Source organism: Cellulomonas sp. P2_B4 (assembly GCF_056404795.1).
In genome coordinates this window covers 448,952-495,132 of sequence record NZ_JBFUDI010000002.1, presented here as the reverse complement: position 1 = coordinate 495,132, position 46,181 = coordinate 448,952, and the positions used below count along the sequence as shown (strand labels likewise).

General features: G+C 72.1%; 42 protein-coding genes and 1 rRNA gene (1 of these 43 cut by a window edge). 26 read left to right on the top strand and 17 right to left on the bottom strand.

Translation table 11 applies throughout. From position 1 onward, the window contains the following. Nucleotides 1–109: 109 nt before the first annotated feature. From rrf to AC1DZC_RS04850, 13 genes are all read left to right on the top strand, one after another. A 5S ribosomal RNA gene (rrf, locus tag AC1DZC_RS04910) occupies nucleotides 110–226 on the top strand. 1,940 nt (nucleotides 227–2,166) lie between these two features. Beyond that, nucleotides 2,167–3,093, top strand: coding sequence for a hypothetical protein (locus AC1DZC_RS04905; RefSeq protein WP_477042445.1), 927 nt, complete (start codon nucleotides 2,167–2,169; stop codon nucleotides 3,091–3,093). Then, nucleotides 3,090–4,124, top strand: a complete 1,035-nt coding sequence (locus tag AC1DZC_RS04900) for an HAD-IIA family hydrolase (protein WP_477042444.1) — start codon at nucleotides 3,090–3,092, stop codon at nucleotides 4,122–4,124. Before AC1DZC_RS04905 ends, AC1DZC_RS04900 begins: the two co-directional genes overlap by 4 nt. A gap of 121 nt (nucleotides 4,125–4,245) precedes the next feature. Beyond that, complete coding sequence (locus AC1DZC_RS04895) at nucleotides 4,246–4,431, top strand: hypothetical protein (protein WP_477042443.1); 186 nt, start codon at nucleotides 4,246–4,248, stop codon at nucleotides 4,429–4,431. Between the two features lie 7 nt (nucleotides 4,432–4,438). After that, entirely contained in the window at nucleotides 4,439–5,242 is an 804-nt protein-coding gene (locus AC1DZC_RS04890) for a TlyA family RNA methyltransferase (RefSeq protein WP_477042442.1), read from the top strand. Next, on the top strand, nucleotides 5,239–6,132 hold the full coding sequence (locus AC1DZC_RS04885; RefSeq protein ID WP_477039265.1) for an NAD kinase: 894 nt from the start codon (nucleotides 5,239–5,241) through the stop codon (nucleotides 6,130–6,132). Before AC1DZC_RS04890 ends, AC1DZC_RS04885 begins: the two co-directional genes overlap by 4 nt. Then, nucleotides 6,129–7,853 (top strand): DNA repair protein RecN, encoded by a 1,725-nt coding sequence (recN, locus tag AC1DZC_RS04880; protein WP_477042441.1) that lies wholly within the window; start codon nucleotides 6,129–6,131, stop codon nucleotides 7,851–7,853. The genes AC1DZC_RS04885 and recN overlap by 4 nt, the downstream gene beginning before the upstream one ends. Nucleotides 7,854–7,859: 6 nt before the next feature. Beyond that, the gene (steA, locus tag AC1DZC_RS04875) at nucleotides 7,860–9,044 is read left to right on the top strand and encodes a putative cytokinetic ring protein SteA (RefSeq protein WP_477039263.1); all 1,185 of its coding nucleotides are present in this window, start codon (nucleotides 7,860–7,862) and stop codon (nucleotides 9,042–9,044) included. A gap of 76 nt (nucleotides 9,045–9,120) precedes the next feature. After that, a complete protein-coding gene (locus tag AC1DZC_RS04870) occupies nucleotides 9,121–10,152 on the top strand; it encodes a copper transporter (RefSeq protein WP_477039262.1) in 1,032 nt (343 codons plus the stop codon). Further along, entirely contained in the window at nucleotides 10,149–11,027 is an 879-nt protein-coding gene (locus AC1DZC_RS04865; RefSeq protein ID WP_477042440.1) for a hypothetical protein, read from the top strand. The genes AC1DZC_RS04870 and AC1DZC_RS04865 overlap by 4 nt, the downstream gene beginning before the upstream one ends. Next, complete coding sequence (murJ, locus tag AC1DZC_RS04860; RefSeq protein WP_477042439.1) at nucleotides 11,024–12,697, top strand: murein biosynthesis integral membrane protein MurJ; 1,674 nt, start codon at nucleotides 11,024–11,026, stop codon at nucleotides 12,695–12,697. Before AC1DZC_RS04865 ends, murJ begins: the two co-directional genes overlap by 4 nt. 54 nt (nucleotides 12,698–12,751) lie before the next feature. Next, complete coding sequence (locus AC1DZC_RS04855; protein ID WP_477039259.1) at nucleotides 12,752–14,422, top strand: CTP synthase; 1,671 nt, start codon at nucleotides 12,752–12,754, stop codon at nucleotides 14,420–14,422. Beyond that, nucleotides 14,422–15,060, top strand: a complete 639-nt coding sequence (locus AC1DZC_RS04850) for an NUDIX domain-containing protein (RefSeq protein ID WP_477042438.1) — start codon at nucleotides 14,422–14,424, stop codon at nucleotides 15,058–15,060. The genes AC1DZC_RS04855 and AC1DZC_RS04850 overlap by 1 nt, the downstream gene beginning before the upstream one ends. Nucleotides 15,061–15,144: 84 nt before the next feature. Here AC1DZC_RS04850 and AC1DZC_RS04845 read toward each other — a convergent pair whose 3' ends face one another. The 5 genes from AC1DZC_RS04845 to AC1DZC_RS04825 form a co-directional block, all read right to left on the bottom strand. After that, a complete protein-coding gene (locus AC1DZC_RS04845; protein WP_477039257.1) occupies nucleotides 15,145–15,951 on the bottom strand; it encodes an ABC transporter permease in 807 nt (268 codons plus the stop codon). Beyond that, nucleotides 15,948–16,961: an ATP-binding cassette domain-containing protein gene (locus AC1DZC_RS04840; protein ID WP_477039256.1), complete on the bottom strand. Its 1,014-nt coding sequence runs from the start codon at nucleotides 16,959–16,961 to the stop codon at nucleotides 15,948–15,950. The genes AC1DZC_RS04845 and AC1DZC_RS04840 overlap by 4 nt, the downstream gene beginning before the upstream one ends. A gap of 59 nt (nucleotides 16,962–17,020) precedes the next feature. Beyond that, nucleotides 17,021–17,980 carry a COX15/CtaA family protein gene (locus AC1DZC_RS04835; RefSeq protein WP_477042437.1) on the bottom strand — a complete coding sequence of 320 codons (960 nt, stop codon included), beginning with the start codon at nucleotides 17,978–17,980 and terminating at the stop codon, nucleotides 17,021–17,023. A 61-nt stretch (nucleotides 17,981–18,041) separates the two neighbouring features. Then, complete coding sequence (locus AC1DZC_RS04830; RefSeq protein ID WP_477039254.1) at nucleotides 18,042–18,794, bottom strand: ABC transporter permease; 753 nt, start codon at nucleotides 18,792–18,794, stop codon at nucleotides 18,042–18,044. Continuing rightward, complete coding sequence (locus AC1DZC_RS04825) at nucleotides 18,791–19,699, bottom strand: ABC transporter ATP-binding protein (protein ID WP_477042436.1); 909 nt, start codon at nucleotides 19,697–19,699, stop codon at nucleotides 18,791–18,793. The genes AC1DZC_RS04830 and AC1DZC_RS04825 overlap by 4 nt, the downstream gene beginning before the upstream one ends. 164 nt (nucleotides 19,700–19,863) lie before the next feature. Between AC1DZC_RS04825 and AC1DZC_RS04820 the strand changes: the two genes are divergently transcribed. From AC1DZC_RS04820 to AC1DZC_RS04780, 9 genes are read left to right on the top strand one after another with little or no spacing between them, the layout of a single operon-like run. Then, nucleotides 19,864–20,589, top strand: a complete 726-nt coding sequence (locus AC1DZC_RS04820) for a helix-turn-helix transcriptional regulator (RefSeq protein ID WP_477039252.1) — start codon at nucleotides 19,864–19,866, stop codon at nucleotides 20,587–20,589. Then, nucleotides 20,586–22,037 carry a Fe-S cluster assembly protein SufB gene (gene sufB, locus AC1DZC_RS04815; RefSeq protein WP_477042435.1) on the top strand — a complete coding sequence of 484 codons (1,452 nt, stop codon included), beginning with the start codon at nucleotides 20,586–20,588 and terminating at the stop codon, nucleotides 22,035–22,037. The genes AC1DZC_RS04820 and sufB overlap by 4 nt, the downstream gene beginning before the upstream one ends. Further along, complete coding sequence (gene sufD, locus AC1DZC_RS04810; protein ID WP_477042434.1) at nucleotides 22,037–23,326, top strand: Fe-S cluster assembly protein SufD; 1,290 nt, start codon at nucleotides 22,037–22,039, stop codon at nucleotides 23,324–23,326. Before sufB ends, sufD begins: the two co-directional genes overlap by 1 nt. Beyond that, a complete protein-coding gene (locus AC1DZC_RS04805; protein ID WP_477039249.1) occupies nucleotides 23,323–23,655 on the top strand; it encodes a non-heme iron oxygenase ferredoxin subunit in 333 nt (110 codons plus the stop codon). The genes sufD and AC1DZC_RS04805 overlap by 4 nt, the downstream gene beginning before the upstream one ends. Before the next feature lie 35 nt (nucleotides 23,656–23,690). Then, entirely contained in the window at nucleotides 23,691–24,455 is a 765-nt protein-coding gene (gene sufC, locus AC1DZC_RS04800) for a Fe-S cluster assembly ATPase SufC (RefSeq protein WP_477039248.1), read from the top strand. A gap of 13 nt (nucleotides 24,456–24,468) precedes the next feature. Further along, entirely contained in the window at nucleotides 24,469–25,779 is a 1,311-nt protein-coding gene (locus AC1DZC_RS04795; protein ID WP_477042433.1) for a cysteine desulfurase, read from the top strand. Then, complete coding sequence (gene sufU / locus AC1DZC_RS04790) at nucleotides 25,776–26,249, top strand: Fe-S cluster assembly sulfur transfer protein SufU (protein ID WP_477039246.1); 474 nt, start codon at nucleotides 25,776–25,778, stop codon at nucleotides 26,247–26,249. The genes AC1DZC_RS04795 and sufU overlap by 4 nt, the downstream gene beginning before the upstream one ends. Beyond that, a complete protein-coding gene (locus AC1DZC_RS04785) occupies nucleotides 26,246–26,572 on the top strand; it encodes a metal-sulfur cluster assembly factor (protein ID WP_477039245.1) in 327 nt (108 codons plus the stop codon). Before sufU ends, AC1DZC_RS04785 begins: the two co-directional genes overlap by 4 nt. A gap of 31 nt (nucleotides 26,573–26,603) precedes the next feature. Next, on the top strand, nucleotides 26,604–26,948 hold the full coding sequence (locus AC1DZC_RS04780; RefSeq protein ID WP_477042432.1) for a cupin domain-containing protein: 345 nt from the start codon (nucleotides 26,604–26,606) through the stop codon (nucleotides 26,946–26,948). A gap of 1 nt (nucleotide 26,949) precedes the next feature. Here the strand turns inward: AC1DZC_RS04780 and AC1DZC_RS04775 are convergent, their stop codons facing one another. The 6 genes from AC1DZC_RS04775 to AC1DZC_RS04750 form a co-directional block, all read right to left on the bottom strand. Then, nucleotides 26,950–27,516, bottom strand: a complete 567-nt coding sequence (locus AC1DZC_RS04775; RefSeq protein WP_477042431.1) for a GNAT family N-acetyltransferase — start codon at nucleotides 27,514–27,516, stop codon at nucleotides 26,950–26,952. 7 nt (nucleotides 27,517–27,523) lie between these two features. Then, nucleotides 27,524–28,414: a KPN_02809 family neutral zinc metallopeptidase gene (gene ypfJ, locus AC1DZC_RS04770; protein WP_477039242.1), complete on the bottom strand. Its 891-nt coding sequence runs from the start codon at nucleotides 28,412–28,414 to the stop codon at nucleotides 27,524–27,526. 36 nt (nucleotides 28,415–28,450) lie between these two features. Continuing rightward, nucleotides 28,451–28,903 carry a TM2 domain-containing protein gene (locus AC1DZC_RS04765; RefSeq protein ID WP_477042430.1) on the bottom strand — a complete coding sequence of 151 codons (453 nt, stop codon included), beginning with the start codon at nucleotides 28,901–28,903 and terminating at the stop codon, nucleotides 28,451–28,453. 69 nt (nucleotides 28,904–28,972) lie between these two features. Then, nucleotides 28,973–29,605 (bottom strand): CbiQ family ECF transporter T component, encoded by a 633-nt coding sequence (locus AC1DZC_RS04760; protein WP_477039240.1) that lies wholly within the window; start codon nucleotides 29,603–29,605, stop codon nucleotides 28,973–28,975. After that, entirely contained in the window at nucleotides 29,602–30,324 is a 723-nt protein-coding gene (locus AC1DZC_RS04755) for an energy-coupling factor ABC transporter ATP-binding protein (protein ID WP_477042429.1), read from the bottom strand. The genes AC1DZC_RS04760 and AC1DZC_RS04755 overlap by 4 nt, the downstream gene beginning before the upstream one ends. Before the next feature lie 2 nt (nucleotides 30,325–30,326). Beyond that, nucleotides 30,327–30,980, bottom strand: coding sequence for a biotin transporter BioY (locus AC1DZC_RS04750; protein ID WP_477042428.1), 654 nt, complete (start codon nucleotides 30,978–30,980; stop codon nucleotides 30,327–30,329). Nucleotides 30,981–31,140: 160 nt separating this feature from the next. On the opposite strand from AC1DZC_RS04750, the gene abc-f reads away from it, so the two are divergent. Further along, a complete protein-coding gene (gene abc-f / locus AC1DZC_RS04745; RefSeq protein WP_477039237.1) occupies nucleotides 31,141–32,739 on the top strand; it encodes a ribosomal protection-like ABC-F family protein in 1,599 nt (532 codons plus the stop codon). 59 nt (nucleotides 32,740–32,798) lie between these two features. On the opposite strand, the gene AC1DZC_RS04740 is transcribed toward abc-f, so the two are convergent. The 4 genes from AC1DZC_RS04740 to AC1DZC_RS04725 form a co-directional block, all read right to left on the bottom strand. Beyond that, the gene (locus AC1DZC_RS04740) at nucleotides 32,799–40,403 is read right to left on the bottom strand and encodes a choice-of-anchor D domain-containing protein (RefSeq protein WP_477042427.1); all 7,605 of its coding nucleotides are present in this window, start codon (nucleotides 40,401–40,403) and stop codon (nucleotides 32,799–32,801) included. A 327-nt stretch (nucleotides 40,404–40,730) separates the two neighbouring features. After that, nucleotides 40,731–41,720 carry an SURF1 family cytochrome oxidase biogenesis protein gene (locus AC1DZC_RS04735; RefSeq protein WP_477042426.1) on the bottom strand — a complete coding sequence of 330 codons (990 nt, stop codon included), beginning with the start codon at nucleotides 41,718–41,720 and terminating at the stop codon, nucleotides 40,731–40,733. Further along, nucleotides 41,717–41,959, bottom strand: a complete 243-nt coding sequence (locus AC1DZC_RS04730) for a hypothetical protein (protein WP_477039234.1) — start codon at nucleotides 41,957–41,959, stop codon at nucleotides 41,717–41,719. The genes AC1DZC_RS04735 and AC1DZC_RS04730 overlap by 4 nt, the downstream gene beginning before the upstream one ends. After that, nucleotides 41,956–42,327: a DUF3099 domain-containing protein gene (locus tag AC1DZC_RS04725; RefSeq protein WP_477039233.1), complete on the bottom strand. Its 372-nt coding sequence runs from the start codon at nucleotides 42,325–42,327 to the stop codon at nucleotides 41,956–41,958. Before AC1DZC_RS04725 ends, AC1DZC_RS04730 begins: the two co-directional genes overlap by 4 nt. A 164-nt stretch (nucleotides 42,328–42,491) precedes the next feature. On the opposite strand from AC1DZC_RS04725, the gene fabG reads away from it, so the two are divergent. Genes fabG through AC1DZC_RS04710 form a run of 3 tightly spaced genes read left to right on the top strand, consistent with a single transcriptional unit; the run spans nucleotide 42,492 to nucleotide 44,602 of the window. Continuing rightward, nucleotides 42,492–43,226: a 3-oxoacyl-ACP reductase FabG gene (gene fabG, locus AC1DZC_RS04720; protein ID WP_477039232.1), complete on the top strand. Its 735-nt coding sequence runs from the start codon at nucleotides 42,492–42,494 to the stop codon at nucleotides 43,224–43,226. Between the two features lie 40 nt (nucleotides 43,227–43,266). Further along, entirely contained in the window at nucleotides 43,267–44,034 is a 768-nt protein-coding gene (fabI, locus tag AC1DZC_RS04715; protein ID WP_477039231.1) for an enoyl-ACP reductase FabI, read from the top strand. Nucleotides 44,035–44,080: 46 nt separating this feature from the next. Next, nucleotides 44,081–44,602, top strand: coding sequence for a SixA phosphatase family protein (locus tag AC1DZC_RS04710; RefSeq protein ID WP_477042425.1), 522 nt, complete (start codon nucleotides 44,081–44,083; stop codon nucleotides 44,600–44,602). 26 nt (nucleotides 44,603–44,628) lie between these two features. Here AC1DZC_RS04710 and serB read toward each other — a convergent pair whose 3' ends face one another. Then, nucleotides 44,629–45,285, bottom strand: coding sequence for a phosphoserine phosphatase SerB (gene serB / locus AC1DZC_RS04705; protein WP_477042424.1), 657 nt, complete (start codon nucleotides 45,283–45,285; stop codon nucleotides 44,629–44,631). A gap of 39 nt (nucleotides 45,286–45,324) precedes the next feature. Then, a protein-coding gene (gene glgC / locus AC1DZC_RS04700) for a glucose-1-phosphate adenylyltransferase (RefSeq protein ID WP_477039228.1) crosses the window boundary here: on the bottom strand, nucleotides 45,325–46,181 show its 3' portion. 388 nt of this gene lie beyond the right edge of the window; only the last 857 of its 1,245 coding nucleotides appear in the window; its start codon lies off the right edge, out of view — the gene reads right to left on this strand; its stop codon occupies nucleotides 45,325–45,327.

The window sequence follows — 46,181 nt, the reverse complement described above, 5'->3', positions numbered from 1 at the left end:
GTACTAATAAGCCGACAACTTCATCACATTCATTCAAGTCAATGTGCTACGCGTCCACTGTGCGGTTCCCGAGAGACGAACGGGAACCCGTTTGACAACTCGACAACGTTACGGCGGTCATAGCGAAGGGGAAACGCCCGGTCCCATTCCGAACCCGGAAGCTAAGCCCTTCAGCGCCGATGGTACTGCACTCGCCAGGGTGTGGGAGAGTAGGACGCCGCCGGACATCATTCAGGAAGAGCCATCCCTCGCGGGGTGGCTCTTTCCTGTTTCCGTACACATTGCGCGCAGCGTCGGGCGCATTCATGACTTATGCAGGCTGCACTTCGTCCGCCTTCGCCTCGGCCGCCGTTCGGCGCGAGAGACCGGGGATGAGACGATGGTGCGGTCGAACCCGACGAGGAGAGCACACAGATGAACAGCGATGACCGTGCCAAGGGCACATCCGACGACCGAGGTCGGTCGGGCGGTGCCAGCGGCGGCCGATCCGGAAGCGGATCGAGCTCGCAGCGCGGCTCGAGCGGCTCGCAGGGCCGCGGAGGCGCAGCCGGCGGTGATCGCGGTCGTTCCGGTGGAGCGTCCTACGGCGGCTCCCGGGACGGCGGTTCGCGCAGTGGTTCCACCGGCGGGCGTCCCCCCGCGGGCCGCGACGACCGCGGTGGCCGACCGTCCTACGGTTCGGGTGGCGGCGAGCGGTCCTCGGGCGGCGGTTCCTACGGACGTCCGAGCGGCGGTTCGGCCGGTGGCGGTAGGCCGTCCTACGGCGACCGTCCCGGCTCCTCGGACCGTTCGGGTTCGGGCGGCTCGGGCTATGGCAACCGGTCGTCGTCGGGGCGGGGCGATCGTCCCGCGTACGGCGGGGCCCGCGGTGACGACCGTTCGGGTCGCCCGCCTTCCGGTGGCCGTGACGGACGTCCGCCCTACAACGGTGCGTCGCGCGGCGAGCACCCCACCTACTCCGGGCGCACCGACCGTCCGCCGTTCAGCGACCGTCCCCGCGGGGAGCGTTCGGGCGACCGGCCCTACGGCGACCGGCCCCGCTCGGGAGCGCCCTCGTCGGGGGATCGTCCGTCTTCCTACGGCCGAGGTCGGGACGAGCGCCCGGCCTCCAGCGACCGTTCGCAGGGTGGTCGCCCGTCGTACGGTGACCGTCCGCAGACCGATCGGCCCTCCTACGGCGAGCGTCCCTCGTCCGGTGACCGCTCGCGCAGCGATCGTCCCGCCTACGGTGACCGTCCCTCCGGCGGCGACAGGTCGCGCAGCGATCGCCCGTCGTACGGCGACCGTGCTCAGGGGGGTCGCGCCTCGTACGGCGACCGTTCGCAGGGCGATCGCTCGTCGAGCTCCGGCCGCCCCTCGTACGGCGACCGTCCGGCGTCCGGTGGGCGCCCGTCCTACGGCGACCGGAACGACCGCCCTGCGACGGGCGGTCGTCCCTCTTACGGTGACCGTCCGCGCGACGACCGCCGGGGCGAGCGCTCGTCGTTCGGTCCGGCCGGCGCCAGCGATCGCGGGACCTACGGCGACCGTTCCGGCTCGGACCGCCAGGGCTCGGCGCCTCGTCGTCCCGCCGGTGACCGTCCGCGCACGGACCGCCCGCCCTACAGCGACCGGAACGACCGTCCCCGTACCAACCGTCCCGCCTACGGCGACCGGAACGACCGTTCGTCGAGCGATCGTCCGCGTGCCGACCGTCCGGCCTACGGCGACCGGAACGACCGGCCGTCGAGCGATCGTCCGCGTACCGACCGTCCGGCCTACGGCGACCGGAACGAACGGTCCGGCAGCGACCGTCCCGCCTACGGTGACCGCGTCGACCGTCCCCGTACGGACCGGCCCGCCTACGGCGACCGGAACGACCGGTCCGGCAGCGAGCGTCCGCGTACCGACCGCCCGTCCACGGGACGGCCGCCGAGCGACCGCCCGCGTACGGACCGTCCGACCACCGGGCGTAGCGACCGCCCGGCGACGAACGACCGGCGGCCCCCGTCCAGCGACCGCGGTCGCCCGGCGTACGGCGCAGCTGCCGTCGCCGGCGCGCGTGGCGCACAGGGCGCGGGTGACCGGCGCGACGACGACAAGCGGCTGACCAGGCCGCCCCAGGAGGAGCGCGTCCAGGCGCCCGAGATCCCCGAGGACGTCGTCTTTGCTGACCTCGACCGTTCCGTGCGCGGACGCCTGCGGACGCTCAGCAAGGACAACGCCGACGGCGTCGGCCGCCACCTGGTGATGGTGGGCAGGCTGCTGGACACCGACCCCGAGCTGGCCTACGAGCACGCGCAGGCAGCGGTGCGCCGTGCGGGTCGCGTGGACGTCGTGCGCGAGGCGGCCGGTCTGGCTGCGTACCGCACGGCCCGCTACGCGGAGGCCCTGCGGGAGCTGCGCACGGTCCGACGCCTCAACGGCTCGTCGGAGCACCTCGCGATCATGGCTGACTGCGAACGCGGTCTCGGTCGCCCGGAGCGTGCTCTGGCGCTCGCGCAGGAGCCCGAGGCGGAGACGCTCGACGCCGAGGCGCAGATCGAGCTGGCGATGGTCGTGAGCGGGGCCCGCCTCGACCTCGGGCAGCCCGAGGCGGCCGTGGCCGCGCTGGCGACAGACGTCGTGCGGGCCGGCACCGGGATCGTCGCGATCCGCGTCGCCCAGGCGCGGTCGGCGGCCCTCGAGGCGGCCGGGCTGGTGGACGAGGCGGCGGCCGAGCTGGCGCCCTACACGCAGGACCAGCTCGACGAGGCCGCGGGCGACGTGGAGCCGGACGAGGAGTTCGTCTCGTTCGACCTCAGCGAGTTCGACGCCGAGGGGGAGTACGAGGACTACCCGGTCGAGGCCTCCGGCGACGCGGGCACGTCCGAGCTGGCGGAAGCCGAGCTGGACGACGACGCGGCCGACGAGGACGACGACGAAGCGCTGGCCGAGGCGGAGGCGCTCCTGGCTGACGACGAGTCCGAGGACGACGAGTCCGAGGACAACGACGACGACGGCGACGACGAGTCCGACGACGACGGCTCGAAGGTCGTCGTCGAGAAGAACGACGCCGGCGACAGCGCCGCCGACGCGAGCGACAGCACGGACGAGGGCGAGGGCGATCGGTGACGGAGCCGGCAGCTCTGATCGGGTCGGCCACGCCGCTCGCGGACCGGTTCGACCTGGCGCTCGTCGACCTCGACGGGGTCGCGTACAAGGGTCACGACCCGATCGACGGCGCCGCGGAGGGACTCACCTCGGCGCGCGAGCGCGGCATGCGTCTGGTGTTCGTCACCAACAACGCGTCCCGTGAGCCGGAGTCGGTCGCGGACCAGCTGACCGGGCTCGGCATCGCCACGCAGGCGGCCGAGGTCATGACGGCGGCGCAGGCAGCGGCCCAGCTGCTCGCGTCCCGGCTGCCGGCCGGCGAGAAGGTGCTCGTCGTCGGCGGCGCCGGCCTCGTCACCGCGGTCCGCTCGGCCGGGTACGAGGTCGTGTTCTCCGCCGACGACGAGCCGGTCGCCGTCGCCCAGGGCTTCGCGCCCGAGGTCGGCTGGGCGCAGCTCGCCGAGGCCGCGTACGCGATCGAACGGGGCGCCTGGCACGTGGCGTCGAACCTGGACCTGAGCCTGCCGACCGCGCGCGGCTTCGCGCCCGGCAACGGGTCGCTCGTCGGGGCCGTGCGGGCGGCCACCGGTGTCACCCCGGACAGCGCGGGCAAGCCGTCGCCGACGATGTACCACATGGCGGTCGAGCGCGTCGGCGCGCGGGAGACGCTCGTCGTGGGCGATCGTCTCGACACCGACCTCGCGGGTGCGCGAGCGGGCGGGTTCGTCGGGCTCCACGTGCTCACGGGCGTGAGCTCGGCGCGCGACGACGTGCTGGCCGGCCCCGGGGAGCGTCCGCACCTGATCGGCGCCGACCTGCTCTCGCTGCTCGTCGCGCACCCCGAGCCCGTCCGTGCCGCCGACGGTTGGTGGACGTGCCGCGAGGCGTCCGCGCGCATCGTCGACGGCGCTCTGGAGCTCGGCCGCTACGAGCCGTCGAGCATGGAGGACCGGGTCGACGTGGCGCGTGCCGCCTGTGCGGCGGCGTGGGCGGCGGCCGACGAGGGTGTGGAGATCGACGCGACCACAGTCCCGGAGCTGGCGACGGCCTGACGGTCGCCGTGTGTGCCGGACGAGCGACGTGGGACATCCCAGGTAGCGTGGGCGCGTCCGGGCACGGCTCGATCGACGGGCTGCTCGTCGGGCGACGGACCAACCACGTGGAGGCAGTGCAGTGAGCGAGAGGGTCGACGCGGCCGAGGGTGCAGACGACGGTGCTGCCACGACGGCGGACGCCGCCGTCGACGAGGCGCTGTCGCGGCTGGCCGGGCTCGAGGACCAGCCGCTGCGTGCCCACGTCGCAGTGTTCGATGCGGTCCACGGCGCGCTGCAGGACCGGCTCGCCGACGCCGAGGGCTGACCGGCACGTGACCACTCGCCTCGACACCGAGCTCGTGCGCCGCGGCCTGGCCCGCTCGCGCAAGCACGCGGGCGACCTGATCGCGTCGGGACGCGTCGCCGTGGACGGCCTGCCGGCGGCGCGCAGCGCGGTCCAGGTGACCGACGACCGCACGGTCACGGTGCAGCCGGACGACGACGACCCCGGGTACGCCTCCCGCGCGGGGCACAAGCTGGCCGGCGCGCTGGACGCGTTCGAGGCGATCACGGTCCAGGGACGGCGCTGCCTGGACGCCGGGGCGAGCACGGGTGGCTTCACCGACGTGCTGCTGCGCCGCGGCGCCGAGCACGTGGTCGCGGTCGACGTGGGTCACGACCAGATGGTCGACGCGCTGCGGTCCGACCCGCGCGTGGACGTCCGCGAGGGCGTCAACGTCCGGTCGCTGGCGGCCGGCGACGTCGACCCGGCTCCGACGCTCGTCGTCGCCGACCTCTCGTTCATCTCGTTGACGCTCGTGCTGCCGGCCCTCGCCGACGTCGCGACTCCGGATGCCGACCTCGTCCTCATGGTCAAGCCGCAGTTCGAGGTCGGCCGCGAGCGTCTGGGGTCCGGCGGAGTGGTCCGGCTGCCGTCGCTGTGGGTCGACGCCGTCCTCGCCGTGGCCGACGCGGCCGCACGGCTGGGACTGGGGGTCCGCGACGTCGTGCGCAGCCCGCTGCCCGGCCCGAGCGGCAACGTCGAGTTCTTCGTGTGGCTGCACCGACAGGACGGGACACCGTCCGTCGACACCGAGCGCATCCGCGCGGCGGTCCTTGCCGAGGGGGAGCGATGAGCCGTCGGGCACTGGTGGTGACGCACGGCGGCCGCGAGGAGGCCGTCTCGGCCACGAGGGACGCGGTCGCGGCGCTCGAGCGGGCCGGCGTCGAGCCCGTGCTCGCGGCGGAGGACGCGGTCGCCGCGGACCTGCCGACGTTCGAGCTGGCGATCGTGCTGGGCGGCGACGGGACGATCCTGCGCGCGGCCGAGCTCACGCGCGGCACGTCCGTGCCGCTGCTCGGCGTGAACCTGGGGCACGTCGGGTTCCTGGCCGAGAGCGAGCGCGACGACATCGGCGAGGCCGTGCGGCGGCTGACCGCGGGCGAGTTCGACGTCGAGGAGCGCGGCACGCTCGACGTGCGGGTGCTGGGCAGCGACGGTTCGCTCGGCACGGGTTGGGCGCTGAACGAGGCGGCGCTGGAGAAGGTCGACCGCTCGCGCATGCTCGAGGTGCTCGTCGAGGTCGACGGTCACCCGCTGTCGTCGTTCGGGTGCGACGGGATCGTCGCCGCGACGGCCACCGGGTCGACCGCGCACGCGTTCTCGGCGGGTGGGCCGGTCGTCTGGCCGGACGTCGACGGGATGATCCTGGTGCCCATCGCCGCGCACGCGCTGTTCGCCCGGCCGCTCGTGGTGGGTCCGCGGAGCATGCTCGCGGTCGAGGTCCTGGAGCGCTCGCCCGCCGCCGGGCTGGTCACGCTGGACGGTCGTCGACGGCTCGAGGTCCCGCTCGGTTCGCGCGTGGAGGTCCGGCGCAGCGACATACCGGTGCGGCTGGCCCGGCTGACCCCGGCGCCGTTCACGACCCGACTGGTGAACAAGTTCGCGCTGCCGGTCGACGGATGGCGGGGGCGTCCGAGCGGGGCGGCCCGCCTGCCGCGCAACGGCGAAGGAGGGGCCGGATGATCGAGGAGATCCGGATCGACAACCTCGGCGTCATCGGCCGGGCCCACCTGGAGCTCGGGGCCGGGCTGACGGTCATCACGGGCGAGACCGGCGCGGGCAAGACGATGGTGCTCACGGCGCTCGGCCTGCTGCTCGGCGGCAAGGCCGACCCCGCGACCGTGCGGACCGGTGCGATGTCGGCCGCGGTCGAGGGACGCGTGACCCTCGAGCCGGGCTCGGCCGCGCTCGCCCGGGCGGCCGAGGCGGGCGCCGACCTCGACGACGACGGCAGTCTGGTGCTCGTGCGGACGGTCGGTGCGGGGACCGCCGGCCGGTCCCGCGCGTTCCTGGGCGGACGGTCCGTGCCGCAGACAGTGCTGTCGGAGCTGGCCGACGCGCTCGTGACCGTGCACGGCCAGGCGGACCAGGCGCGTCTGCGCTCGCCCTCCCACCAGCGCGACGCGCTCGACGCCTTCGTCGGCACCGAGCACCGGGACGCCCTCGGGCTCTACCGCGCGGCGTGGACCGAGCGTGCGCGGGTGGACGCCGAGCTGACCGAGCTCGTCGACCGTGCGCGCGACCGGTTGCGCGAGGCCGAGCTGCTGCGCCTGGGGCTCGCCGAGGTCGAGCGGGTGGACCCGCAGGCCGGAGAGGACGTCGCCCTGGCCGAGGAGGTCGAGCGGCTCGCCCACGCGGAGGACCTGCGCGCGGCCGCGAACGGAGCGCACTCGGCGCTCGTCGGCGGCGAGGTCGAGGACGCCACGGCCGCCGTCGCGACGATCGACCAGGCGCGCCGGCTGCTCGAGCACGAGGGCGCTCACGATCCCGCGCTCGCCGCGCTCGCGACAAGGATCGCCGAGGCCGGCTACCTGCTGGCCGACGCCGCGACCGACCTCGCCGGCTACCTGGAGGACCTGCAGGCGGACCCGCTGCGGCTGGACGCCGCCCAGCGCCGCCGCGCGGACCTGGCGTCCCTGACCAGGAGCTACGGCTCGACGGTCGACGAGGTGCTCGCCTGGGCCGACTCGGCCGGGAGGCGGCTCCTCGACCTCGACGGCGGCGACCAGCGGATCGCGGCGCTCGAGGCCGAGCGCGCGGCCCTGGACAGCGAGCTGACGACGCAGGCGGGACGCATCTCGGCGGGCCGTCGGGACGGGGCGACCAAGCTGGCGGCCGTCGTCTCGGAGGAGCTGTCCGGGCTGGCGATGGGGGGCGCGGAGCTGCAGATCCTCGTCGAGGAGCTGGAGGAGCCGGGTCCGCACGGCGCCGACCGGGTGGAGATGCTGCTCGTCCCGCACGCCGGTGCGCCCGCGCGGCCGCTCGGCAAGGGCGCGTCCGGCGGCGAGCTGTCCCGTGTGATGCTGGCGATCGAGGTCGCGCTCGCCACGGCACCGGACTCGGGCGCCACGCGGCCGGGCACGTTCGTGTTCGACGAGGTCGACGCGGGCGTCGGCGGGCGCGCAGCGATCGAGGTCGGGCGACGGCTGGCGGAGCTGGCGCAGGGCACGCAGGTGCTCGTCGTGACGCACCTCGCGCAGGTGGCGGCCTTCGCGGACCGGCACCTCGTGGTGACCAAGTCGATCGCCGACGGGGTCGATGTGGTCACCGAGTCGGACGTGCGTTTCGTCACGAACGACGACCGTGTACGCGAGCTCGCCCGCATGCTGTCGGGCCAGGAGGACTCGAACGCCGCGCGGACGCACGCCGCGGAGCTTCTGGAGCTCTCGTCCGTGGGACGATGAGCGACGATGAGAGCATCCCTGCGCAAACGCACCGCTGTGCCCGAATCCGGCGTCGTCGCCGGTCCGGCCCGGGTCGACCCACGCACCAAGGGCCTCACCAAGCGGCTCAAGCCCGGTGACATCGCGGTCATCGACCACCTCGACCTCGACCGCGTGTCGGCCGAGGCGCTGGTCGCGTGCCAGCCCGCCGCGGTCCTGAACGCCGCACGCTCCACCTCGGGCCGCTACCCGAACCTCGGGCCGGAGATCCTCATCGGCGCCGGCATCCCGCTGGTCGACGACCTCGGCGCGGACGTCATGTCGCTCACCGAGGGACACCGCCTCCGCGTGGTCGACGGCTCCGTGTTCGACGGCGAGACCCTCGTCGCCGAGGGCGTCACGCAGACCGCCGAGACCGTCGCCGCGGCGATGGAGGAGGCCCGCGCCGGGCTCTCCGTGCAGCTCGAGTCGTTCGCGGCGAACACGATGGACTACCTGCGTCGCGAGCGGGACCTGCTGCTCGACGGCGTCGGCGTCCCCGAGATCAGCACGCACATCGACGGCCGCCAGGTGCTGATCGTCGTCCGCGGGTACCACTACAAGGAAGACCTCGTCACGCTGCGCCCCTACATCCGCGAGTACCGACCGGTGCTCATCGGTGTCGACGGGGGAGCGGACGCGATCCTGGACGCCGGCTGGCGGCCGGACATGATCGTCGGCGACATGGACTCGGTGTCCGACCGCGCGCTCACGTGCGGCGCCGAGGTGATCGTGCACGCCTACCGCGACGGCCGGGCGCCCGGCCTGGCGCGGGTCGAGCAGCTCGACGTCCCGCACGTCGTCTTCCCCGCGACCGGCACCAGCGAGGACGTCGCGATGCTGCTGGCCGACGACAAGGGCGCCGAGCTCATCGTCGCCGTCGGCACGCACGCCACGCTCGTCGAGTTCCTCGACAAGGGCCGGTCGGGCATGGCGAGCACGTTCCTGACGCGACTGCGCGTGGGCAGCAAGCTCGTCGACGCCAAGGGTGTCTCGCGGCTCTACCGGAACCGCATCTCCAACGTCCAGCTCACGCTGCTCGTCCTCGCGGGCCTCCTCGCGCTCGGGGTCGCGCTGGCGTCCACCGCCGCCGGGCAGACGATGATCGGCCTGATCGGCGCCCGCATCGACGACATGACGTCGTGGGTCCGCGGCCTGTTCGACGGGCTGTGACCATGCACGCGACCGACCACCTGCACCTGCTTCCGGCCCCCACCGCCGGGCCCGTACCCGACGGAGACTGCGCACGATGATCGACTTCCGCTACCACGTCGTCTCCCTGATCTCGGTGTTCCTGGCCCTGGCCGTGGGCATCGCGCTCGGCGCCGGCCCGCTGAAGGAGACCATCGGCGACACCCTGACCGGCCAGGTCGAGCAGCTGCGCGCCGAGAAGGACGCGCTCCGCACCGAGCTGGACGGCACGACGAACGCCCTGAAGGACTCCGAGAGCTACATCGACGCCTCGGGTCCGCAGCTGCTCGACGGCGCGCTGACCGGCCGTCGTGTCGCCGTCGTCGCCCTGGGTGAGGTGCCGGAGAACACGCGCACCGCCCTCGACCAGCGGCTCGACCAGTCCGGCGCGACGGTCACGGCGCACGTCACGCTCACGGACATGTGGACCGATCCCGACCTGCGCACGTTCCGGCAGGCGCTCGTCGGCTACCTCACTCCCTACCTCGACCCGGCGCCCCCGGCCGATGCCGGCGTCGAGGCCGACCTCGCCGCCGCGCTCGTCCAGGCGCTCGTGACGGCGGACCCGGCCAACCCGGACGCGCTCTCGAACGACGCCGGCACGCTGCTCGACGCGCTCTCCTCGTCCGAGAACGGCGACAACCCGCTGGTCACGGTTGCCGACGAGGTCACGATGCCCGCCGACGCGATCGTCGTCCTGGCGGTCCCGGTCGAGCCGGTCGCCGACGGCGCCACCCCCTCGCCGGCGCCCTCCGACTCCGTGCTGGCGGCGCAGCTCGCGGTGCTCAGCGCCGCCCAGAAGATGTCCACGGGGGCCGTGCTGGCGGACGGTGCCCGCGGCAAGGGCTCGCTCACGGACGCGATCCTGGCCGACGGTGACCTCGCCGCCGCGCTGACGACCGTCTCCGGCACCGACGTCGTGACCGGGCAGATCAACGTTCCGCTCGCGCTCGCCAACCGGATCGCGGGCGTCAACGGCCACTACGGGTTCGGCGACGGTGAGACCCCGCTGCCGCCCGCCGTGGAGCTGCCCCCGGTCAGCCGGACGGCGTCGGTGCCGGAGGACACGACCGTCGGGTCCGCGCCGTGACGCACCACCTCCTGCGTCGTGCTGCCGCGGGCACGGTGGCCGGCATCGTCACCTCCGTGGTCCGTGGCGTCTTCGACGGGCAGGCGCCCGGCGGTCAGGCGCAGTGGACCCGCACGAACCATCGCGGGGAGCCGGTCAGCCTGCTCGAAGGTCCCTCGGTCGCGGCGGGTCTCCTCGCCGGCGGGCTCGTCGGCGCGACGTCCGCCCGCAGCGCCGCCGCGCTGACGGTCGCGACGGCGGCCGGTGCTGCCTTCGGGCTCGCCGACGACCTCGGGGAGGACACCGAGGACCGCCGCAAGGGTCTGCGCGGACACCTGGGCGCACTCGCGCACGGGAAGGTGACCACCGGCGGCCTCAAGGTGCTCGGCATCGGTGCGGGCGCGCTCGTCGCCGCCGCGCTCGCCACCCCGCTCCACGGACGGGACGGCGGCCGGCGGTCCGCGATCGGCTGGCTGGCCGACGTCGGGACCTCCGGTGCGCTGATCGCGTCGAGCGCGAACCTGGTCAACCTGCTCGACCTGCGTCCCGGTCGGGCGCTCAAGGCGGCCGGCGTGGCGGCGGCCCCGCTGGCGTTCGGACCCGGTGCGGGCGCAGGCGCCGCGGCCGCGGTCCTCGGGGCGACGGGTGCCGCGATCGACCAGGACCTCGCCGAGGCCGACATGCTGGGCGACGGCGGCGCGAACGCGGTCGGCGCGACCCTGGGCACGGCCCTGGTCCTGTCGGCACCCCGACCGGTGCGGCTCGCGGTGCTCGCGGCCGTCGTCGGGCTGACGCTCGCGAGCGAGAAGGTCAGCTTCACCAAGGTCATCGAGCGCACGCCCGTGCTGCGCGACATCGACGCCTGGGGACGCCGCCCCGTGGACACCCGGGCGTGAGCCCCGCCGCCCGGCGCGCGGCCGCCGGCCTGGCCGGTGCGGCCGCGATGATCGCGGTGATCACCGTCGTCAGTCGTGTGCTCGGCTTCGGCCGCTGGCTCGCGCAGGCGTACGCGGTGGGCGCCGGGTCGATCGGCGATGCCTACAACACCGCCAACACGCTGCCGAACGTGCTGTTCGAGGTGGCGGCCGGCGGGGCGCTCGCCGGTGCCCTGGTGCCCGTCCTGGCCGCACCGGTGGCGCGCGGGGCGCGCAAGGAGATCGACAAGACCGTCTCGGGGACGCTCGGGTGGACGCTGCTCGTCCTCGTCCCGCTCGCCCTGCTGCTGGCGCTGCTGAGCAGCCCGATCGCGCAGCTGCTGACGTCGGCCCATCCGGAGCAGACCGACATGGTCGTGCTCTTCCTGCGGGTGTTCGCGATCCAGGTGCCGATGTACGGCGTCGCGGTGCTGCTCTACGCCGTGCTCCAGGCGCACAAGCGGTTCTTCTGGCCCGCGTTCGCGCCGATCATGTCGACGCTCGTCGTGACGGCGACGTACCTCGTCTACCGGACCATGTCGAACGGTACGAAGTCCGACCCCGGTGCCCTCGACCCGGGCGCGCTCGAGGCGCTGGCGTGGGGGACGACGCTCGGCGTCGCCGCGATGTGCTTCCCGATGTTCTTCCCCGTCCGCGGCCTCGGCGTCCGGCTGCGGCCGACCCTGCGCTTCCCGCCGGGGGTCGCGCCGCGCGTGCGCTCGCTCGCGCTGGCGGGGGTCGGCGCCGTCGCGGCGCAGCAGATCGCGCTCGTCGTCGTGCTCGTCGTGTCGACGACCTGGGGCGCCGAGGGGACGTTCACGGCGTTCCTCTACTCCCAGCAGGTCTACCTCCTGCCCTACGCGGTGCTCGTGGTGCCGCTCGCGACGTCCACGTTCCCGCGGCTCGCCGCCCGGGCGAGCTCCGGCGACCGGGGCGGCTTCGCGAGGCTCGCGTCGGGCACGGTCCGGGCGGTGCTCGCCGCCGGGGCGATCGGCGCGGCCGCCGTGATCGCTGCGGCGCCTGCCGTGGCCACGATCTTCTCCACGATCGGCGACGACGACCTGACGCTGGTGCCGAAGATGACCTCGGCCCTCACCTGGATGGCGCCGGGCCTGCTGGGCTTCGCGGCCCTCTTCCACGCCTCACGCTCCCTGTACGCGCTCGAACGCGGCCGGTCGGCCGTCATCGCCAACTCGGTCGGCTGGGGCGTCATGGCGGTCGCGGTCGTCGTGCTCGTCGGGCAGGACATCCCCTCCGACGGTCCTGCCGGCACGCTCGCGGGCATCGGGGCAGCGAGCAGCCTCGGGATGTTCGTCGGCGGCACCGTCGCCCTCGTCGCGCTGGGCCGGGCCGCGGGCTGGGCGGCGCTGCGGGGGGTCCCGCGGTCGACGGGCGTCCTTGTGGGCTCCGGCGTCGTCGGCGCGCTCGTGGGCCGGTGGGTGGCGAACGCCGTCCAGGCGATCGGCGGGGACGGCAGCCTGACGGCGCTCGGCGCGGCCGCCGGCGGGGCGATCGTCGCCACCGTGGTGGTCGGCGTCGGCCTGCTGGGGCTCGACCGGGGCGTCGTGCGGTACGTGCTGCAGGTCGAGCGGGAGCCCATCCCGGCGGTCGCGAACCGTCCCGAGGTGCCTGACCTGCCCGACGTGTCCTGACTCACCCAGCGTGGCGGGTCAAGATCCGGTGAGGGTCGGGTAGGCTGGAATCCCGTGACAGAGCGCGCGCATCGACTCTCCGGGCGGTCGGAATCCACGACCCGGCACATCTTCGTCACCGGGGGTGTTGCCTCCTCCCTCGGTAAGGGTCTGACGGCCAGCAGCCTCGGTCGACTCCTCCGCTCCCGTGGCCTGAGGGTCACGATGCAAAAGCTGGATCCGTACCTGAACGTCGATCCCGGCACCATGAACCCGTTCCAGCACGGCGAGGTCTTCGTCACCGAGGACGGCGCCGAGACCGACCTGGACGTCGGCCACTACGAGCGCTTCCTCGACGTGAACCTGGTCGGTTCCGCGAACGTGACCACCGGTGGGGTGTACTCGCAGGTCATCGCCAAGGAGCGCCGCGGCGAGTACCTCGGCGACACGGTGCAGGTGATCCCGCACATCACCGACGAGATCAAGTCGCGCATGCGGTCGCAGGCGGACGACGACGTCGACGTGATCATCACCGAGATCGGTGGCACGGTCGGCGACATCGAGTCGCTCCCGTTCCTCGAGGCCGCCCGTCAGGTGCGCCACGACCTCGGCCGCGCCAACGTCTTCTTCCTGCACGTCTCGCTGGTGCCCTACATCGGCCCGTCGGGCGAGCTCAAGACGAAGCCGACGCAGCACTCGGTGGCCGCTCTGCGCAGCATCGGCATCCAGCCCGACGCGATCGTCCTGCGCGCCGACCGCGACGTGCCCGAGGCCACCAAGCGCAAGATCGCGCTCATGTGCGACGTCGACGTCGAGGGCGTCGTCACCGCCAAGGACGCCCCGAGCATCTACGACATCCCGCGCGTGCTGCACTCCGAGGGCCTGGACGCGTACGTCGTGCAGCGCCTCGCCCTGCCGTTCCGCGACGTCGAGTGGAAGGGCTGGGACGAGCTGCTGCGGCGCGTCCACGAGCCCGCGCACCGGGTCGAGGTCGCGCTTGTCGGCAAGTACATCGACCTGCCCGACGCCTACCTGTCCGTGACGGAGGCGCTGCGTGCGGGCGGGTTCCACCACGACACCAAGGTGGTCATCCGCTGGGTCCGGTCGGACGACTGCCAGACGCCCGAGGGTGCCCGGCTGGCGCTCGAGGGTGTGGACGCGGTCCTCGTCCCCGGCGGGTTCGGCGTGCGGGGGATCGAGGGCAAGCTCGGCGCCCTGCGCTGGTCGCGCGAGAACCTCGTCCCGACGCTCGGCATCTGCCTCGGCCTGCAGTGCATGGTCATCGAGTACTCGCGCACGGTCCTCGGGCTCGACGGCGCCTCGTCCTCGGAGTTCGACGACGACCCCGCCCACCCGGTCATCGCGACCATGGCCGAGCAGCACGCGTTCGTCAGCGGCGGCGGCGACCTGGGCGGCACCATGCGTCTGGGTGCCTACGACGCCCTCCTGACGCCCGGCTCGGTGGTCGCCGACACCTACGGCGCGCACAAGGTGTCCGAGCGGCACCGCCACCGCTACGAGGTGAACAACTCCTACCGCGACAAGCTCGAGGAGGCCGGCCTGGTGATCTCGGGCGTCTCGCCCGACACCTCGCTGGTGGAGTTCGTCGAGCTGCCGCGCGAGGTGCACCCGTACTACGTGGCCACGCAGGCGCACCCGGAGTTCAAGTCGCGTCCGACGCGAGCGCACCCGCTGTTCGCCGGTCTGATCGGTGCCGCCCTGGCGCTGCGCGGCGACGAGTCCTGATGCCCCTGGAGGACCGGCCGCTGCACGACGTTGTCGCGCCGCGGCCGGTGATCGAGCACCGGCGGATCCACACCGGCAAGGTTTTCGACCTCGACGGTGACGTGGTGGACCTGGGGGAGACCCAGGTCCTGCGCGAGTACATCGCGCACCCGGGTGCGGTCGCGGTCATCGCGCTCGACGACGACGACCGCGTGCTGCTGCTCTCGCAGTACCGGCACCCCGTGCGGTCGGTGCTCTGGGAGCCGCCCGCGGGTCTTCGGGACGTGCCCGACGAGCTCCTGGTGGTCGCCGCCGCGCGCGAGCTCGCGGAGGAGGCGGACCTGCGGGCTGCGTCCTGGTGGCGGCTGGTGGACTTCTACACGACGCCGGGCGGCTCGAACGAGCGGATCCTCGTGTTCCTGGCCCGGGACCTGTCGCCCGTCCCGGAGTCGGAGCGCTACGTGCGCACCGACGAGGAGGCGAGCATGGTGCCGGCGTGGATCCCGCTCGACGAGGCCGTGGACGGCGCCTTCGGTGGCCGCCTGCACAGCCCGACGACGGTCGTCGGCGTCCTGGCCGCGGCCGCCGCCCGAGCGCGTGGCTGGTCCACGCTCGAGCGCGTCTCCTGGCCCGCCGACGGGACGCACGTCCTCGACTGAGTCGCGGCGGAACCTCCGGTCCGCATCGCACGACGCCGCCCGCCCTCGGTCGAGAGGCGGGCGGCGTCGTCGTTGCGGGCGGCGTCAGCGGCTCGTGGACCGCCGGTACTGCAGGTTCGCCAGCGGCACGAAGACGACCAGGAAGATCCCGATCCAGATCAGCGTGTAGGTGACCGGGTTCTGCAGGGACCACTGGGTGGGCTCGGGCACCTCGGGCGGGATGTTGCCGAAGAGCTCGCGGGCCGCCTGCGTCACCGTCGAGACGGGGTTCCAGGCCGCGATCGTCTGAAGGACGGGCGGCAGGGTGTCCAGGGGGACGAACGTGTTCGCGATGAAGGTGAGCGGGAAGATCACGACGAACGCGGCGTTGTTGAGCACCTCGGGGCTCGGCACCAGCATGCCGATCCACGCCATGATCCAGGAGATCGAGTAGGCGAAGGCGAGCAGCAGGGCGAACCCGCCGAGGGCCTCGGCCGGGTTGGTGTGGATGCGCCAGCCCACGAGCAGACCGGTCAGCGACATCACGATCAGCACCAGCACGTTGTTGAGGACGTCGGAGACCGTGCGCCCGGTGAGCACCGCGGACGGCGCCATCGGGAGCGACCGGAAGCGGTCGATGATCCCCTTCTTGACGTCGTCGGCCAGGCCCGCGCCCGTGATCGTCGCACCGAAGATGACGGTCTGCGCGAAGATCCCGGCCATCAGGAACTCGCGGTAGGCCTTGCCGTCGCCGCTCTGGTCGATCGCGCCGCCGAAGACGAACGAGAACAGCAGGACGAACATGATCGGCTGGATCGTGGTGAAGACGAGCAGGTCGGGGACGCGCTTGATCTTGATGAGGTTCCGCTTGGCGACGACGGCCGCGTCCGCGAACACGTAGGGGAGGCTCATGCGCGGGCACCTTCCTTCTTCTTGGCGGACGCCTGGGCTTCCGGGTCTTCCTCGTCGACCGTGGCGTGGCCGGTGAGCGAGAGGAACACGTCGTCGAGGGTCGGGCGGCGCAGGCCGACGTCGTCGAGACCGATGTCCGCGCCGTCGAGCAGCCGCAGCGCCTCGGTGAGCACGCTCGCGCCACCCGTGATGGGCATGACGAGCTGCCGGCTGCGCTCGTCCAGCACGGGCGTGCCGACTCCGTGCGGCTCGAGCAGCCTGCCCGCATCGCCCAGCCGGGAGACGTCCTTCACGGTGAGCTCGAGCCGTTCGCCGCCCACCTGCGTCTTGAGCTGGTCGGAGGTGCCCTGGGCGATGATCCTGCCGTGGTCGATGACGACGATCTCGTCGGCCAGCAGGTCGGCCTCCTCGAGGTACTGCGTGGTGAGCAGGAGCGTGGTGCCCCCGGCGACGAGGCCTTGGATGACCTCCCACATGTCCGTGCGGCCGCGCGGGTCGAGCCCGGTGGTCGGTTCGTCGAGGAACAGGACGGGCGGGTCGGCGACGAGCGCTCCGGCGAGGTCGAGCCGCCGGCGCATGCCCCCGGAGTAGGTCTTGCTCGGCCGGTCGCCGGCGTCCTCGAGGCGGAACGCGGCCAGGAGCTCGCGCGCCCGCTCCCGGGACTTCTTGGGGCTCAGGTGGTAGAGCCGGCCGATCATGTCGAGGTTCTCGTAGCCGGTCAGGTACTCGTCGACGGCGGCGTACTGGCCCGACAGGCCGATGCGCTTGCGCACCGCGCGGGGGTTCGCGATCACGTCGACGCCCGCGACCTCGGCCGAGCCGGAGTCGGGCTTCAGAAGGGTGCTGAGCACCCGGACGATCGTGGTCTTGCCTGCGCCGTTGGGACCGAGCAGGCCCAGGACGGTGCCCTGGGGGACGGTGAGATCGACTCCGTCCAGCGCTCGGACGGTGCCGTACGTCTTGACGAGACCACGTGCGGTGATTGCCGGTGCGGTGCTGGCTTGGTCCATGACAACGAGGCTAGGGGTGACCTCCGACACACACCCGACAATTCCGGCGGGCAACCCAGCTACGGAGCGGTCGCCGTCTGCTCCACCGCGCCGACGGGCACCTCGAGCGTTCCCCGGGTCCGCGTCGACCAGACGAAGGACGCGACGCCGGCGGTGAGGAGCGCCGCGCCGAGCATGTGCAGGTTGACCAGGCCGATCGGCAGGCCGGTGAACAGCTGCACGTACCCGATCAGGCCCTGCGCCAGCGTCAGCGCGAGCAGCAGCAGCGCGGTCCGCCAGAGGCGGCCGGAGGCGCCCGCCCGCCGGAGGCGGACGACGATCACGACCAGCACCGCCAGGAAGGCCCACACGGCGGCTGCGTGGAGCTTGGCCATCAGCCAGGGGTCGACGGCGAACCGGTACCCGACGTTCTCGTCTCCCGAGTGCGGCCCGGCGCCGGTCACCACGACCCCGAGCGTCAGGACCGCGGCGAGCAGGGCGACCAGCACGCGCACGAGCACGCGGTCCGTCGCCCCGACCAGCGACACCGAGGGCCCGTCGCCCTCCCGGAACCGGAGCATTAGCCACGTCGACAGCGCGACGAGCGTCATCGAGATCAGCAGGTGGATCCCCACGAAGGCCGGGTTCAGGTCGAAGATGACGATGATCCCGCCCAGCACGGCCTGGGCCATGACCAGGAAGAACGGTGCCGTGGCGAGCCAGCGGTAGGAGGTGGGACGGCGGCGGTCCGACGCGACGAGCAGCACGACCAGGACCGCGATGACGAGCAGGACGCCCGTGAGCGTGCGGTTGCCGAACTCGATGAGCGGATTGATCGACATGGCCGCGTGGACCTGCGGCGTGAAGTGCCCGGGCTCGCACTGCGGCCACGTCGAGCAGCCCAGTCCGGACCCGGTGAGACGCACCGCCCCGCCGGTCACGATGATGCCGATCTGGGCGACGAGGTTGGCGACGACGACCGGCCAGCCGACCCGCACGCGCAGGCGGTCGAGGACGTCGAGGACGGGGGACAGGCTCACGCGACCAGCCTAAGGTCCGGCGGGTCGGCGCCCCGCCGGCGGGCCGGCGAGACGCGTCACATCAGTGCCAGCGGAACAGGCGCGACGCGCCCCAGCCCAGCGCCGCGGTCCAGCCGACGAGCACGACGACCGACCACGCGGGCAGGGAGCCGTGCCAGAGCGTCTCGCGCATCGCGTCGCCGAGGGCTCCGGACGGCAGCAGCAGGGCGACGTGGGCCATCGGACCGGGCAGCCGGTCGGCCGGCACGATGACGCCGCCCGCGACGGCGAGCAGGAGGAGCAGCAGGTTGGCCACGGCGAGCACGGCCTCGGCACGCAGGGTGCCCGCGACGAGGAGGGCGAGCGACGTGAACGCCGCGGTGCCCAGGACCAGGGCGACGACCGCGAGCAGCAGGCCAGCCGCGTTCGGGTGCCAGCCGAGCAGCAGGGCGGTCGTCGCGATCACGACGACCTGCACGACCTCGACCGCCAGGACCCCGAGGATCTTGCCCGTGAGCAGGCCGCCACGGCCCAGCGGCGTCGTCGACAGGAGGCGGAGCACGCCGTTGCGGCGGTCGAACGCCGAGGCGATCGCCTGCGACGTGAACGACGAGGTCATGATCGCCAGGGCGAGCACGCCGGGCGTGAAGAAGTCGATGCGGCTCATGCCGTCGGTGTCGACCGAGATGCCGGTCGCCTTGGTCAGCCCGACCAGGACCAGCACGGGCACGATGATCGTGACGAGCAGCTGCTCGCCGTTGCGCAGGATTGCGCGGGCCTCGAACGCGGTCTGGGCGAGCACTCGGCGGGATGCCGGTGCGGCGGTGGCGCTCATCGCAGGCTCCGTCCCGTGAGGTCGAGGAACACGTCCTCGAGCGTCCGCCGGCCGACGGTCAACCGGGTCACCAACGCACCCTCGTTCGCGAGCCAGGCGGTGAGCGTCGCGACGGTGGACGGCTCGACGTTGCCGACCACCGTGTACGACCCCGGCGTCGGCTCGGTGACGGCCAGGCCCAACACGTCACCGAGCGACAGGCCGGGCGTCGACTCGAACCGGAGCGTCCGGTCGTCCGCGGAGGAGACGAGCGACGCCACGGTCCCGGCGGCGATGACCGACCCGTGGTCGATGACCACGACGTGGTCGGCCAGGTCCTCGGCCTCGTCTATGAGGTGCGTGGTCAGCACGACGGCGACGCCCTCGTCGCGAAGCTCGCGGACGAGGTTCCAGACGGCGAGCCGGGACTGCGGGTCCATCCCCGCGCTGGGCTCGTCGAGAAAGACGAGATCGGGCTTGCCGACGACCGCCGCGGCGAGCGCGAGCCGCTGGCGCTGGCCACCCGACAGCCGGCGAACGGTGGTCCCCGCGAACGCGTCGAGGCCGAGGCGCTGGCTCAGCTCGCCGACGTCGCGAGGCTGCGCGTACATCGTCGCGACGTGGGTGAGCATGTCCCGCGCCTTGATCGCGCTGGGCAGGCCGCCGTCCTGGAGCATCACCCCGACCCGCGGCCGCAGCGCACGGGCGTCGGCGAGCGGGTCGAGGCCCAGCACCCGGACCGTGCCCTCGTCGGGCTGGCGCAGCCCCTCGCAGCACTCGATCGTGGTCGTCTTGCCGGCGCCGTTCGGGCCGAGGACCGCGGTCACCTGGCCCGGCAGCGCGACGAGGTCGATCCCGTCGACCACGGCACGTGAGCCGTAGCGCTTGACGAGCCCGGAGATCTCGAGCGCGGGGGAGTCGGGCACGAGGGGAAAGTCTAGGTGGGGGTGCTCGCGTGGACCTCGTGCGGTCCGTCACACTCACCCGAGCGAAGGGTCTCCTTGCTTGCAGGGATGGATATTGACAACAAGGATGTTGCCAATATCAGGCGCACTCCCACGAGTGCGCCGAACCGTCCTGAGGAGGTGTCATGAGCGCGATGCTGCCCGTCGAGCACACGGACACCTCGGACGCCGGGACGCGCCAGCGGGTCCTCCAGCTGATCGCGTCCACGGGCCCCGTCTCGGCGGCCGAGCTCGCCGCTCAGCTCGACCTCGCACCGGCCGGCATCCGCCGGCACCTGGGCGTGCTCGAGGACAGCGACCAGGTCGCGGTGCACGAGTCCGGCTCGGGTTCGGCACCGAAGGGTCGCGGTCGTCCCGCCCGCCGCTACGTCGTCACGGCGCACGGTCAGGCGGCGCTCTCGCACCGCTACTCCGACCTGGCGACGCAGGCGCTGCGCTTCCTCGCCGAGACCGCCGGGCCGCAGGCCGTGCAGGGCTTCGCCGAGCTGCGCGTCCGCGAGCTCGAGGAGCGTCACGGCGCCGCCGTCCAGGCGGCCGGCGACGACGTCGCCGCACGAGTCCGAGCCCTCGCCGACGGCCTTGCCGCCGACGGGTACGCCGCCTCGGCCCGACCGGCACCAGGTGGCACCGCGATGCAGCTCTGCCAGGGCCACTGCCCCGTGCAGGACGTCGCCCACGAGTTCCCCCAGCTGTGCGAGGCCGAGGCCCGGGCGTTCTCCCGGATGCTCGGCGTGCACGTGCAGCGCCTCGCGACGCTGGCCGGCGGCGGTCACGTCTGCACCACCCACATACCCGTCTCGATCTCAGCCCCCCACCAGACCGTGCTCTCCGTGGAAGGACACCCAGCATGAGTGCACAGACCGACAGCTCGTCTGCCGCCGCTGCGCCGCAGATGACCCAGGACGAGGCCATCGCCTCCATCGGGAACTACAACTACGGCTGGCACGACGCCGACACCGCCGGCTCGGTGGCCACGCGTGGCCTCTCCGAGGCGAAGGTGCGGGAGATCTCCGCGCTCAAGAACGAGCCCGAGTGGATGCTCAAGACGCGCCTGAAGTCGCTGCGCCTGTTCGACAAGAAGCCCATGCCCTGGTGGGGCTCGGACCTGTCGGGCATCGACTTCGACAACATCAAGTACTTCGTGCGCTCCACCGAGAAGCAGGCCACCAGCTGGGAGGACCTGCCCGACGACATCAAGAGCACCTATGACCGCCTGGGCATCCCGGAGGCCGAGAAGCAGCGCCTCGTCGCCGGCGTCGCCGCGCAGTACGAGTCCGAGGTGGTCTACCACCAGATCCAGGAGTCGCTCGAGGAGCAGGGCGTCATCTTCCTCGACACCGACACCGCCCTCAAGCAGTACCCGGAGATGTTCGAGCAGTACTTCGGCTCCGTCATCCCGCCCGGCGACAACAAGTTCGCGTCGCTGAACACGGCCGTCTGGTCCGGTGGCTCGTTCGTCTACGTCCCGCCGGGCGTGCACGTGGAGATCCCGCTGCAGGCCTACTTCCGCATCAACACGGAGAACATGGGCCAGTTCGAGCGGACGCTGATCATCGCCGACGAGGGTTCGTACGTGCACTACGTCGAGGGTTGTACCGCGCCGGTCTACTCGAGCGACTCGCTGCACTCCGCGGTCGTCGAGATCATCGTGAAGAAGAACGCCCGCGTGCGGTACACGACCATCCAGAACTGGTCGAACAACGTGTACAACCTGGTCACCAAGCGGGCGACCGCGGCCGAGGGCGCCACCATGGAGTGGGTCGACGGCAACATCGGCTCCAAGGTGACCATGAAGTACCCGGCCATCTACCTCATGGGCGAGCACGCCCGCGGCGAGACCCTGTCGATCGCGTTCGCCGGTGCCGGCCAGCACCAGGACGCGGGCGCCAAGATGGTGCACGCCGCGCCGTACACGTCGAGCTCGATCGTCTCCAAGTCGGTCGCGCGCGGCGGTGGCCGCACGTCGTACCGCGGCCTGGTGCAGGTGCTCGAGGGCGCCCACCACTCCGCGTCGAACGTGCTCTGCGACGCGCTGCTGGTCGACCAGATCTCCCGGTCCGACACCTATCCGTACGTCGACGTCCGCGAGGACGACGTGTCGATGGGCCACGAGGCGACCGTGTCGCGCGTGAGCGAGGACCAGCTGTTCTACCTGATGTCCCGAGGCATGCCCGAGACCGAGGCCATGGCCATGATCGTGCGCGGGTTCGTCGAGCCCATCGCGCGCGAGCTGCCGATGGAGTACGCCCTCGAGCTGAACCGCCTCATCGAGCTGCAGATGGAAGGGGCCGTCGGCTGATGACGACCGCAACAGACTCCCTGTCGACCGATCATTCGAAGGCGGTCGCCGACGGGAGCCACACCCACGGCGTCGGCGGGACCCCCGAGTCCTCCCGCGCGTCGCGGCCGACGTCGTTCGACGTCGCCGACTTCCCCGTGCCCAACGGACGCGAGGAGGAGTGGCGCTTCTCGCCGATCGACCGGCTCGCGCCGCTGTTCGCCGGAGCGACCGACGGCGTCCTGACGGGCCACGGCGTGCTGACGACGGTCGTCGAGGCGCCCGAGGTGACGGTCGAGATCGTGGACCGCGGCGACGCCCGCCTGGGCACCGCCGGCGAGCCCGGGGACCGGACGGCCGCCGTCGCGTGGGCCTCCTACCCGCGGGCGACCGTCGTGACGATCCCCAAGGAGGCCGTCGCCTCCGAGGTGACGTCCATCCGGGTCGAGGGCGTCGAGGGTGGCTCCCAGGCGCTCGAGCCGAGCGCCACGCACCTGCTCGTGCACGCCGAGGCGCTGTCGCAGGCCGTCGTCGTCATCGACCACGTCGGGCACGCCGCGCTCACCGAGACGGTCGAGATCGTCGCCGACGAGGGTGCACACCTGACCGTCGTCTCCGTGCACGACTGGGCCGACGGTTCCGTGCACGCCACGAGCCACCGGCTGCGCATCGGCCGCGACGCCACGGTCAAGCACATCGCGGTCACGCTCGGCGGCGACGTCGTGCGCATCACGCCGGACGCCGAGTTCGTCGGCGAGGGCGCGAACGTCAAGATGCTCGGCCTGTACTTCGCCGACGCCGGCCAGCACCAGGAGCAGCGTCTCTTCGTCGACCACGCGGTTCCCAACTGCGTCTCGCGCGTGACCTACAAGGGCGCGCTGCAGGGCGAGGGCGCGCACACGGTCTGGGTCGGCGACGTGCTCATCCGTGCGGCCGCCGAGGGCACCGACACGTACGAGCTCAACCGCAACCTGGTCCTGTCCGACGGCGCCCGCGCCGACTCGGTGCCGAACCTCGAGATCGAGACCGGTCTCATCGAGGGCGCCGGCCACGCCAGCGCGACCGGCCGGTTCGACGACGAGCAGCTGTTCTACCTGCGCGCCCGCGGCATCCCCGAGACCGACGCGCGTCGCCTCGTCGTCCGCGGCTTCTTCGCGGAGCTCATCCACGAGATCGGCGTGGCCTCCATCGAGGAGCGCCTTCTCGGGGCGATCGAGCGCGAGCTCGAGAAGTCGATGAGCGTCCTGGACGGCATGTCCGACGCCCACGTCGAGGGTTCCGAGGTGGGCCTGACGACGGAGGGTGCATGAGCGCCCAGCTGGCCTGCTACGACGAGGACGTGCCCGTCGAGGGGACGTTCCGCGTCGAGCTCGAGGGTGAGCGCGGTCCCGTCGAGGTCGCGCTGGTGCGTGACGAGGACGGCGAGCTGCACGCCATCTCCGACATCTGCTCCCACGGTGCCGTCTCGCTGTCGGACGGGGAGGTGGAGGGCTGCACGATCGAGTGCTGGCTCCACGGCTCCCGCTTCGACCTGCGCACCGGCAAGCCCACCGGCCCGCCCGCCGTGCGCGCCGTCCCTGTCTACCCCGTGACCGTCGACGGCCAGCGCGTGCTGGTCGACGTGGATTCACCTCTTTAACTGCCTGCCCCAGCCCCGAATCGAAGGAACACCGCATGTCCACCCTGGAGATCCGCGACCTGCACGTCAGCGTCGAGACGAAGGAGGGCCCGAAGGCCATCCTGCGCGGCGTCGACCTGACCGTCGCCAGCGGCGAGACGCACGCCATCATGGGCCCGAACGGCTCCGGCAAGTCGACGCTGGCCTACTCGCTCGCCGGCCACCCGAAGTACCACGTCACCAGCGGAACCGTGACGCTCGACGGCGAGGACGTCCTCGCGCTGTCGGTCGACGCCCGCGCCCGCGCCGGCCTCTTCCTCGCCATGCAGTACCCGGTCGAGGTGCCCGGCGTCAGCGTGTCCAACTTCCTGCGTACCGCCAAGACCGCGATCGACGGCCAGGCGCCGCCGCTGCGCACCTGGGTCAAGGACGTGCGCAAGGCGATGGACGACCTGCGCATGGACCCGGCGTTCGCCGAGCGCTCCGTCAACGAGGGGTTCTCCGGTGGCGAGAAGAAGCGCCACGAGATCCTGCAGATGGAGCTCCTCAAGCCCAAGTTCGCGATCCTCGACGAGACCGACTCCGGCCTCGACGTCGACGCGCTGCGCGTCGTCTCCGAGGGCGTGAACCGCGTGAAGGAGAACCCGGACGTCGGTGTCCTGCTGATCACGCACTACACGCGGATCCTGCGCTACATCACGCCCGACTTCGTGCACGTCTTCGTCGACGGCAAGGTCGCCGAGGAGGGCGGGCCCGAGCTGGCCGACCGCCTCGAGAACGAGGGCTACGACCGCTTCCTGTCGACCGCGACCGTTCTCTGAGGAAGCCGAGACGATGACCAGCACCCTCGAGGTCCCGGCCCGGACGCTCGCCGCGTCCGAGCTGGCCGCCGTGCGCGCGGACTTCCCGCTGCTCGCGCGGACGCTGCGCGGCGGTCGCCCGCTGGTGTACCTCGACTCGGGCGCCACCTCGCAGAAGCCCGAGGTCGTGCTCGACGCCGAGCAGGACTTCTACATCCAGCGCAACGCCGCCGTGCACCGCGGCGCGCACCAGCTGGCGGAAGAAGCCACCGAGGCGTTCGAGGACGCGCGGAACCGCGTCGCCTCCTTCGTCGGCGTCTCGCCGGGGTCGTTGGTCTGGACGTCGAACGCGACCGCGGGGATCAACCTGGTCGCGTACGCGATGTCCAACGCGTCGTTGGGACGCGGGGGAGAGGCGGCCCGCCGGCTCGCCCTCGGTCCCGGCGACGAGATCGTCGTGACGGAGGCCGAGCACCACGCGAACCTCGTCCCGTGGCAGGAGCTCGCGGCCCGCACGGGCGCGACGCTGACGTGGATAGGGGTCGACGACGACGGGCGCATCCGGGTCGACGAGCTCGACACGGTCGTGACGTCGCGGACCAAGGTCATCGCCTTCACGCACGCCTCGAACGTGACCGGTGCGATCACGCCGGTCGCCCCGTTCGTCGCCAAGGCCCGTGAGGTCGGGGCCCTGACGGTGCTCGACGCGTGCCAGTCCGTGCCGCACCTGCCCGTGGACCTCACGGCGCTGGGCGTCGACTTCGCCGCGTTCTCCGGGCACAAGATGCTCGGACCCACGGGCGTCGGCGCGCTCTACGGCCGGCGCGAGCTGCTCGAGGCGATGCCCCCGGTCACCACCGGAGGCTCGATGGTCGAGGTCGTGACCATGGAGAAGACCACCTACGCGCCGCCGCCGCAGCGGTTCGAGGCCGGCACGCAGATGGTGTCGCAGGCGATCGGGATGGGCGCCGCGGCGTCCTACCTCGGTGAGCTGGGCATGGACGCGGTCGCCGCGCACGAGCACCACCTGGCCGGGCTGCTGCTCGACGCGGTCGCCTCGGTCCCGGGCGTGCGCGTCATCGGTCCGACCGACACCCGCGACCGCCTGGCGACCGTCTCGTTCGTCGTCGACGGCGTGCACGCCCACGACGTGGGCCAGGTGCTCGACGACGCCGGCGTGGCCGTGCGGGTGGGTCACCACTGCGCCCAGCCCCTGCACCGCCGGTTCGGCGTAGCGTCGACCTCGCGGGCCAGCGCGGCCGTCTACACGACGGACGACGAGATCGAGGTCTTCCGGGAAGCACTGGCGGGGGTCCGGGCGTTCTTCGGTCTGGAGGTGTCATGAGTTCCTCGATGGAGCAGCTGTACCAGCAGGTCATCCTCGACCACGCCAAGTTCCCCCACGGCCGCGGCCTCGGGCTCGCCGGTGCCCATGTCGGTGAGTCGCACCAGGTCAACCCGACGTGCGGCGACGAGGTCACCCTCCAGGTCGACCTCGAGGACGGCATCGTGCGCGACGTCCGCTGGGAGGGCCAGGGCTGCAGCATCTCGCAGGCTTCGGTCTCGGTCCTGCACGACCTGGTCGTCGGCAACGACCTCGCCACGGTCGACCAGATCGGCGGCACCTTCCGCGAGCTGATGTCGGCCCGCGGCAACGGCCTGGACGACGAGTCCGCCGAGGACTCCCTCGGCGACGCGACCGCCTTCACCGGGGTGGCCAAGTACCCCGCCCGCATCAAGTGCGCGCTGCTCGGCTGGTCCGCGCTGACCGACGCACTCATCAAGACCGGCGCCCGTCCCACGGAGGACTCATGACCATCCAGCCATCTCCCACGACAGTGGCCGACGTCGAGGAAGCCCTGCGCGACGTCATCGACCCCGAGCTCGGCATCAACGTCGTCGACCTCGGCCTGATCTACGGGGTCGTCATCGACCAGACGAACACGGCGATCATCGACATGACCCTCACGTCCGCGGCCTGCCCGCTGACCGACGTCATCGAGGACCAGTCCGCGACCGCGCTCGACGGCATCGTCGACGGCTTCCGCATCAACTGGGTCTGGATGCCGCCGTGGGGCCCCGAGAAGATCACGCCCGACGGGCGCGAGCAGATGCGGGCGCTCGGCTTCAACATCTGACGCGCGACCCGGACTTCCTGGAGGCGGGCCGATGCCCGACGAACAGCTGTCCCCGCCGACCCGGGGGATCGAGGTCGAGGAGCTGACCGTCGTCGACCTCGGCCCCGAGCTCCCGGGCATGGAGGGACGCCGGCTCCGGATGCGGAAGGTGACGATCGCGCCTGGAGGAGTGTTCGGTCCCGTGCACGACCACGTGGGCCGGCCGGGCATGGTCTACGTGCTCGAGGGAACGGTCACCGACCATCGGGACGGCACGTCGACGGACTACGGTCCAGGCCCGGGCTGGGCGGAGGACCGGGGCACGGTCCACTGGCTCGAGAACCGGGGAACCGTCCCGGCGGTGGAGATCTCGGTCGACATCGTCGGGCAGGCGTGAGTCAGACGGTCGTGACCATCACGCAGTTGCCCTTGCCCTTGGGCCGTTGGTACGCGAAGCCGGCCTCCTCGAAGAGCGTGCGCGTGCCGTTGTAGAGGAAGGACGCCGACTTCTTCGCGCCGCCGGTGTCGTGGGGGTAGGCCTCGACGATGCCGCCGCCCGCCGCGGCGATGAGGTCGAGCGCGCCCTGCAGGGCGATGCGGGACACCCCTCGTCGCCGGTAGTCCCGGTCGACGAAGAAGCAGGTGATCCGGAAGTCGGGCTCGCGCTCGAGCCCGGCGAGGTAGTCCTTGCGGTGCTGGACGTTCGGGAGCTCGCCGGGGGTCCCGTACTCGGCCCAGGCGACCGCCGCGTCGCCGTCGAAGACGAGCGCAGCGTGCGCCCGCCCCTCGACGACCAGCTGGTGCTTCATCAGGCGACTGCCCTCGGCACCCGGTGCCCGGTCGGGGAGGCTCGGGTGGAAGTACGTGCACCAGCACCCGCCCCAGACACCGTTGTGCTTCTCGGCGAGCCGCGCGAACGCGTCCCAGGTGTCCGGGGTCAGCGCCCGGACGTCGTAGTCGTCCATCGGAGCCTCACAGGGTGTCGGCGGCGAACGTGTCGCACGCCTCCAGGGTGCCCTGCTCGTAGCCGGTTGTGAACCAGCGCTCGCGCTGCTCGCTCGTGCCGTGCGTGAACGCGTCGGGGTTCACGTCCCCGCCGCCCCGCTTCTGGATGTGGTCGTCGCCGACCGCGGCGGCGGCGTTCAGCGCGTTCTGCAGCTGCTCCTGCGTGATCGGGTTCAGGAACGGCTTGCCGGTGTCGGGGTCGAGCGTCTCGGTCGCGTCGCCCACCCACATGCCCGCGTAGCAGTCGGCCTGCAGCTCGGTGCGCACCGAGTCCGAGTCCGCGCCGGTGCCCTGCCGGTCCGCCTGGTCCATCACGCCGGTAATCGTCTGGATGTGGTGGCCGTACTCGTGGGCGGTCACGTACATCTCGGCCAACGGGCCGTCCTGCGCGCCCAGCTGCGACTCGAGGTCGTCGTAGAAGCTCACGTCGAGGTAGATCGTCTTGTCGGGCGGGCAGTAGAACGGGCCGCTCGCGCTGGAGGCGTTGCCGCAGCCGGTGCTCACGGACTGCGAGAACGAGGTGACCCCGGGCTGGGTGAACTGGTTCGGCACGGCGGCCGCCCAGTAGACGTCGAGCGACTCGATCGTCCCCTCGAGCCGGCACTCGCGGTCGGTGTTCGCCTCGGCCGCGGTGCACGCCTCGAGGGTGCTCTCGGCCTGCTGACCACCGCCGCCGGCACCGCCGGCCACCTGGTTCACGACGTTGGCGAGCTCGCTGTTGCCCGTGGCCTGCAGGATCAGGACGAGCGCGACCACCGCGATCCCGCCGATGCCCCCACCGACGGCGATGCCGCCCTTGCCGGGACCGCGCTTGCGGACGCGGCCCGCGTCGAAGTTGCCACCCTCCTGGAACGTCATGCTCGCAACGTAGCGGCCGGAGCGGCGGACCGCTCCTCAGCTGCGCAGCGGGCGGCCGGTCGAGTCGTGCGCCCAGGACGACCCGGGCGAGCCGACGAGGTAGAGGATCCCCTCGATGAAGCCCCAGACCCACACCACGACCCACAGGATCCCGAACGTGACGATCCCGCCGACGATGCCGACCAGCAGCATGGTCAGCCCGATGCCGGTGTACCCCAGGTAGAAGCGGTGGATGCCGAACCCGCCCAGGAAGATGCCGAGCAGGCCCGCGACGATCTTCGACTTCGCCTGAGGGTCGAAGGGGTACAGGCCCGGCGGCGGGTACCCCGGCTGCCCGTACGGCGGCGGCGGGTACTGGCCCTGCGCGTAGGGCGGCGGCGGGTTCGCACCGGGCTGGCCGTACGGGGCGGGCGGCGGCGGGTACTGCCCCTGCGGCGGCGTGCCGTACGGCGGGGGTGTCTCGGGGGACGGTTCCGTGGGCTCGCTCATCCGACTCGCTCCGGTCTGCTCGTTCTGGGCAGGAATCTGCGACGACGTTATCGCAGGTGGGGCGGCCGATCAGTCCTCGCCCAGACCTCGTGCGGCGAGCGCGTCGCCGGTGGCGCGGGCGTGGGCGACCATCCGCACGGCCGCGGGCACCAGCACCGCCCGGGGGTTGCGCTCCAGGCCGCGGGCCCGGGCCGCGTCGCGTGTCTCCGACGTCGTGCGCACCAGGACGGGGATGGTCCGCAGGAACAGGCCGACGGTGAGCCCGAACAGCTCGGGGGACAGGCCCACGTGCCGCAGGGGCCGCGCCATCCGCGCGAGCACGTCCAGCAGCGTGTCGGCGCGGGTGGTCGCCGTGAGCAGTGTGCCGACGAGCACGAGCGCGACGAGGTCGACCGCGACCTCGATCGCCGTCGCCCAGCCCCGGGCCCACCACTGGTACGCGCCGATCATCGCGGCGATCACGAGCGTGGGCACCAGACCGCGGGTGGTCCGGTGCCAGGGGACGCGGGAGACGACCTGCAGGAGCAGCGCGACGCCCAGCGCGACGAGCGCCGATACCGGGCCGTGCGCGAGGACGACCGCGAGCGCGAACAGGGCGAGCAGGAGCAGCTTGAGGCCGGCGGGAGCACGGTGCAGCACGCTCGTGCCCGGGTGGTAGAGACCGAGGGGTCCGGTCCAGGGCGGGCGCAGGGGGCCGCTCACGGGTTGCCCACCGTCATGAGCTCCCGGTAGAACCGGACCGCCGCGGCGGGCTCGCCGTCGAACGCGACCTCGCCCTCCTCGACCACCAGCACCCGGTCCGCCTGCAGCGCCGCGTCGAGGTCGTGCGTGACGACGACGACCTGCTGGTCGAGTCCCGCGAGCAGCTCGTCGACGACGCGGCGCCACCGCAGGTCGAGCAGCGTGGTCGGCTCGTCGCACACGAGGATCTCGGGCTCGGTGGCGAGCACCGACGCGAGGGCGAGCAGCTGGCGCTGGCCACCCGACAGCGAGTGGACCGGGACCTCGGCACGGTCCGCCAGGCCGAACCGCGCGAGCGCCTGCCGGGCGGCCACGTCGCGGGCGGCCGCGTCCAGCGGGAGCCGCCGCAGCGAGAGTGCGACGTCCTCGACGGGGGTCGGCATGACGAGCTGCGCGTCCGGGTCGGTGAACATGAACCCGACCCGGCGACGCACGGCGGCCCCGTCCCGCGCCGTGTCGAGGCCGTCCACCCGGACGGTGCCCGACGAGGGCAGGACGAGGCCGTTGAGCAGTCGCGCGAGGGTCGACTTGCCGGAGCCGTTGGCGCCGACGATCGCGACGCGGCGCTCGACGAGCTGCAGGGTCACCGGTCCGAGCAGGCGCACGATGCGGTCCGCACCGCCCGCCGGGTCAGGGCTGTAGGCGGTGACCTGGACCTCGTCGAGCGCGATGACAGGCACGGTCAGCGGCGGTTGCGCAGCATGTCGGGGAACGCGCGGAAGATCGCCAGCGCCACACCGGCCGCGGCGAGGTTCTTGATGACGTCGCCGGGCCAGTAGACGACGTCGATCGCGAGCGCCTCGCGGAACGTGATCCCGAGGACCCCCATGAGCCCGGCGATGCCGGCCGGGTGGATGCTCAGGAAGCTCGCGGCGAGTCCCGCGACCACCAGGGCGACGTAGCGCCACACCCCGGCGTACCGACGGGCCCGGTCGACGGCGCGCAGGCCCAGGGTGGCGAACAGGCCGGCCAGGACGGCGGCTACCGGGAACGCGAGCAGGTAGCCGACCGACGGCTTGCTCAGCACGGCGACGCCGCCGGTGCCCTCGGCGAAGATCGGCAGGCCGACCAGCCCGAGCGCGAGGTAGAGCAGGACGGCCAGCCCACCGCGGCGCCAGCCGAGCACGAGACCGGCAAGGATGACGCCGAAGGTCTGCAGCGTGATCGGCACGCCCGACGGCGTCGGGATGCCCGGCAGGATCGCGCAGACGGCGATGAAGGCGGCGAAGCTCGCGATGAGCGCGACGTCGGTGGCGGCTGAGGAACGGGCGACCGGGACGGCCAGCGGCGCGGCATCGGTGAGTGCGGGTACGGCGTTGTCAGGTGTGTTGGCCATGGCTAACCCCTTGATCGTCGTCGATGGGTGGCGGGAGAGCCCGCGATGACGGCTGTGTCCTGCGACTCAGCGACCGGCGACAACGCTAGCCGCACGTAGACTTGCTGGCGTTTGTGCCGGCGACCAAGAGCCGCACGGCGAAATCGGAGGAAACCGTCAAGTGATCACCGCCCAGGCTGTCGAGCTGCGCATCGGCGCACGTGTGCTGCTCGAGGAGTCGTCGTTCCGCATCGCGGCCGGCGACCGGATCGGTCTGGTCGGGCGCAACGGTGCCGGCAAGACCACCCTCACCAAGACCCTCGCGGGCGAGACGCAGCCGACGGGCGGCCAGATCGTTCGCTCCGGCGACGTCGGCTACCTGCCGCAGGACCCCCGCACGGGCGACCTCGAGCAGCTCGCCATGGACCGCGTGCTCAGCGCCCGCGGTCTCGACGAGATCGTGCGCTCGCTGCGCGCCACCGAGACCGCGATGGCCAGCGAGGACGACGCGGTCCGCGAGAAGGCGATGGACAGGTACACGCGCCTGGACGCGCGGTTCAGCGCGGCCGGTGGGTACGCCGCCGAGAGCGAGGCGCATCGGATCGCGTCGAACCTCGGCCTGGACGAGCGCGTCCTGAGCCAGACGATCGGGACGCTCTCCGGTGGTCAGCGCCGCCGGGTCGAGCTCGCGCGCATCCTGTTCTCGGGCGTGGAGACCCTGCTCCTCGACGAGCCGACCAACCACCTCGACGCCGACTCGATCATGTGGCTGCGCGACTACCTCAAGGGGTACTCGGGCGGTCTCATCGTCATCTCGCACGACGCCGACCTGCTGCGCGCCGTGGTGAACAAGGTGTTCCACCTGGACGCCAACCGTTCCCAGCTCGACCAGTACGCCCTCGGCTGGGACGCGTACCTGCAGCAGCGCGAGACGGACGAGAAGCGCCGCCGCCGCGAGCGCGCCAACGCCGAGAAGAAGGCCTCGACGCTCATGGCGCAGGCCGACAAGATGCGCGCCAAGGCCACCAAGACCGTCGCCGCGCAGAACATGGCGCGCCGGGCCGAGCGGCTGCTGTCGGGCCTGGAGGCCGTGCGCGCGTCCGACAAGGTCGCGCACCTGCGGTTCCCCGAGCCCGCCGCCTGCGGCAAGACCCCGCTCACGGCCGCCGACCTGTCCAAGACCTACGGCTCGCAGGAGGTCTTCACCGGCGTCGACCTGGCGATCGACCGCGGGAGCAAGGTCGTCGTCCTCGGCCTCAACGGCGCCGGGAAGACGACGCTGCTGCGGATCCTCGGCGGCGTCGAGCAGTCGGACACCGGTGAGGTCCGGGCGGGGCACGGCCTCAAGCTCGGCTACTACGCCCAGGAGCACGAGACCCTCGACCTCGAGCGGACCGTCGTCGAGAACCTCAAGTCCGCGGCGCCGGACCTGACCGAGACCCAGGTCCGTGGGGTCCTCGGCTCCTTCCTGTTCTCGGGCGACGACGCCGACAAGCCCGCCCGCGTCCTGTCCGGTGGCGAGAAGACCCGCCTCGCGCTCGCGGCCCTCGTCGTCTCGTCGGCCAACGTCCTGCTCCTCGACGAGCCCACGAACAACCTGGACCCTGCCTCCCGCGAGGAGATCCTCGCGGCCCTGCGCGGCTACTCCGGCGCGGTCGTCCTGGTCTCGCACGACGAGGGCGCCGTCGCCGCGCTCGACCCCGAGCGCGTCCTGCTGCTGCCCGACGGCGACGAGGACCTGTGGAACCCGTCGTACCTGGACCTCATCGCCCTGGCCTGACCCGGACATGACGAACGGCCGGTGCCCCGCGACGGGGCACCGGCCGTTCGCGTCCGGCGCTAGTTCCTCGTGATGGTGAAGTTCGGGCAGGTGTTGACGACGTCGTGCGAGTTGTTCGTCATCACCAGGTTGGTGAACGTCGCCGCGCCGATCGCGGGGCCCTGACCGGGCTCCGGGAGGGCGTTGCACCAGACCGCGTTCCCGGCGCGGCCCGTGAGGTTGAACGACGACGCGGTCGCGTCGACGTTGCTGCCGTCCGGCCGGGGCTCGTTCGCCCGGTCGACGGTGATGTTGGTCAGCACGGTGTCGGCGACCGGGTTGGTCGCGCTCGACCCGACGTACTTCGTCTGGAACATGATCCCGTCGTAGGTGGGATCGACGATGTCGACGTTGCTGACGCGGATGCCCGTGAACGCACCGTCACCGGAGTTGAGCCAGAGGGCCGGGAAGACCTGCTGGCCCCAGAAGTGACCACCCGACCGGACGATCGAGATGTTGTCGAACGTCGTCGTCCCGCTGAAGCCCACGAACGGGATGCCGAAGTTGATCGACGAGATCGTCACGCCCGGGTAGGTGAGCATGTCCGCGGCGTACAGGTTGCGGAACGTGTTCGCCGTGCCGCCGTAGATCGCGAAGCCTGCGGCACGCCACGTGAGGATCGCCGTGAGGTTCTCGTACAGGTTGTTCGAGACCGTCCCGGCGTGCACGTCCTGGGCGTTGAACAGCGCGAAGCTGTCGTCACCCGTGGCGTGTGCCGCGATGTTGCGCAGCACGTTGCCCGAGCTGTCGTTCGCCAGCGTGATGCCGTCGGCGAACGTGTCGTCGATCCGGTTGTTCGTGAACGTCGAGCTGTCCACGTTCTGACCCCAGACCATCACGACCGTGTGGGCGACCCACACGTTGTCGATCGTGATGTTGGTGACGTTCGTCAGCCCGAACACCTGACCGGACCCGTCGGTCCGGCTGGTGGTGTTGCCGAAGACCGCGAAGTTCCGGAACTGCGAACCCGTGGCACCGGCCCCGTTGGGCGTGAAGCCGACGTCGGTGTTCTCCTGGCCCTGCGGCGCGTAGAGCCGCGTGAACCACGGCCCGGCACCGACGACCTGCAGCGGCTTCTGGCCGATCTGGAACTTCTGCGACACCTGGTAGTCGCCCGCCGGCATGTAGATGCCGGTGGCCGTGGCGCTCTGGTTGGCCGTGTTGAGGGCCGCCTGGATCGCCGACTGGTCGAGGCCGCTGACCGTCACGAGGTGCGTCGGGTCAGGGTTCGCGATCGGCGTCGCCAGCTCGAGCTGGATGAAGTCGACCGTGATGTCCGCGCCGGTGGTGTTGCGCACCGAGAGCGAGGCACCCGCCGGGACGGTCGTGGACAGGACCACGTTCGCCTCGTCGTAGATGTGCCGCGGGCCGGTGCCCGAGTTCTGCGGCGAGGCCTCGGCCCCGTACAGCCACGCGTACTTGGACACCAGGTTGACCGTGCCCACCTGGGTCGAGCCGTTGAACACCCCGAGCGTCGTCGTGGTGCCGTCCGGGATCGAGAAGCGCACGTCGATCGTGTTGGTCGCCGCTCGCGTGGTCCAGGACACCGCCTTGCCGGTGCCGTTCAGGCGGACGGCCTTGCGGCCGGACGCCTCGCCCGCGAGGTCGCCGATCGTGCGGTTGGGTCCGACCGTGGTCGCCCCGCCCGCGAGCGTGCCGTCCTCCGCCTCGTAGGAGTCGTACGGCATCGATGCGCCACGGCCGGCCGAGAGCTGCTGGACCGCGGTGTTGTTGGCCTGCTTGACCGCGAGCTCGGCAGAGTCCGCGGCGACCGTGGTGGTCACCGTGTACTTGCCGTTGACCGCGGTCCAGGTGCCGGCCGTGACGTTGACGCTCGCCCCGGCCGCGATGACGCCCGAGGGAGCCGTCGGGGTGAGCGTCTTGACGACGGCACCCGTCTGGTCCTTGATCGTCACCGTCACGCCGTGCGCCGCGGCGCTCGACGGCTGGTTGCCCTGGTTCTTGACCGTCGTCGTGAAGGTGACGGTCTGCCCGCCCGAGGGCGAGCCGGGCGACCACGCGGTCGTCGCGACGAGGTCGGCGCTCTGCACGGCCGCCACGGTCAGTGCCGGGCCGCTCGCGCTGTTGTTCGCCTCGCTCTGCTCGACGATCGCGTTAGCTTCGTCGACCACCGCCGACGTGGCGTAGGTCCCGGCCGTCTGCGGGCCGGCGTTGAACGAGACCGTCGCCGAGGCGCCGGCGGCGAGCGAGGCGACGTTCGCCGTGCCCACCTTCGTCGTGCCGAGGTAGAAGCTCACCGTGCTCGCCGCGGCCGTCGCCGTGCCGATGTTGGTGACCTTCGCGCTGAGCGTGACCGAGTCGGTCTCGATCGGGCTCGCCGGGCTGGAGGCGACGTTGCTGACAGCGAGGTCCGGGTTCGGGGCGGGGACGCCCAGCACCTGGAGCTCGGCCACCTGGCCGCCGGACGCGCCGGAGTTGTTGGTGAACGACAGGCGGACGTCCGCCGCCGTGGCGCTCACCGGGATCGTGACGACGTTGTTGCCCTGCGTGAAGGTGTACGTCGCCGACGCCTTGATGGTCGTGTAGGCGCCGCCCGCCTGGTCCCGGCCCTCGATGGAGAAGGTCTGGGTGCGCGTGCCCCAGGCCGGGTCGGGGTTGAGCCTGACGACGACCGACGAGACGTTGACGTTCGCCCGCATGGCCACGTTCAGCCAGGACGGGACCGCACCCTCCCAGTAGGTGGCGAGGTTGCCGTCGTTCGCGTTCGCCGCGACGAACGTGAACGTGTCGGACGACGAGGTCATCGTCTTGCCGGCCGCCTGGTCCGTCGCGGTGCTGGTGCCGCCCGTGCCGGACAGCGGCACGGTGAGCGTGCTGTTCGTCGCGGTGCTGGAGAACGTCAGGCTGCCCGTCCGGGTGCCCGCCGCCGTCGGCGTGAAGGTGACCGTCGCCGTGCACGTGCTGCCCGCGCCGAGCGTGGTGCCGCAGGTGGTGGTCCGGCTGAAGTCACCGCTCGCGGTCACCCCGGTGATCGTCGCCGAGGCGCCGCCGGTGTTGGTGAACGTCACGCTCTGGGTGGCGCTGGACGAGCCCACGGCGGTGGCGCCGTAGGCCAGGCTCGTCGGGTTGGCGGTGATCGTCGCCGTCGAGGCGGGGTTGCCCGTCCCGGAGAGCGCGACGGCCAGCGTCGGGTTGGTGGCGTTGCTCGCGACCGTCAGGGTGCCCGTGCGGGTGCCCGTCGCGGTCGGTCGGAACGTCACGGTGACGGTGCACGAGGCACCGGCGGCCAGCGTCGCGCCGCAGGTGGTCGTGTTCGTGTAGTCGCCGCTGACCGAGACCCCGCTCAGGGAGGCCGCGGCCGTGCCGGTGTTCGCGACGGTCACGGTCTGCGTGGCCGACGACGACCCGGCCGTGGTGCCGGCGAACGTCAGGCTCGTCGGGTTGGCGGCCAGGGTCGCCGAGGTGGGCGCCGTGCCCGTGCCGGTGAGCGCCACCGTCACGGACGGGTTGCTCGCGTTGCTGGCGACGGTCAGCGTGCCGGTACGTGAACCGGTCGCCGTCGGGCTGAACGACACGCTCGCCGTGCACGACGCACCGGCGGCCAGGGTGGCCCCGCAGGTGGTCGTCCGGGCGAAGTCGCCGTTGAGCGTGACGCCCGAGACGTTGGCCGAGGCACCGCCCGTGTTGGTGATCGTCACCGTCTGGGCGGCGCTCGTCGCGCCGACCGTCGTGCTGCCGAAGGCCAGGCTGGTGGGGGAGGCGGCCAGCGTGGCCGTCCCCGTGCCGCCGGGACCGTAGACCTCGACCTCGGAGAGCTGGCCGGCCGGCCAGCTCGAGTTGGCGGTCACGTTGACCCGCACGTACCGCTGGGACGTGGCCGCGAAGGTCACGTCGGCGGAGTTGCCGCTGCCCGGCAGGAACTGCGCGACCGCGGACGGCGACAGGGTCGTCCAGGTCGAGCCGTTCGTGCTGCCCTGGATGGACACCGTCTCGTTGCGGGCGCCCCAGGTCGGCGGGATCTTCAGGGTGACCTTGCTGATCGACTGCGCCGATCCGAGGTCCACCTGCACCCACTGCGGGAACGCGTTGTTGGCGCTCTCCCAGTAGGTGCTCGCGTTGCCGTCCGTGACGTTGCCCGACGGGTAGACGTCGTTGTGCGACGACTCGCTGGTCGGCTTGTTCAGCGCCAGGTTGCCGGTCGCCGTCCCCGCGCCCGTGCCGGTGAGGGCCACGGTCGTCGGGCTGTTGGTGGCGTTGCTGTTCACCGTGACCGAGCCGGTGCGCGCACCGGTGGCCGTCGGCTGGAACGTGACGGCGACCGTGCAGGTCGCGCCCGCGGCGATCGAGCTCCCGCAGGTGTTCGTCTGCGAGAAGTCGCCGGTCGCCGAGACGCCCGAGATCGCAGCCGCGGCCCCGCCCGTGTTCGTGATCGTCACGTTCTGGGCGGCGCTGGCTGCGCCGACCGTGGTCGAGCCGAACGTCACCGACGACGGGCTCGCCGAGAGCGACGCCGTCGCGACGGAGGTGCCGGTGCCGCTGAGCGCGACCGTGGTCGGGCTGTTGGTCGCGTTGCTGGTGACCGTGAGCGTGCCCGTGCGGTTGCCCGTCGCGGTCGGTGCGAACCGCACCGAGACGGAACACGAGGCCCCGGCCGCGAGCGAGGTCCCGCAGGTGTTCGTCTGCGAGAAGTCGCCGCCCGCCGTGACGCCGGAGATCGCCGCTGCGGCGGTTCCCGTGTTGCTGACCGTCACGGTCTGGACCGCGCTCGTCGTGCCGACCGTCTGGCCGGCGAACGAGAGCGAGCCGGGGTTGGTCGCGAGCACGGCGGCCGGGGTGACCGTCCCGCTCGGGAACACCTGCAGCTCGGAGACCTGACCCGCAGGCCAGCCCGAGTTGGCCGTGATGTTCACGCGCACGTACCGGGTGCTCGTCGCCGGGATCGTGATTGCCGCCGTGTTCGGCGTCGCATCGGCCGGGTTGAACGTGTAGGTCCCGGACGCGACCGTGCTGAACGAGGTGCCGTTGGTGCTGGTCTGCACCGAGAGCGTCTGCGTCCGCGTCGCCCACGCCGCTGCCGGCGGGAGCTTGAGCGTGACCTTGCCGATGCTCGTCGCAGCGCCGAGGTCGACCTGGAGCCACTGCGGGAACGCGCCGTTGACGCTCTCCCAGTAGGTGCTCGCGTCTCCGTCGACAGCCTTGGCCGCCGACTGCGTGCTGTTGGTCTCGCTGCTCGCGCTCGCGGTCTTGCCCTGCGCGATGTTGGTGTCCGTGCCGACCGCCGCACCCGACAGCGCGACCGTGGTCGGGCTGTTGTTGGCGTTGGACGTCACGGTCAGCGTGCCGGTGCGGGTGCCCGAGGCGGTCGGCTTGAACGCCACCGTCACCGTGCACGAGCCGCCGACGGCCACGGACGCGCAGGTGTTCGTCTGCGTGTAGTCGCCGGTCACGGCCACGCCCGAGACGTTCGCCGCGGTGGTGCCCGAGTTCGCGACCGTCACGACCTGGGTCGCGCTCGTCGCGCCGACGACCGTGCTGCCGAACGTCAGCGAGGCCGGGTTGGCGGACAGGATCGGACCCGGTGCGACGCCGGTGCCGGACAGCGGGACGGCCGTGGTGCTGCCGGCCGCGGTCACGGACAGGTTTCCCGAGCGGGTGCCCGCGACGGTCGGCGAGAACTTCACCGAGACCGTGCACGACGCACCGGCGGCCAGGGAGGCGCCGCAGGTGTTCGTCTGGTTGAAGTCACCGGTGACCGCGATCGTGCCCACGGTCGCCGACGAGGTGCCGGTGTTGGTGACGGAGACGGCCTGGGCCGCGCTCGTCGCCCCGGTGGCGACCGACCCGAAGCTCACGGCCGCCGGGCTCACGCTGATCCCGGAGATGTTGTCCGGGAGGTAGGGCGGGAGCGTCGGGGTGGGCCACGGGCCGCAGTAGGGCGTTCCGAAGATGCCGGAGTTCCCGCCACCGTCGGTGAGCGTGAACTGGTTGCTGCAGGCGTAGATCGACGACGGGCCCTGCGTGCCGGTCGCGGTGCTGTTGGTGATCGTCGCGGCGCCCGCCACCTGCTCCTGCACGACGAACGTGCCGGTGTTCTGGATGGTCGCGTTGTTGATCTTGACGTTGCTGATGTTGGAGCCCGAGACGAACTGGATCGCCTCGTACGGGCTCTGCTGGATCAGCAGGTTGTCGACGTTGGTCAGGCCCGACATGGTGCCGTCGCGCGCGTCGAACCACAGGGCGCCGACGCCGAACTGCCAGTTCGGGTCGACGTTGCCCGAGCGGATGATCGTGTTGCGCAGGACGTCCGTGCGGCCGAGCGTGGTCGACGCGAACCGCTGACCGACGTGGATGCCGCCGCCCTGGGACAGGCCCGCGTCGATCACGCGGTTGTCGGAGACGACGTTGTCGTGGCCGCCGTAGATCGCGATGCCGTTGGCCAGGATCGGGTACTGGACCGTGTTGTGGTCGAACGAGTTGTTCACGTCGGCGTTCTGCTCGGCCCACGTGGCCAGGCCGTCGTCGCCCGCGTTGCGGACGTCGCTGTTGGTGACCCGGGAGTTCGTCACGCCGTTGTGGAAGTTCACGCCGTCCGCGTTGAAGTTGCGCAGCCGCAGCCCGCTCATCACGAGGTTGTCGAACGGTCCGTCCATCCACGCGCCGACCTTGGTGTGCTCGATCCACACGCGGTCGACCGTCGAGTTGGTCATCGCGCCGCCGATGCCGTTGACCTGGTCGGCGTCGTTGCGCTCCTGCACGTTCCCGAAGATCGAGAAGTCGGCGAGGTGGACGTTCGTGCTCGGGTTCGGCGCGTAGTTGCCGTAGAACCCGATCCGGTCGCCCGTGGTCCTCGAGTGCCACATGCCGGCGCCCTTGATCGTGACGTTGTTCACGATGATGTGGTCGATGATCTTGAAGGTGCCCGCGGGGATCCAGACCGTCCCGCCCCCGCCGGCCGCCGTGATGGCCTGCTTCATCGCGTTCGTGGAGTCGGCGACCCCGGTCGGGTCCGCGCCGAAGGTCGTGATCGAGACCGACCCGGCGGGCTGCGTCAGGGGCGCGGCCACGTTCTCGAAGTCGGCGAAGTCGATCGTGTACGACGAGGCCGAGGAGTCGGCGTCGACCTGCAGCCGGAACGTGGTGCCGGCCGGGTACGTCTGGCCGAACAGCCGGTTCACCTCGTCGTAGAAGTGGTGGTGGTTGTTGCTCGGCTGGTTGGAGAACGGGTAGCTCGAGTAGAAGTGGCTGTAGGCGTTGGTGAGCGTGAAGTTCGCCTGCTTGGCCCCGTTGACGTAGAGCGAGATCGGCGCGGTGTACGCGGCGCCGTTCGAGGAGTCCGGGATGCTGTAGCGGAAGACGATCGAGTTGGTCGCCGTCGGCGTCGTGAACTCGACGTACTTGCCCTGCCCGCTCAGCGTGACGGCCTTGCGGTAGGAGGCCTCGCCGGGCAGCGTGTTGTACTCCGCCGACGGGCCGATGATCGTCCCGTTCGTGCTGGCGTTCTCCGCCTGCACCTCGACGTACGGCAGGGTCGCGCCGACGCCGCCGGTGGCAGCCGCGGACGCGGCCGTCCCGGTGACGGCGACGAGGCCGGCTGCGACGACTGTCGCACCGGCCGCGAGGACCGCGACATGGCGTCGTCCTCGATGGGTTCGCATGGCGAACATGGGAGCTCACTCTCGACAGGGTGGGAAACGCGGGTCTGAACACCGCCGGTCGACCCTCGGCCGTCGTTGGCGCGGGGGTGAGGTCACCGAGTGAGGGCTCGGGTCGGGGCGGAGGCGACGCTGCCTCGCAGACTCCACGCGTCCGTGGAGAGCGCTTGGTCCGTGCTGTGAGTCATCGGCTGTATGACCGATTCGGTAGACCGTAGCGATCCGGACACATCGGTGCAAGAGGACGATAATCGACTGCAAGTTTCGTCGCGACAGGCCGGAAAATTGGCACTTCTTGCGTTCGACGGTGCCGTGGGAGCGTGACCGTGGCGAGCGGGGTCAGTCGGTGGAGCGCTGGTCGGACGCGGCGAGCTGCGCGTCGATCAACGCGTCCTCGGCGTCCTCGTCGCGACCGCCTCGGCGGTGCGGCACGTCGGGGTCGAGCGCGGAGCGCCGCGGTGCGGGGCGCCGCCGTGCGGGCCGCGGGTCGTCGCGGGTCGGCCAGAGCACCGGACCGTCGCCCTGCGGTGCCGGCGGCTCCTCCTCCAGCGGCGGGGCGTCCTCGTACCGCGCCTCGAGCAGCTCCCGGCGCGCCATGGACAGGAACGCCACCAGGCCGCCGATGGCGAAGAGCCACCACTGGAACGCGTACGACAGGTGCGACCCCGGGTCCTTGCTCGGGGCGGGCAGCGGACCGAGGACGGTCGCGGGGGCGGGGGACTCCGCCGTGAGGCCGCCGTATGCCTCGAACGTCGGCGCACCGGCCAGGTCGCTCTCGGCGAGGACCTGGCCCACCGCGATCGCCTGGACCTGGCCCGCCGGCGCCGAGCGGGTCGACGCCGGCTCGCTCTCGCGCAGCTTGACGGTCACGGTCACCGTGCCGGCCGGCGGTGCGGGCGGGTCCACCTCGGCGGCGGACGTCTCGCCGGTGGCCACCCAGCCGCGGTCCACGACGAGCACGGAGCCGGCCTGGGTGGGCTCCGAGGCGGTGCCGACGGACGCGTCCTCGACGACGAACGGGACGAGCACGTGGTAGACGGCGTTGCCGCCCACGGGACGGTTGCGCAGCAGGACGGTCGCGTCCGGCTCGTAGTGCCCGACCACCTCGACCTGGCGCCACACGTCCTGCGGCGCCAGGGGGGTGTCGGTGGTCGGCAGGACCTCGTCGAGCGGGACCGGGTCGGCCTTCTCGTTGGCCTCGACGACCGCGATCGCGTGGTCGCGCCACACGTGCCGGTTCCACTGCCAGCGGCCGAGGAACGTGCAGGCGACGGCGACCACCAGAGCGACGACCACGAGCCCGGCGGCGCGGCGGGCCGCGGGGCTCATGTCGCGTCGACCCGTTCGAGCGTCGACGCGGGCACGACGTCGCGCAGGAAGTCACGGACCCCGAGGAACTGCGACAGCGGCTCGCGGTGGTCGTCGCACGCGAGCCACACCTTGCGGCGCTCCGGGGTGTGCAGCTTCGGGTTGTTCCAGAGCAGTCCCCACGTCGCCGTCGCACGGCAGCCGCGGGCGCTGCAGATCAGCTCGTCGACCGCGTCCGGGACGGGTCCCAGCAGGCTCACGCGTCCGTCTCCGGACCTCGGCCGTTGGTCGGCGCCGGCCCCAGCCCACCCGCGCTGCCCGGGCCGCCGCCGATCTCGCGCGGGCCCAGGTAGGCCGCGCCGTCGTCGTCGCGCTCGCGTCCCGCGTTGGCGAACAGGACGGCGATGTAGGGCAGCACGACCGCCAGGACGATGAGGATGAGCGAGGCCCACATCGGGATGTGGTTCCAGGTGAGCACGGCGAGCAGGAACGCGAACACGCGGATGGTCATCTGGATCAGGTAGCGGCTCTGGCGCCGCGACATGTCCGCAGCCAGCGGCTCCGGGGCGGTGGTGATCCGGTGCACCTCGCCCTCGGGGGCGTCGCGGCCACGACGGTTGCTGCTCACCACCTGATCGTAGTCCGGTCCTGCCAGGGTGCCTCGCCCGGGCGCCGCGCCCGCCTGAGGCTTTCTCAGGCTCCCGTCTTGTGCAGGTCCCACAACACCGCCCGACGAACATGGGGGCGGGCGGTGCCGTGACGTGGGGCGGACGTCGGATAGCGTCGTGTCCCGTGCCTGAGACTTCCGACAACACGACCACATCCGCCCGCAGCGTCCTCGTGACGGGTGCGAACCGGGGGATCGGCCGCGCCATCGCCGAGCGGTTCGTGGCGAACGGCGACAAGGTCGCCACCATCTACCGGTCCGGTGACCTGCCCGAGGGCGTGCTCGGCGTCGTCGGCGACGTGCGGGACACGGCCAGCGTCGATGCCGCGTTCGCCGAGATCGAGGCCGCGCACGGTCCCGTCGAGGTGCTCGTCGCGAACGCCGGCGTGACCCGCGACCAGCTGCTCATGCGGATGACCGACGAGGAGTTCGACGCGGTCATCGACGTCAACCTCACCGGCTCGTTCCGCTGCGCGCGCCGCGCGAGCAAGGGCATGATCCGGCTGCGTCGCGGACGCATCATCTTCATCTCCTCGGTCGTCGGCCTCTACGGCTCGGCGGGCCAGGTCAACTACGCGGCGTCGAAGTCGGCCCTGGTCGGCATGGCACGCTCCATCACGCGCGAGCTCGGCGGGCGCGCGATCACCGCGAACGTCGTCGCCCCGGGCTTCATCGACACGGACATGACGCGCGCGCTGCCCGAGGAGCGCCAGAAGGCCTACCGCGACTCCATCCCGCTGGGCCGGTTCGCCCAGGCCGACGAGGTCGCCGGCGTCGTGGAGTTCCTCGCCTCGGACGCCGCCGCGTACATCTCGGGCGCGGTCGTCCCGGTCGACGGCGGCCTCGGCATGGGCCACTGACCACTCACGAGCTCGTACGGAACTAGAGAACGGAACGCACATGGGTCTGCTCGACGGCAAGACACTCCTGGTCACCGGCGTCCTCACGGACGGCTCGATCGCCTTCCACGTGGCGCGCCTCGCGCAGGAGCAGGGAGCGGAGGTGCTGCTGACCTCGTTCGGCCGCCAGTTCCGCCTCACGCAGGTGATCTCCCGCCGCCTGCCCAAGCCCGCGGAGGTGCTGCAGCTCGACGTGACGAACGCCGAGGACCTCGCCGCGCTCGAGGCGCGCGTCCGCGAGCACGCCGACCACCTCGACGGTGTCGTGCACTCCATCGGCTTCGCGCCGCAGTCGGTCATGGGCGGCAACTTCCTGGCCGGTGAGTGGGACGACGTCGCGACGGCCCTGCAGGTCAGCGCGTACTCGCTCAAGTCGCTCGCCGTGGCGACGCAGCCGCTCCTGACGCGCGGCTCCGCGGTCGTCGGGCTCACGTTCGACGCGCGTTACGCCTGGCCGGTCTACGACTGGATGGGCGTCGCCAAGGCCGCGTTCGAGTCGACGGCCCGCTACCTGGCTCGCGACCTCGGTCCGGAGGGCATCCGCGTCAACCTCGTCTCGGCCGGACCGATCCGCACCACGGCCGCGAAGTCGATCCCCGGCTTCAACACGATGGAGGAGGGCTGGTCCGACCGTGCCCCGCTCGGCTGGGACGTCAGCGACCCCGAGCCGACCGCGCGCGCCGTGGCCGCCCTCCTGTCCGACTGGTTCCCGGCGACCACCGGCGAGATCGTGCACGTCGACGGCGGCGTCCACGCGATGGGTCTGTGACCGTCGACGCGTGCGCCGATGCGTTCGATGATGGGACGCTGAGCCGGTGACGCCCGAGCCCGCCACCCGGAACCTGGTCTTGCTCCGCCATGCCAAGGCGGAGCATCCGGAGCGGATGGCGGACATCCAGCGGCCCCTCTCGCTGGTCGGGCGCCGCCAGGCCGGTCGCGTCGGCGCCGCGCTGGCTGCGGACGGCATGGTCCCGGACCTCGTGCTCTGCTCGTCGAGCGTGCGGACGAGGCAGACCTGGGACCTGGCCCGGTCGACCCTGGGGGCGACGCCGGAGGTCCGGTTCGACGAGGGCATCTACTACGCGGGCGTCAGCGAGGTCCTGGAGATCGTGCAGGGGGTTCCCGACGAGGTGCGCACGCTCCTGGTCGTCGGCCACGAGCCGACGATGTCGCACCTGGCGACCGCCCTCGCGGGTCCGCACTCCGACCCCACGACCCTGGCGCGCGTGCGCGTCGGCGTGCCGACCGCGAGCTGGTCGCTGCTGACGGTGGACACCGGCTGGGCCGGTCTCGAGACCGGCGGAGCGACCCTGCGGCGCCTGACGCTCGCCGAGTAGGCGAACCCGGCCCGACGGCCGGAGCGTCAGGTCCGGAAGACCGGGAGCTCCAGGACCGCGTCGAGCCGGTCGCGCACGACGGCGTCCGCGGCGTCGCAGAGCAGCGGCTTGGCGTTGTACGCGATGCCGAAGCCGGCGGCGGTCACCAAGTCGATGTCGTTCGCGCCGTCGCCGATCGCGATCGTGCGCGTCATCGGCAGGCCGACGCGGGCGGCGTAGTCGCGAAGGGTCACGGCCTTGGCCGCGCGGTCGACGACGTCACCGCTGACCCGCCCGGTGAGGCGACCGTCGAGCACCTCGAGGCGGTTGGCGTGGGTCAGGGTGATCCCCAGCCTCGCGGCGAGCGGGGCGACGATCTCGATGAAGCCGCCCGACACCAGCCCGACGGGCCAGTCGCGCGCGGCCATCTCGGCGATCAGCTCGACGGCACCCGGTGACAGCTCGACCTCGTCCAGGACGTCGTCGAACACCGAGACAGGCAGACCGGCGAGCGTCGCGACCCGCTCGTGCAGGGACGCCGCGAAGTCGAGCTCGCCGCGCATCGCACGCTCGGTGATCTCGGTGACCATCTCCTCGGAGCCGGCGCGGGCCGCGAGCATCTCGACCACCTCGCCCGTGATGAGCGTGGAGTCCACGTCCATGACGAGCAGCCGGCGGCCGGGGGTGAGGTCGGGAGAGGTCACGGGCGCGAGGGTAGTCGGTCCCGGCCCGTGCCCGTCCGGTCAGTCCGCCTCGATGACCGCACCCTTCGGCACGACGGTGATGCCCGACTCGGTGACGGTGAACCCGCGCGCCAGGTCGTGCTCGTGGTCGAGGCCGATGCGCACCCGCTCGGGGATCACGACGTTCTTGTCGACGATCGCGCGGTGGACCTGCGCGTACCGGCCCACCTCGACGTCGTCGAACAGCACCGAGTCGGTGACCTGTGCCCACGAGTGGGCACGGATCCCCGGCGACAGGATCGAGCCGCTGATGGTGGCACCGGAGATGAGCACGCCCGGGGAGACGATCGAGTCGGCCGCGTGGCCCAGTCGCCCCGCGCCCGCGTGCACGAACTTGGCGGGGGCCAGCGACGTGTAGCCGTTGTAGAGGGGCCAGGCGTTGTTGTAGAGGTTGAACACCGGCTCGATCGAGATGAGGTCGATGTTCGCCTCGTAGAACGCGTCGATCGTCCCGACGTCGCGCCAGTAGTTGCGGTCGCGCGGCGTCGAGCCGGGCACGTCGTTGCGGATGAAGTCGTAGACGCCGGCCGTGCCGCGCTCGACGAACCAGGGGGCGATGTCGCCGCCCATGTCGTGCCGCGAGTTCACGTCCTCGGCGTCCGCGGTCACCGCGGCGACGAGCGCGTCGGCGTTGGCGACGTAGTTGCCCATCGACGCGAGGATCTCGCCGGGGGAGTCCGCCAGGCCGACCGGGTCGGTGGGCTTCTCGCGGAAGCGGGCGATGCGGGTCGGGTCGTTGGGGTCGACCTCGATGACGCCGAACTGGTCGGACTCGTCGATCGACTGCCGGATGGCGGCCACCGTGAACTCGGCGCCCGACGCGATGTGGGCGTCGACCATCTGGGAGAAGTCCATGC

What these genes read in the sequence shown, in the direction of transcription:
- AC1DZC_RS04885 (WP_477039265.1), top strand. Translation starts at nt 5,239, where the DNA reads ATGAGCCGTCGGGCACTGGTGGTGACGCACGGCGGCCGCGAGGAGGCC.
- recN (WP_477042441.1), top strand. Translation starts at nt 6,129, where the DNA reads ATGATCGAGGAGATCCGGATCGACAACCTCGGCGTCATCGGCCGGGCC.
- steA (WP_477039263.1), top strand. Translation starts at nt 7,860, where the DNA reads ATGAGAGCATCCCTGCGCAAACGCACCGCTGTGCCCGAATCCGGCGTC.
- AC1DZC_RS04870 (WP_477039262.1), top strand. Translation starts at nt 9,121, where the DNA reads ATGATCGACTTCCGCTACCACGTCGTCTCCCTGATCTCGGTGTTCCTG.
- AC1DZC_RS04850 (WP_477042438.1), top strand. Translation starts at nt 14,422, where the DNA reads ATGCCCCTGGAGGACCGGCCGCTGCACGACGTTGTCGCGCCGCGGCCG.
- AC1DZC_RS04845 (WP_477039257.1), bottom strand. Translation starts at nt 15,951, where the DNA reads ATGAGCCTCCCCTACGTGTTCGCGGACGCGGCCGTCGTCGCCAAGCGG.
- AC1DZC_RS04840 (WP_477039256.1), bottom strand. Translation starts at nt 16,961, where the DNA reads ATGGACCAAGCCAGCACCGCACCGGCAATCACCGCACGTGGTCTCGTC.
- AC1DZC_RS04830 (WP_477039254.1), bottom strand. Translation starts at nt 18,794, where the DNA reads ATGAGCGCCACCGCCGCACCGGCATCCCGCCGAGTGCTCGCCCAGACC.
- AC1DZC_RS04820 (WP_477039252.1), top strand. Translation starts at nt 19,864, where the DNA reads ATGAGCGCGATGCTGCCCGTCGAGCACACGGACACCTCGGACGCCGGG.
- sufB (WP_477042435.1), top strand. Translation starts at nt 20,586, where the DNA reads ATGAGTGCACAGACCGACAGCTCGTCTGCCGCCGCTGCGCCGCAGATG.
- sufD (WP_477042434.1), top strand. Translation starts at nt 22,037, where the DNA reads ATGACGACCGCAACAGACTCCCTGTCGACCGATCATTCGAAGGCGGTC.
- AC1DZC_RS04805 (WP_477039249.1), top strand. Translation starts at nt 23,323, where the DNA reads ATGAGCGCCCAGCTGGCCTGCTACGACGAGGACGTGCCCGTCGAGGGG.
- sufC (WP_477039248.1), top strand. Translation starts at nt 23,691, where the DNA reads ATGTCCACCCTGGAGATCCGCGACCTGCACGTCAGCGTCGAGACGAAG.
- AC1DZC_RS04795 (WP_477042433.1), top strand. Translation starts at nt 24,469, where the DNA reads ATGACCAGCACCCTCGAGGTCCCGGCCCGGACGCTCGCCGCGTCCGAG.
- sufU (WP_477039246.1), top strand. Translation starts at nt 25,776, where the DNA reads ATGAGTTCCTCGATGGAGCAGCTGTACCAGCAGGTCATCCTCGACCAC.
- AC1DZC_RS04785 (WP_477039245.1), top strand. Translation starts at nt 26,246, where the DNA reads ATGACCATCCAGCCATCTCCCACGACAGTGGCCGACGTCGAGGAAGCC.
- AC1DZC_RS04780 (WP_477042432.1), top strand. Translation starts at nt 26,604, where the DNA reads ATGCCCGACGAACAGCTGTCCCCGCCGACCCGGGGGATCGAGGTCGAG.
- AC1DZC_RS04775 (WP_477042431.1), bottom strand. Translation starts at nt 27,516, where the DNA reads ATGGACGACTACGACGTCCGGGCGCTGACCCCGGACACCTGGGACGCG.
- ypfJ (WP_477039242.1), bottom strand. Translation starts at nt 28,414, where the DNA reads ATGACGTTCCAGGAGGGTGGCAACTTCGACGCGGGCCGCGTCCGCAAG.
- AC1DZC_RS04765 (WP_477042430.1), bottom strand. Translation starts at nt 28,903, where the DNA reads ATGAGCGAGCCCACGGAACCGTCCCCCGAGACACCCCCGCCGTACGGC.
- AC1DZC_RS04750 (WP_477042428.1), bottom strand. Translation starts at nt 30,980, where the DNA reads ATGGCCAACACACCTGACAACGCCGTACCCGCACTCACCGATGCCGCG.
- AC1DZC_RS04740 (WP_477042427.1), bottom strand. Translation starts at nt 40,403, where the DNA reads ATGTTCGCCATGCGAACCCATCGAGGACGACGCCATGTCGCGGTCCTC.
- AC1DZC_RS04735 (WP_477042426.1), bottom strand. Translation starts at nt 41,720, where the DNA reads ATGAGCCCCGCGGCCCGCCGCGCCGCCGGGCTCGTGGTCGTCGCTCTG.
- fabI (WP_477039231.1), top strand. Translation starts at nt 43,267, where the DNA reads ATGGGTCTGCTCGACGGCAAGACACTCCTGGTCACCGGCGTCCTCACG.